The organism is Helicobacter vulpis, from assembly GCF_003660395.1.
In the GTDB taxonomy this organism is placed as follows: Bacteria; Campylobacterota; Campylobacteria; order Campylobacterales; family Helicobacteraceae; genus Helicobacter; species Helicobacter vulpis.
This window is the reverse complement of sequence record NZ_QXQT01000010.1, coordinates 1-55,363: the sequence shown is the minus strand read 5'-3', so window position 1 is coordinate 55,363 and position 55,363 is coordinate 1. Positions and strand designations below refer to the sequence as shown.

General features: G+C 47.8%; 58 protein-coding genes, 1 tRNA gene and 6 pseudogenes (1 of these 65 cut by a window edge). 40 read left to right on the top strand and 25 right to left on the bottom strand.

Annotated elements, in window-relative coordinates:
- Positions 1–12: transfer RNA gene (locus EAO38_RS04800), tRNA-Arg, on the bottom strand (it extends 65 nt beyond the left edge of the window).
- A 97-nt stretch (positions 13–109) separates the two neighbouring features.
- On the opposite strand from EAO38_RS04800, the gene rpsU reads away from it, so the two are divergent.
- The 6 genes from rpsU to EAO38_RS04770 all read left to right on the top strand — a co-directional run bounded on the left by rpsU (position 110) and on the right by EAO38_RS04770 (position 5,353).
- On the top strand, positions 110–322 hold the full coding sequence (rpsU, locus tag EAO38_RS04795; protein ID WP_121021630.1) for a 30S ribosomal protein S21: 213 nt from the start codon (positions 110–112) through the stop codon (positions 320–322).
- A gap of 8 nt (positions 323–330) precedes the next feature.
- Complete coding sequence (gene fabG / locus EAO38_RS04790; RefSeq protein WP_121021628.1) at positions 331–1,092, top strand: 3-oxoacyl-ACP reductase FabG; 762 nt, start codon at positions 331–333, stop codon at positions 1,090–1,092.
- A 180-nt stretch (positions 1,093–1,272) separates the two neighbouring features.
- Positions 1,273–1,509: an acyl carrier protein gene (gene acpP / locus EAO38_RS04785; RefSeq protein ID WP_121021627.1), complete on the top strand. Its 237-nt coding sequence runs from the start codon at positions 1,273–1,275 to the stop codon at positions 1,507–1,509.
- A 41-nt stretch (positions 1,510–1,550) separates the two neighbouring features.
- Positions 1,551–2,795, top strand: coding sequence for a beta-ketoacyl-ACP synthase II (locus EAO38_RS04780; RefSeq protein ID WP_121021625.1), 1,245 nt, complete (start codon positions 1,551–1,553; stop codon positions 2,793–2,795).
- A gap of 8 nt (positions 2,796–2,803) precedes the next feature.
- Positions 2,804–3,727: an acetyl-CoA carboxylase carboxyl transferase subunit alpha gene (gene accA, locus EAO38_RS04775; RefSeq protein WP_121021623.1), complete on the top strand. Its 924-nt coding sequence runs from the start codon at positions 2,804–2,806 to the stop codon at positions 3,725–3,727.
- 84 nt (positions 3,728–3,811) lie between these two features.
- Entirely contained in the window at positions 3,812–5,353 is a 1,542-nt protein-coding gene (locus tag EAO38_RS04770) for a flagellin A (protein ID WP_121021621.1), read from the top strand.
- 11 nt (positions 5,354–5,364) lie between these two features.
- On the opposite strand, the gene hemW is transcribed toward EAO38_RS04770, so the two are convergent.
- Positions 5,365–6,426, bottom strand: coding sequence for a radical SAM family heme chaperone HemW (hemW, locus tag EAO38_RS04765; RefSeq protein WP_121021619.1), 1,062 nt, complete (start codon positions 6,424–6,426; stop codon positions 5,365–5,367).
- A 53-nt stretch (positions 6,427–6,479) separates the two neighbouring features.
- Here hemW and EAO38_RS04760 point away from each other — a divergent pair, with 53 nt between their 5' ends.
- From EAO38_RS04760 to EAO38_RS09465, 7 genes and pseudogenes are all read left to right on the top strand, one after another.
- Positions 6,480–6,782, top strand: a complete 303-nt coding sequence (locus EAO38_RS04760) for a c-type cytochrome (protein WP_121021617.1) — start codon at positions 6,480–6,482, stop codon at positions 6,780–6,782.
- A 90-nt stretch (positions 6,783–6,872) separates the two neighbouring features.
- Positions 6,873–7,343, top strand: coding sequence for an RNA pyrophosphohydrolase (locus tag EAO38_RS04755; RefSeq protein ID WP_121021615.1), 471 nt, complete (start codon positions 6,873–6,875; stop codon positions 7,341–7,343).
- Positions 7,344–8,546 carry an aspartate kinase gene (locus EAO38_RS04750; protein WP_121021613.1) on the top strand — a complete coding sequence of 401 codons (1,203 nt, stop codon included), beginning with the start codon at positions 7,344–7,346 and terminating at the stop codon, positions 8,544–8,546. It begins immediately after the preceding gene.
- Positions 8,546–9,058, top strand: a complete 513-nt coding sequence (locus EAO38_RS04745) for a HobA family DNA replication regulator (protein WP_121021611.1) — start codon at positions 8,546–8,548, stop codon at positions 9,056–9,058. Before EAO38_RS04750 ends, EAO38_RS04745 begins: the two co-directional genes overlap by 1 nt.
- Complete coding sequence (locus tag EAO38_RS04740; RefSeq protein WP_121021609.1) at positions 9,055–9,684, top strand: DNA polymerase III subunit delta'; 630 nt, start codon at positions 9,055–9,057, stop codon at positions 9,682–9,684. The genes EAO38_RS04745 and EAO38_RS04740 overlap by 4 nt, the downstream gene beginning before the upstream one ends.
- A 38-nt stretch (positions 9,685–9,722) precedes the next feature.
- Positions 9,723–10,310, top strand: a pseudogene (locus tag EAO38_RS09410) (PAS domain-containing protein); the annotation flags it as partial.
- 189 nt (positions 10,311–10,499) lie between these two features.
- Positions 10,500–11,024, top strand: a pseudogene (locus EAO38_RS09465) (methyl-accepting chemotaxis protein); the annotation flags it as partial.
- On the opposite strand, the gene EAO38_RS04730 reads toward EAO38_RS09465, so the two are convergent.
- From EAO38_RS04730 to EAO38_RS04710, 5 genes are all read right to left on the bottom strand, one after another.
- Positions 11,020–12,225 (bottom strand): DNA methyltransferase, encoded by a 1,206-nt coding sequence (locus tag EAO38_RS04730; protein ID WP_121021604.1) that lies wholly within the window; start codon positions 12,223–12,225, stop codon positions 11,020–11,022. The pseudogene EAO38_RS09465 and the gene EAO38_RS04730 overlap by 5 nt on opposite strands.
- The gene (locus EAO38_RS04725) at positions 12,225–12,830 is read right to left on the bottom strand and encodes a hypothetical protein (RefSeq protein WP_121021602.1); all 606 of its coding nucleotides are present in this window, start codon (positions 12,828–12,830) and stop codon (positions 12,225–12,227) included. Before EAO38_RS04725 ends, EAO38_RS04730 begins: the two co-directional genes overlap by 1 nt.
- A gap of 79 nt (positions 12,831–12,909) precedes the next feature.
- The gene (locus EAO38_RS04720) at positions 12,910–13,923 is read right to left on the bottom strand and encodes an oxidoreductase (RefSeq protein WP_121021600.1); all 1,014 of its coding nucleotides are present in this window, start codon (positions 13,921–13,923) and stop codon (positions 12,910–12,912) included.
- Between the two features lie 74 nt (positions 13,924–13,997).
- On the bottom strand, positions 13,998–15,485 hold the full coding sequence (gene gpmI, locus EAO38_RS04715) for a 2,3-bisphosphoglycerate-independent phosphoglycerate mutase (protein ID WP_121021598.1): 1,488 nt from the start codon (positions 15,483–15,485) through the stop codon (positions 13,998–14,000).
- A complete protein-coding gene (locus EAO38_RS04710; RefSeq protein ID WP_121021595.1) occupies positions 15,486–16,307 on the bottom strand; it encodes a hypothetical protein in 822 nt (273 codons plus the stop codon).
- A gap of 132 nt (positions 16,308–16,439) precedes the next feature.
- Here EAO38_RS04710 and glyS point away from each other — a divergent pair.
- From glyS to EAO38_RS04670, 8 genes and pseudogenes are all read left to right on the top strand, one after another.
- Positions 16,440–18,460, top strand: a pseudogene (gene glyS, locus EAO38_RS04705) (glycine--tRNA ligase subunit beta).
- A complete protein-coding gene (locus EAO38_RS04700; RefSeq protein WP_121021593.1) occupies positions 18,423–19,718 on the top strand; it encodes a TolC family protein in 1,296 nt (431 codons plus the stop codon). The pseudogene glyS and the gene EAO38_RS04700 overlap by 38 nt, the downstream one beginning before the upstream one ends.
- Before the next feature lie 11 nt (positions 19,719–19,729).
- Complete coding sequence (locus EAO38_RS04695; protein ID WP_121021642.1) at positions 19,730–20,782, top strand: efflux RND transporter periplasmic adaptor subunit; 1,053 nt, start codon at positions 19,730–19,732, stop codon at positions 20,780–20,782.
- Positions 20,782–23,844, top strand: coding sequence for an efflux RND transporter permease subunit (locus tag EAO38_RS04690; RefSeq protein ID WP_121021591.1), 3,063 nt, complete (start codon positions 20,782–20,784; stop codon positions 23,842–23,844). Before EAO38_RS04695 ends, EAO38_RS04690 begins: the two co-directional genes overlap by 1 nt.
- Positions 23,844–24,119, top strand: a complete 276-nt coding sequence (locus tag EAO38_RS04685; RefSeq protein ID WP_121021589.1) for a DUF3240 family protein — start codon at positions 23,844–23,846, stop codon at positions 24,117–24,119. Before EAO38_RS04690 ends, EAO38_RS04685 begins: the two co-directional genes overlap by 1 nt.
- A gap of 36 nt (positions 24,120–24,155) precedes the next feature.
- Positions 24,156–25,088, top strand: a complete 933-nt coding sequence (locus tag EAO38_RS04680) for an NAD(P)H-dependent glycerol-3-phosphate dehydrogenase (protein WP_121021587.1) — start codon at positions 24,156–24,158, stop codon at positions 25,086–25,088.
- A 9-nt stretch (positions 25,089–25,097) separates the two neighbouring features.
- Positions 25,098–26,009 carry a glycine--tRNA ligase subunit alpha gene (gene glyQ, locus EAO38_RS04675; RefSeq protein WP_162982685.1) on the top strand — a complete coding sequence of 304 codons (912 nt, stop codon included), beginning with the start codon at positions 25,098–25,100 and terminating at the stop codon, positions 26,007–26,009.
- Complete coding sequence (locus EAO38_RS04670; RefSeq protein ID WP_121021583.1) at positions 25,997–26,740, top strand: Nif3-like dinuclear metal center hexameric protein; 744 nt, start codon at positions 25,997–25,999, stop codon at positions 26,738–26,740. The genes glyQ and EAO38_RS04670 overlap by 13 nt, the downstream gene beginning before the upstream one ends.
- Positions 26,741–26,786: 46 nt before the next feature.
- Here EAO38_RS04670 and EAO38_RS04665 read toward each other — a convergent pair whose 3' ends face one another.
- The gene (locus tag EAO38_RS04665) at positions 26,787–27,425 is read right to left on the bottom strand and encodes a hypothetical protein (RefSeq protein WP_121021581.1); all 639 of its coding nucleotides are present in this window, start codon (positions 27,423–27,425) and stop codon (positions 26,787–26,789) included.
- A 456-nt stretch (positions 27,426–27,881) separates the two neighbouring features.
- Here EAO38_RS04665 and EAO38_RS04660 point away from each other — a divergent pair, with 456 nt between their 5' ends.
- Complete coding sequence (locus EAO38_RS04660) at positions 27,882–29,321, top strand: amino acid permease (protein WP_121021579.1); 1,440 nt, start codon at positions 27,882–27,884, stop codon at positions 29,319–29,321.
- A 47-nt stretch (positions 29,322–29,368) separates the two neighbouring features.
- Here EAO38_RS04660 and dcuC read toward each other — a convergent pair whose 3' ends face one another.
- The 9 genes and pseudogenes from dcuC to EAO38_RS04620 form a co-directional block, all read right to left on the bottom strand.
- Positions 29,369–30,739 carry a C4-dicarboxylate transporter DcuC gene (gene dcuC, locus EAO38_RS04655; RefSeq protein WP_121021577.1) on the bottom strand — a complete coding sequence of 457 codons (1,371 nt, stop codon included), beginning with the start codon at positions 30,737–30,739 and terminating at the stop codon, positions 29,369–29,371.
- Between the two features lie 10 nt (positions 30,740–30,749).
- Positions 30,750–31,505, bottom strand: a complete 756-nt coding sequence (locus EAO38_RS04650) for an ABC transporter permease (RefSeq protein ID WP_121021575.1) — start codon at positions 31,503–31,505, stop codon at positions 30,750–30,752.
- Between the two features lies 1 nt (position 31,506).
- Positions 31,507–32,403, bottom strand: a complete 897-nt coding sequence (locus EAO38_RS04645; protein ID WP_162982684.1) for an ATP-binding cassette domain-containing protein — start codon at positions 32,401–32,403, stop codon at positions 31,507–31,509.
- A 30-nt stretch (positions 32,404–32,433) separates the two neighbouring features.
- On the bottom strand, positions 32,434–33,033 hold the full coding sequence (locus EAO38_RS09350; protein ID WP_268877819.1) for a restriction endonuclease subunit S: 600 nt from the start codon (positions 33,031–33,033) through the stop codon (positions 32,434–32,436).
- Positions 33,034–33,114: 81 nt separating this feature from the next.
- Positions 33,115–33,573 (bottom strand): annotated as a pseudogene (locus EAO38_RS09345) (restriction endonuclease subunit S); the annotation flags it as partial.
- Between the two features lie 135 nt (positions 33,574–33,708).
- Positions 33,709–34,278, bottom strand: a pseudogene (locus EAO38_RS04635) (restriction endonuclease subunit S); the annotation flags it as partial.
- Between the two features lie 76 nt (positions 34,279–34,354).
- Positions 34,355–34,864, bottom strand: coding sequence for a restriction endonuclease subunit S (locus EAO38_RS04630; protein WP_407927419.1), 510 nt, complete (start codon positions 34,862–34,864; stop codon positions 34,355–34,357).
- Positions 34,865–34,874: 10 nt separating this feature from the next.
- Positions 34,875–35,510: a restriction endonuclease subunit S gene (locus tag EAO38_RS04625; RefSeq protein ID WP_121021565.1), complete on the bottom strand. Its 636-nt coding sequence runs from the start codon at positions 35,508–35,510 to the stop codon at positions 34,875–34,877.
- Between the two features lie 14 nt (positions 35,511–35,524).
- Positions 35,525–37,561 (bottom strand): HsdM family class I SAM-dependent methyltransferase, encoded by a 2,037-nt coding sequence (locus EAO38_RS04620; RefSeq protein ID WP_121021563.1) that lies wholly within the window; start codon positions 37,559–37,561, stop codon positions 35,525–35,527.
- 334 nt (positions 37,562–37,895) lie between these two features.
- Between EAO38_RS04620 and EAO38_RS04615 the strand changes: the two genes are divergently transcribed.
- The 3 genes from EAO38_RS04615 (at position 37,896) to EAO38_RS08900 (ending at position 39,832) form a co-directional block, all read left to right on the top strand.
- Entirely contained in the window at positions 37,896–39,050 is a 1,155-nt protein-coding gene (locus tag EAO38_RS04615; protein ID WP_121021561.1) for a restriction endonuclease, read from the top strand.
- 136 nt (positions 39,051–39,186) lie between these two features.
- Positions 39,187–39,513, top strand: a complete 327-nt coding sequence (locus EAO38_RS04610; RefSeq protein WP_121021559.1) for a tetratricopeptide repeat protein — start codon at positions 39,187–39,189, stop codon at positions 39,511–39,513.
- Between the two features lie 73 nt (positions 39,514–39,586).
- Positions 39,587–39,832, top strand: coding sequence for a hypothetical protein (locus EAO38_RS08900; protein ID WP_162982682.1), 246 nt, complete (start codon positions 39,587–39,589; stop codon positions 39,830–39,832).
- Between the two features lie 203 nt (positions 39,833–40,035).
- Here the strand turns inward: EAO38_RS08900 and EAO38_RS04600 are convergent, their stop codons facing one another.
- Positions 40,036–41,154 (bottom strand): YbfB/YjiJ family MFS transporter, encoded by a 1,119-nt coding sequence (locus tag EAO38_RS04600; RefSeq protein WP_162982681.1) that lies wholly within the window; start codon positions 41,152–41,154, stop codon positions 40,036–40,038.
- A gap of 252 nt (positions 41,155–41,406) precedes the next feature.
- Here EAO38_RS04600 and mnmA point away from each other — a divergent pair, with 252 nt between their 5' ends.
- On the top strand, positions 41,407–42,447 hold the full coding sequence (gene mnmA, locus EAO38_RS04595) for a tRNA 2-thiouridine(34) synthase MnmA (RefSeq protein WP_121021555.1): 1,041 nt from the start codon (positions 41,407–41,409) through the stop codon (positions 42,445–42,447).
- Here mnmA and EAO38_RS04590 read toward each other — a convergent pair.
- Positions 42,444–42,815 carry a hypothetical protein gene (locus EAO38_RS04590; RefSeq protein ID WP_121021553.1) on the bottom strand — a complete coding sequence of 124 codons (372 nt, stop codon included), beginning with the start codon at positions 42,813–42,815 and terminating at the stop codon, positions 42,444–42,446. The genes mnmA and EAO38_RS04590 overlap by 4 nt on opposite strands.
- Positions 42,816–42,986: 171 nt before the next feature.
- Between EAO38_RS04590 and EAO38_RS04585 the strand changes: the two genes are divergently transcribed.
- Entirely contained in the window at positions 42,987–43,850 is an 864-nt protein-coding gene (locus tag EAO38_RS04585) for a DnaJ C-terminal domain-containing protein (RefSeq protein WP_121021551.1), read from the top strand.
- 10 nt (positions 43,851–43,860) lie between these two features.
- Positions 43,861–44,226: a heat shock protein transcriptional repressor HspR gene (locus EAO38_RS04580; protein WP_121021549.1), complete on the top strand. Its 366-nt coding sequence runs from the start codon at positions 43,861–43,863 to the stop codon at positions 44,224–44,226.
- A gap of 152 nt (positions 44,227–44,378) precedes the next feature.
- Here the strand turns inward: EAO38_RS04580 and EAO38_RS04575 are convergent, their stop codons facing one another.
- The 4 genes from EAO38_RS04575 to EAO38_RS04560 are packed head-to-tail and all read right to left on the bottom strand — an operon-like array spanning position 44,379 to position 47,964.
- Positions 44,379–45,320, bottom strand: coding sequence for a 5-oxoprolinase subunit C family protein (locus EAO38_RS04575; RefSeq protein ID WP_121021547.1), 942 nt, complete (start codon positions 45,318–45,320; stop codon positions 44,379–44,381).
- Positions 45,313–46,044 carry a 5-oxoprolinase subunit PxpB gene (pxpB, locus tag EAO38_RS04570; RefSeq protein WP_121021545.1) on the bottom strand — a complete coding sequence of 244 codons (732 nt, stop codon included), beginning with the start codon at positions 46,042–46,044 and terminating at the stop codon, positions 45,313–45,315. The genes EAO38_RS04575 and pxpB overlap by 8 nt, the downstream gene beginning before the upstream one ends.
- Positions 46,044–47,210, bottom strand: coding sequence for an NRAMP family divalent metal transporter (locus tag EAO38_RS04565; RefSeq protein ID WP_121021543.1), 1,167 nt, complete (start codon positions 47,208–47,210; stop codon positions 46,044–46,046). The genes pxpB and EAO38_RS04565 overlap by 1 nt, the downstream gene beginning before the upstream one ends.
- A complete protein-coding gene (locus EAO38_RS04560) occupies positions 47,200–47,964 on the bottom strand; it encodes a LamB/YcsF family protein (protein ID WP_121021541.1) in 765 nt (254 codons plus the stop codon). The genes EAO38_RS04565 and EAO38_RS04560 overlap by 11 nt, the downstream gene beginning before the upstream one ends.
- A 117-nt stretch (positions 47,965–48,081) precedes the next feature.
- On the opposite strand from EAO38_RS04560, the gene ndk reads away from it, so the two are divergent.
- The 10 genes and pseudogenes from ndk (at position 48,082) to rplS (ending at position 53,264) form a co-directional block, all read left to right on the top strand.
- Positions 48,082–48,480 (top strand): nucleoside-diphosphate kinase, encoded by a 399-nt coding sequence (ndk, locus tag EAO38_RS04555; protein ID WP_121021539.1) that lies wholly within the window; start codon positions 48,082–48,084, stop codon positions 48,478–48,480.
- A gap of 6 nt (positions 48,481–48,486) precedes the next feature.
- Positions 48,487–48,864 carry a hypothetical protein gene (locus tag EAO38_RS04550; protein ID WP_121021638.1) on the top strand — a complete coding sequence of 126 codons (378 nt, stop codon included), beginning with the start codon at positions 48,487–48,489 and terminating at the stop codon, positions 48,862–48,864.
- Between the two features lie 9 nt (positions 48,865–48,873).
- Positions 48,874–49,020 carry a 50S ribosomal protein L32 gene (rpmF, locus tag EAO38_RS04545; protein WP_121021537.1) on the top strand — a complete coding sequence of 49 codons (147 nt, stop codon included), beginning with the start codon at positions 48,874–48,876 and terminating at the stop codon, positions 49,018–49,020.
- Positions 49,021–49,039: 19 nt separating this feature from the next.
- Positions 49,040–50,067: pseudogene (gene plsX, locus EAO38_RS04540) on the top strand (phosphate acyltransferase PlsX).
- A gap of 16 nt (positions 50,068–50,083) precedes the next feature.
- Positions 50,084–51,082, top strand: coding sequence for a beta-ketoacyl-ACP synthase III (locus EAO38_RS04535; RefSeq protein ID WP_121021536.1), 999 nt, complete (start codon positions 50,084–50,086; stop codon positions 51,080–51,082).
- A 53-nt stretch (positions 51,083–51,135) separates the two neighbouring features.
- Complete coding sequence (gene rpsP / locus EAO38_RS04530; RefSeq protein WP_121021534.1) at positions 51,136–51,366, top strand: 30S ribosomal protein S16; 231 nt, start codon at positions 51,136–51,138, stop codon at positions 51,364–51,366.
- Between the two features lie 6 nt (positions 51,367–51,372).
- Entirely contained in the window at positions 51,373–51,645 is a 273-nt protein-coding gene (locus EAO38_RS04525; RefSeq protein WP_121021532.1) for a KH domain-containing protein, read from the top strand.
- Positions 51,635–52,168: a ribosome maturation factor RimM gene (gene rimM / locus EAO38_RS04520; protein ID WP_121021530.1), complete on the top strand. Its 534-nt coding sequence runs from the start codon at positions 51,635–51,637 to the stop codon at positions 52,166–52,168. Before EAO38_RS04525 ends, rimM begins: the two co-directional genes overlap by 11 nt.
- A complete protein-coding gene (trmD, locus tag EAO38_RS04515) occupies positions 52,168–52,902 on the top strand; it encodes a tRNA (guanosine(37)-N1)-methyltransferase TrmD (RefSeq protein WP_121021528.1) in 735 nt (244 codons plus the stop codon). Before rimM ends, trmD begins: the two co-directional genes overlap by 1 nt.
- Positions 52,899–53,264, top strand: coding sequence for a 50S ribosomal protein L19 (gene rplS / locus EAO38_RS04510; RefSeq protein WP_121021526.1), 366 nt, complete (start codon positions 52,899–52,901; stop codon positions 53,262–53,264). Before trmD ends, rplS begins: the two co-directional genes overlap by 4 nt.
- A 141-nt stretch (positions 53,265–53,405) precedes the next feature.
- Here the strand turns inward: rplS and EAO38_RS09340 are convergent, their stop codons facing one another.
- A complete protein-coding gene (locus tag EAO38_RS09340; protein WP_268877817.1) occupies positions 53,406–53,531 on the bottom strand; it encodes a hypothetical protein in 126 nt (41 codons plus the stop codon).
- Positions 53,532–53,721: 190 nt separating this feature from the next.
- Positions 53,722–53,880, bottom strand: coding sequence for a hypothetical protein (locus EAO38_RS08895; RefSeq protein WP_162982680.1), 159 nt, complete (start codon positions 53,878–53,880; stop codon positions 53,722–53,724).
- Between the two features lie 213 nt (positions 53,881–54,093).
- On the opposite strand from EAO38_RS08895, the gene EAO38_RS04500 reads away from it, so the two are divergent.
- Both EAO38_RS04500 and EAO38_RS08890 read left to right on the top strand, forming a co-directional pair.
- Entirely contained in the window at positions 54,094–54,363 is a 270-nt protein-coding gene (locus EAO38_RS04500; protein ID WP_205588349.1) for a hypothetical protein, read from the top strand.
- 10 nt (positions 54,364–54,373) lie between these two features.
- Positions 54,374–54,544 carry a hypothetical protein gene (locus tag EAO38_RS08890; RefSeq protein WP_162982679.1) on the top strand — a complete coding sequence of 57 codons (171 nt, stop codon included), beginning with the start codon at positions 54,374–54,376 and terminating at the stop codon, positions 54,542–54,544.
- Positions 54,545–55,363 lie beyond the last annotated feature (819 nt).

Below are 55,363 nucleotides of genomic sequence, written 5' to 3'. Positions count from 1 at the left end.
AGCTATGAGCACCCAAAACGCCCATTATAACAGAATTTGTGCAATTTTAGGTTAAATTTTACAAAAACTTGTTAAGATCGCGCAAATTAGCAAGAAAGTAGGTGATAGCATGCCCGGGATTAAGGTAAGAGAAAGCGATAGTTTTGATGAGGCTTATCGGCGTTTTAGAAAACAGACTGATCGTAATTTAGTCGTAACAGAGTGTCGCGCGCGGCGCTTTTTTGAATCTAAAACCGAAAAACGCAAAAAGCAAAAGATCAACGCCAAAAAGAAGATTTTGAAGCGTTTGTATATGCTTAGGCGTTATGAGTCTAAACTCTAGGGGGTGTCGTGGAATTCAGCGGGCATAATGTACTAGTAACCGGGGCTAACCGCGGGATTGGGCGGGCGATCGCGCTTTTGCTGGGGGGGTATCGCAATCGAGACAGTCAACCCCTGAAGGTGTGGATTAACTACCGCGCTGATCACAAGGGTGCAGACACTCTAAAGGGGGAGATCGAAAATTTGGGGGGTCGAGCGGCTTTAGTCAAGTTTGATGTAACTTGCGAGGAGGAATTTATAGAGGGGGTTAAGACCATTGTAGATAGCGATGGAGGCTTGAGTTACCTGGTCAACAATGCTGGGATCGTCTTGGATAAGCTAGCGGTGCGCATGAAAACGGAGGAGTTTGTACGCGTACTTGAAACAAACTTGAAATCGGTCTTTGTGGGTTGTCGCGAGGCCTTGAAAGTGATGAGCAAGCAAAGGTTTGGGAGCGTGGTGAATCTCTCTTCGGTGATCGCTGAAAAGGGAAATTTGGGGCAGACTAATTACGCAGCGAGCAAGGGTGGGGTGATTTCCATGACTAAGTCCTTTGCCTATGAAGGGGCTTTGCGCCATGTGCGCTTCAATTGCGTAACCCCGGGCTTCATTGCCACAGACATGAGTGCCGGGCTTGATGATGCGCTCAAAGCTGACTATCTGAAAAACATTCCTCTAGCGCGCTTAGGTGAAGCTAAAGAGGTGGCTGGGGCGGTGGCCTTTCTGTTGAGTGATTTGGCTAGCTATATCACAGGTGAAACGCTTAAGGTCAATGGCGGATTGTATATGTAGGCGGGGGAATCCATCTTAAAGGAGAAACAATGAAATGGGTGTTTTTAATCTTGTTGTTAGTGATCATTTACTTCCTATATCGGATTGTAGATGTGTTGGAGCACAAGTAACCATTTAAGGTTGCTGAAGCGATTTTAGGCTAGAATTCTGGCTTAATTGCAAATTTAAGTAGGAGATTTCATGGCGTTGTTCGAGGAAATTCAGGCGGTGATTGTGGAGCAATTGAATGTGAACGCTTCTCAAGTGACAGAAGAAGCGGACTTCATTAAGGATTTGAACGCAGACTCTCTAGATGTGGTGGAGCTAATCATGGCTTTGGAGGAAAAGTTTGGGATTGACATTCCTGACGATCAGGCAGAGAAGATCAAAACCGTTGGTGATGTGATTAAGTTTATTGAAGAGCATAAACTAGCGTAGTGGCGCGTTAGTCTCGGCGCGTTGGCTATAAAGGAGAGTTGTTGCGTAGGGTTGTAGTAACGGGCATGGGCATGGTGAACGCCCTTGGGCTGAATAAAGAAGTTGCTTTTGATGCCATTGTGCGCGGGAAATGTGGGGTTAAGAAGATTTCCTGTTTTGACACAACGGGCTTTCCTGTACAAATTGCTGCTGAAATCACGGATTTTGATCCCGCCTCTGTCATGAATCTCAAGGATGTTAAAAAAGCAGGCCGTTTTATCCAGCTGGCCTTGTTAGCCAGTCAAGAGGCAATGGCAGAGAGTCATATTCTAGTGGAGGGCAAGTGCCCAGAATCTTTTGCCACCAGGATGGGGGTGAGTTCGGGTTCTGGGATTGGGGGTTTGGGCAATATTGAGGCCAACTCAATTTACTGCTATGACAAGGGGCCTAGAAAAGTTAATCCTTTTTTTATTACTTCCGCATTAGTAAATATGATTGGAGGATTTGTCTCCATTGAATACGGCATTAAAGGGCCCAATGTCTCTAGCGTAACCGCCTGTGCGGCGGGCACGCATGCCATCATTGAGGCGTATAAAACCATACTCTTGGACGGGGCCGATCGCATGCTTGTGGTAGGCGCAGAATCCACGATTTGCCCTGTGGGGATTGGAGGCTTTGCCTCTATCCGCGCTTTGTCTAACCGCAATGAAGAGCCCTTAAAAGCGTCCAGACCCTTTGACAAGGGGCGCAATGGGTTTGTGATGGGCGAGGGGGCTGGGGCATTGATCTTGGAGGAATACGAAAGCGCGAAACAGCGCGGGGCGCAGATTGTCGCGGAGTTGGTGGGCTATGGAGAAAGCGGGGATGCTAGCCATATCACCGCGCCCGCCCCTAATGGTGAGGGGGCTTACCGCGCTATGAGGTGTGCCCTAGAGATGGCTAGTAAGCATGGCGCGAAAGTGGGCTATATCAACGCGCATGGCACCAGCACTAGCTACAACGATCTCTATGAGACGATTGCCTTGAAAAATGTCTTTGGGGGGAGGGAGAATGTCCCCCCCGTGAGCTCCACTAAGGGACAGATTGGGCATTGCTTAGGCGCGGCCGGTGCGCTTGAGGCAGTTATTTCTTTAATGGCACTCCAAAGAGGGGTGATGCCTCCTACCATCAACCAAGAGGTTCGGGACCCGGGTTGTGATTTGGACTATATCCCCAATGAGGCGCGCCCATCCAAACTACAGGCCGTCATGAGCAACTCTTTTGGCTTTGGAGGCACCAACGCGGTGGTGGTTTTTAAATCTCTTTAGGTTTAAGTGTGGCAGTTTATCTAGATTTTGAGAATCGCATTAAGGGGATTCAGGATGACATTGAGATGGCATCCATCAGGGGCGATACGGACGCGCAGGATATTTTAGAAAAGCGTTTGAGCAAAGAGATTAAGAGCGTGTACACTAGCCTGACGGACTACCAACGCTTGCAGCTTGCCCGCCACCCTGATCGCCCCTATGCGATGGATTATATAGAGTTGATTTTAGAAGATCGCTATGAGATGTTTGGAGATCGCCACTTTAGCGATGACAAGGCCATCGTGAGTTTCATTGGTAAGATTGACGGAGTAGCAGTAGTGGTGATCGCCGAAGAAAAGGGACGGGGTACTAAGAACAAACTCAGGCGTAATTTTGGCATGCCTAATCCAGAGGGCTATCGAAAGGCCCTCAAGAGCGCGAAATTCGCCGAGAAATTCAATTTACCCATTCTGATGTTAGTAGACACTGCTGGGGCTTATCCGGGAATTGGGGCTGAGGAGAGGGGGCAGAGCGAGGCGATTGCAAAAAATTTACAAGAATTTGCCGCGCTCAAAGTGCCCACGATTTCTATCATCATTGGTGAGGGCGGCAGTGGGGGCGCGTTGGCGATCGCCGTGGCAGATCGCTTGGCCATGATGGAGTATTCTGTCTTTAGCGTGATTTCCCCAGAAGGGTGCGCGGCGATTTTGTGGAATGACCCCAGCAAGGCAGAGGTGGCAATCAAAGCCATGAAAATCACCCCCAACGATCTCAAACAAGCCCAGCTCATTGATGATATTATTCTAGAGCCCCAAAGAGGGGCGCATCGTGACAAGCTTGAAGCCAGTCGCGCCATTAAAAACTACTTTCTTACCCAACTTCCCTTGATCCAAGAGCAAGATTTTTTAGCCTTGCGCTATGAAAAATTGATGCGTTGTGGGGCTTTTGCTTAGTACGGGGGTTTATAATTTTCAATTATAACCGATATAAGAACACCAAAGCAGGGACGCTTTAGGTTAGACTAACAAGGAGTTATTATGGCATTTCAGGTCAATACGAACATCAATGCGTTAAACGCCCATGCCGTTGGGTTGGTTACACAGCGCGATTTGAGAGAATCGCTTGAACGCTTGAGTTCGGGTTTGCGGATCAACAAGGCTGCTGATGACGCGTCAGGGATGACTATCGCGGATTCTTTGCGTTCGCAAGCTAAGAGTTTGGGGCAGGCGATCTCTAACACCAATGATGGTATGGGGATCATACAGATCGCAGATAAGGCGATGGACGAGCAGATCAAGATTTTAGACAATATCAAAGTAAAGGCCACACAGGCCGCTCAGGATGGGCAGAACGCCCAGTCTAGGAAGGCGTTGCAAGCAGACATTATCCGCCTGATCCAGAGTTTGGATAATATTGGTACCACGACCTCCTATAATGGGCAAACGTTGTTGTCTGGAATGTTTTCCAATAAGGAATTCCAAGTAGGGGCATATTCCAACGAGACCATCAAGGCGAGCATTGGTGCGGCCACTTCTGATAAGATTGGTCAAGTCAAGATCGTTACCGGGCAAAATATCACCGCAGCCGGTGAGGTGGCTCTAACCTTTAAACAGGTAGATGGTGTACACGATGTGTCTTTGGAGAGTGTGAAAATCTCTACAAGCGCGGGTACAGGGCTTGGCGTGTTAGCAGAGGTGATTAATAAAAACTCTAATGCGACTGGGGTGCGCGCTAACGCCAATGTCATCACCACTTCTGATAGCGCAATCAAGTCTGGAAGCTTGAGTAGTTTGGTGGTCAATGGCGTGGAGATCGGCAATATCCTTGGCATTAAAAAGAATGATAGCGATGGGCGTTTGGTGGCCGCTTTGAACGCGGTAACCGCTCAAACTGGTGTGGAGGCCTATACCGACTCTGTGGGGCGTTTAAACCTCCGTAGCATCGATGGGCGTGGCATCAATATCAAGGCAAAATCCAGCAATGTAGACGCGCAAGGCTTGGCTTTGGACACTTTGAACGGAGGGCAGAACATCACCCAGGGGTCTTTAAACTTCGGACGGCTTTCTTTAGTCAGACAGGACGCTAGGGATATTTTGGTCGTCTCTGGGGCCAATGTGAGCGCGTCTGCAGGTTATGCGGCGATCGGGTTTGCTAGAGGCGCACCTGCTAGCACCACAGTCAACCTTAGGGATGTGCTTGGGGAATTTAACCAAGCGGTGCGTTCGGCCTCTGGGGCTAACTACAATAAGACTCTTGCAGCTGAAAACCTCACTCTAGGTTCTGGGGTAACCACCTTGCGCGGGGCGATGGTGGTGATGGATATTGCAGAGTCGGCGCAAAAGATGCTTGACAAAGTGCGCTCTGATTTGGGTTCTGTGCAAAACCAAATGGTGAGCACGGTGAACAATATCACCATCACCCAAGTCAATGTAAAAGCCGCTGAGTCTCAAATCAGGGATGTGGATTTCGCCCAAGAAAGTGCCAATTTCAGCAAGAACAACATCTTGGCACAATCTGGTAGCTATGCGATGAGTCAGGCTAACACTGTGCAACAAAATATCTTGCGCCTTTTGACTTAGCTTTTTAAGCTCTAGTGGCTCAGCCACAGAGCGATCTCGTCTGCTAGAAAAAAGTCTCGCGCGACGAGGCGATCTCTTTGCAGATAACAAACCTTCTCTTCTAGTAAAGTCTTAACTTTCTCTGGTGCAAGTAGGGCAGTGTTGACCCCCAAAGTACAGCGCAAGCCTAAAAAAACTGCTTCAAAGTTCATATCCTCTATGCGCAATTGCTCCAGCCGTGCGTGTATGGGGTTGGCAATATAGCTCCTGACATCTTTAAGCTTGTAGAGACGTGTTTGCCCCACGCGCCCCACCGCCCCCGCCCCACAACCCATATACTCTAAACCCTGCCAATAGCCCAAATTGTGTAAACATTGATAATCTCTAGCGTAATTAGACACTTCGTATTGTATAAACCCCTTCATGCCTAAACACGCTTTCATGTGCGCATCTAGACGGGGCAAGATTTCTAAAGAAGTGTCAGCAAGTCTTGTATTGTCTTCTAATGTGAGACTATAGGCAGAAAGATGATCAATGGGTAGGGCACTGGCCTGAGCGACTTCTTGTTCTAGACTTTGGGGGGTGTCTAAAGGAGTGTTATAGATGAGATCAATGCTCAAGTGCGCGATGCCGCTTTGTCTAGCAAAGTCTAGGGCTCTATAGACATTTGCACAGCTGTGATCGCGTTGCAAAAAGCGCAACTTGGACTCTAAAAAACTTTGTACCCCTATGGACAAACGCGTCATCCCAAAACTCTTAAGCGCGTTGCACCACTCTAAAGACACCAAATCCGGATTAGCTTCTAGGGTGATTTCGATATGAGGGCTTAGATAGGCGTGCTTGGCGATGGTGTCAAATATCTCTGCGTAGTGTCGGATTGTGAGGGTGTTGGGCGTGCCTCCTCCAACGAAAATAGATTCCAGACATCCCCCCTTTAACGATGCGCTGATATCCTGACAAAGTGCCTTGACATAGCTGTCTTGGAGCACGTCTAATCCGCTAAAGGAGTTAAAGGCGCAATACCCGCATTTGCTTTGACAAAAAGGGACATGGATATAAAGACTTTTAGGGGGAGTGTGGCTAGTTTTAAGCATGGCTTAATCCTTGAAATAATACCATTATGGCATATCTTGGTAAGGAGTTGGCTATGAAAAAAGTGGTTTTTTTGGGCGCGCTCGCAGGGTTGAGTTTGCTTTGGGGGGCGGATCCAGCGGTGTTGATCAAGAAATGCGCGGGCTGCCACGGGGCTTCTATGGAAAAAAAGGCCTTTGGAAAGGGGCATGTGGTGAACACTTTGGACAGTGCTACCATCAAAGAGGATTTGATGGGCTATAAGGCGGGTTCACTCAATCGCTATGGCTCCGGGGCGATCATGCATAGCCAAGCTAAAAATCTCAGCGATGCAGATATTGAAGTGCTAGCAAAGTATATTCCTACCCTTAAAAAGTAGATGGACTTGAGGGGGGTTTATCTGCACTTTAGGCCTGTGTGTTATAATCTCTTAGCTTGGTGCTTTTGTAGCACTGATAAAGGATCACACATGGACACGCAAAAGAGTTATCGTCCCAATGTAGCTGCTGTGGTGCTCTCTTCTTGTTATCCTAGGGATTGCGAGTTTTTTGTCGCCCAGCGCATTGATATTCAGGGGGCGTGGCAATTCCCTCAAGGGGGGATCGATCAGGGCGAGACCCCCCTCAAAGCTCTGTATCGCGAATTGCTAGAGGAGATTGGCACTAACGCAGTAGAGGTGATTGCCGAGTATCCCAAGTGGATCACCTACGACTTCCCTCCCACGATGACCAAAAAGCTTTACCCCTTTGATGGACAAAAGCAACGCTATTTTTTGGTGCGCCTCAAGAGCAACACTTCTATCAATATCCAAACCTCCTCCCCAGAATTTGATCGCTACGAATTTGTCAAGCCTAGAGAGCTCTTTTCTAGGGTTGTGCACTTCAAACGCCAAGTTTACCGCCAAGTCATTGGCTATTTCAGACAACAAGGGTATTTGTAAGTGTTGGTGGTGCAAAAATTTGGGGGTAGCAGTGTAGGGAGCTGTGCGCGTATCCAAGCTGTAGCCCAAAGGGTGGCGCAAAGCAAGATGCGTTTTGAAGACGTGGTGGTGGTGGTTTCAGCCATGGGGGACACTACAGACGACCTATTGGAGCTCGCGCATGCTTTTGGCAATAAACTCAATCGCAGAGAGTTAGATCGCTTATTGAGCAGCGGTGAGCAGATCTCTAGCGCGCTTTTGGCAATCGCTTTGGAGTCATTGGGGCAAAAGGCATATTCCTTAAGCGGCAGGGACGCAGGGATTCTTACCGATGTACACTTCACGCGCGCGCAAATTTTAGAAATAGATGCCACGCGCATTCGAGATTTGCTGGCACAGAATTTTATCGTGGTGGTGGCAGGTTTTCAGGGAGTGAGCAAGAGCGGGGAGATCACCACATTAGGGCGGGGGGGGAGCGATCTGAGCGCGGTGGCACTGGCGGGGGCTTTACGCGCCCAACTTTGTGAAATTTATACTGATGTAGATGGCATTTACACCACCGACCCGCGCATTGTACCCAAAGCGAGTAAGATCGCCCAAATTAGTTACGATGAGATGTTAGAGTTGGCTTCTATGGGGGCTAAGGTGTTGTTTAATCGATCCGTAGAATTGGCTAAGAAATACAATATCCCTCTCATCACGCGCAATTCTTTTAACGACAATCCGGGTACTCTCATCACTTCAGAGGAGCAAATTGTGGAAAAACCCATTGTAAGTGGCATCGCCCTAGACAAGGATCAGGCGCGGGTGAATATCATTGATGCGTGCGATTACCCCGGAATCGCTGGGGAAATCTTTGGATTATTGGCTGAAGCTAATCTCAATATTGATATGATCGTGCAAACTATTGGAAAAAATGGCAAGACCAATATCAATTTCACTTTACCTGAAGAGGATGTGGAGATTTGTCAACAAGTGCTAAAGAATGTGCGCGACATCGGTTCTGTAGAGTGCGATCGCCAGGTAGCCAAGGTGTCCGTGGTGGGCGTGGGCATGCGTTCACACTCTGGAATTGCCAGCGCGGCTTTTAAAGCATTGGCCAAGGAGAATATTAACATTTTAATGATCAGCACCAGCGAGATCAAGATTTCAGTAGTGGTGGACGTTTCTCTAGCCGAACTTGCCTTAAAAACTTTACACAAAGCCTTTAAGTTAGAATTATAATGGAGTTAGCCTGTCGTGCCCGCCAAATTTTACAAGAGCAACACGCGAAATTAGGACGCGCATGGTTTCAGTCCTATGACTGGGGAGAGTTTTCTAAGAGTGTGCGCCATATTTTGGAGGGTGGGAGTGTGTTGTTATGTGTAGACAAAGAACGCACTTGGTTTAAACACTACGTGTTGGCGCACTTGAACGCTAAGAAATTGCGCCCCCTTGTGCCCATTGTCGATGGCTTCTTTGGGTATCCTTCTTTGTTACAAGACACGCAGGAGTGGCCTTTAGTGAGCGATCTCTTGGATTTGACATACCGCAATTACATGTTTTGGTACGTGGGCAAGGGAGGAGATTTAAGCAAATGGGTGTCTAGCAAGGCACATTTTTTATGGTTGTTAGATACTGAAGATGGCTTGTTGCGCGCACAAGATCCTTTATTGGATCTCAAATTGCTCCAGCTTTACCGGGTGTTTGAAAGTGTGCTATTTGAAAGCATGTTGGGGCAATTGGGTTTAGAATGAGCAGTGTCCTAATTCTTGCTAACGCGCCTAAACAAGAGGCCCTAGAATATAGAGCGGCTTTAGAAGCGCACGCACAAAGCCCCTTATGGATACAATCCTGCATAGAGGAAGAACTCAAAATAGAACATGCCCAAGAGATCAAACGTGCTTGTGTGTTGGGTTACCCCGGGCAGAAGATCTACATCATTGCTGCACACCATTTTAATGTCTTTGCCCAAAACGCCCTGCTCAAGATTTTAGAAGAACCCCCTTTAAATACGCGTTTTGTGCTCATCGCTAAACACAGGCACGCGCTTTTACCCACAATTCTCTCGCGCCTGAGTTGCCAAGATCGGCGCACTAGGGCCTGTCATGAACGCTTTTGTTTAGACCTAAACACTTGTGATTTAACTGCTGTCTACGCCTACTTGCAAGATTTAGACAAAAAGGCTCTAAACCCTGAAGATGCCAAACTCCAAATTCAGGCTTTCTTATTTGCCCTGCAAGAAAGCGCGATCCCCCTAGATTTAGATCTGTTGCAGAGTGTGGATCAGGCCATGCACGCCAATCACCTGTATTACCGCCCTAGCTATAATCTCTTACCGCTACTCTTAAGAGTGTTAGAGTTAAGAGATGGGAGACGCTAAGAAGCGATTTTAGGATTAACCCTAGTAAAGGAGATGAAATGTTTACAAAGCCCTATGTGTTATTTTTGCAAAATTTGGCCACTACTTTGCGCCAAAACCCCCTAGATCTCCGCGCACTTTTGGCTCTCCCCACCCCCTGCCCTGAAGCCAAGCAGGTATTAGAGGCTCTAACCCAAATTTTTGACAAGCAAAACGCGCAACTAGAACGCCAGCAAGAGAACGAAAGACGTATACAAGAACAAGCTAAAGACTTGGAGACACTTGACAAACGCCTTTACATCGCTGAGAACATGTGTGAAGCCAGCGGGGATGGATTGTGGTACATGCACTACCCTAGCGATGGTGTCATAAAGCCAGATACCCCTTTTTATTGGTCTGATAAGCTTAGAAACCTCTTGGGTTTTTCCTCTGAAGCGGAGTTTCCCAATGTACTAAGCTCCTGGATGGCAAGGGTACATCCTGAAGACACGGCGCGTGTCTCGGCTCTCTTTGAGAGCGCGCTTAAAGATAGGAGCGGGAAGATTAACTACAATCTTGTCTATCGCATCAGGACCAAACAAGACATTTATAAACACTATCGAGCCACCGGGCTAGTCAAGCGCAACACACAGGGAGATCCCATCTTCATTGCCGGAGCCCTGCAAGACATTGAAGCCCAAATACATAGTCAAGAGGAATTAGACAATATCGTAGAACGCTTTACCCTGTCTCTCTCCCTTATCTCTGATCGTATCTTTGATCTGCGCTTGCAAGAAGATAACTTGCTCTCTGCTAATAACCCTTGTTGGTTTTCCCCGCGTTTGGGGACAAGAGTCGTGGGGAGTCAACATCCCCCTTCGTTGCAATCTCTCCTCTCTTGTTTGTCTAAAGAAAGCCAACCCTTATTCTTAAGCACCTTAGAAGAGATCGCCAAAAGCCTAGCCTTACATAAGACTCCCGATCCTGTGAAATTAGAACTCACGCTCAAGCATCACGACAACCAGCAATTTTATACGTATGAATTTCAGGCCACCGGGATCAGCAAGGAAGTGGAGGGCGTATACACGAGGCGTATCGTGGGCGTGTTGTCCAATATTGAAGCGCAGAAAAAGCAGGCGGAGTTTTATGCCAAGGAGGAGGAATTTAACCATAGAACTAAAGAGAGTTTGAACAACATTGCCCAAATCATCTCTAAGATCGACAGTATCGCCAAACAGACCAATTTGCTCGCACTCAATGCCGCCATTGAAGCCGCGCGCGCGGGCGAACACGGGCGGGGTTTTGCAGTGGTGGCCGATGAAGTGGGCAAATTGGCTAATAAGACTAGCGAAGCCACTAACGAGATTGGTGCTTTACTCAAACCCGCACATCTGTAAGCGACTCCATGGCATCGCAGGGGGTCTTGGGTGAAGTGTTTTCAAACAGGCTATAAGAAGTTTTTAATTGTTGCAAGCGCAAGCGCATGATATTGGCAATGTGGGGTTCTAGGCCTTCAGCCCTTAGGCGCGCACAGGCATGCGGGTTATTTCTAATGGGTTCTTTGTTTTGGCAAAGGCAGAAGCAAAGCTGGGCATCTGTTTGTGCATTGAGTTCTAGAACGGCCTGCGCGCTGGTGCCAGAACCCGCAAAGAAATCTAGTACAATCGAATTTTTAGGCGTACAACAAGAGATTAGATATTTGATGAGCGCAACGGGCTTGGGGGCTTTGAACACATTGCCTAAACCTAGCCTTTCTAAGTCTTTTGTGCCCTGTCGGCTATAAAAATCCAGCACACTTAACACCTTGTCTTTAGATTCTCTAAGGTAGTGTTTTTCATAGGGGCGTTTATTTCTAAACACAAGCTTGCCGGCATGGTACAACGCTTTAAACTTCGCATCGCTACACCATCCTCTGCTCTTTAAAGGGGCTAGGAAAAGCCCGATCTCTGCTAAGTGAACCTCTCTGGGCGCGCTGGGCGTGGACAAATCTTTAGCAAAATAGATTTCACCCACACAATCCACCAGATTATAATTCTTTAAAAAGCGAAACCCGCTTTGCTGGCTTAAGGTGGCAATATTCTGTTTTAAAATCTCTTGGGCTCTCTGCTGCCCATGCTTTTTAAAGGCATCTTTCACACAGCGCATGAGGGCGTTCAAAGGAGCTTGATACATGGGCATCTGCACTCTTAAACTCTCAAAAGGGGGGGCCTTACTTTTATCTTTCGCATAACTCAAGACATACTCGTGAATCGTGTTAATGTGTTTAGCGTTGCTCCTAGTGGCCTGTTTGGTGATGAAAACCCCTAAGAAATTTTGCGCGCCATAAATGCTATCTAATATGAGCTTGAGTGCTGCCATCTTGTGATCATCAATGGAAACAAACAAACAGCCCTGACTTTTTAATACTCTCCTAGCTGCTTGCAAGTGCTCCTTGATCCAAGCCTCATAATTTCCACGACAATCATGATATTCAAATGCGCCCCTGGTGTTGTAAGGCGGGTCGATGTAAATAGTCTGCACGCTTTGGCTTTCTAGGCGCGCCAAGCAATCTAGCGCATCCATCATGAAGACCTTATGTTGCATTAGTCGTCTCTAAAACGATCTCTAAAACAACTGCCATATTTGTTTGCCAGCAAATCTTGGCATTTCTGCGCGCTGATAATGGGTTTAATGTAAAATCCATACTCCTTAAGCAGTTTGGAGAGACTAAGGGTTTGCGTGGATCGTCTCTGCGCTTGTTTACACTCTATGAATTTGCGCTCTAGATAGTCTCCTATATTTCTATGTTGTCCATAGACAATGAACAAAAGGTCGGCAATCGATTCCCACACCCCTACGGCTAAAGTCGTTCTAGGGTCTTTAAATACCTGTGCTTTTTCTAAAGTCGTGTCGTTGAAGGTGGCACTCCAACTTTGGCTAGAAAAAGAAACCTGCTTGATCTCTAAAAACTCTACACTTTGGCTTTTTCGCGCGTCCAATCCATGTTTGTCTGTATTGATACAATCATAGCCCAAATGCAACGCCACCATGCTGTCTCTGAGCTCGTTTAAGAGGGAATCGCTATCCAGCTTATGATATCGGCGTTGCACTTGGGCGATCCTACACAGGGCTTCTATACCCTGACTGACAAAATTTAGATCTATGCGACCAAAGCAACCTTTATCATATAGAGAAAGACCACCGCTCACTACATTAACCTCCGCATCGTTCTTTTAAAGACAGCTGAAACTTTAAACTATTAATTCTGCGTACAAAGGTTTCCAGTGCTTACAAGTGCACCATTCTAGCGTAGGGCTTAGGAATCTCGATCTCTTGCCCTAAGCTTAAGGCGGCATTAAAGCACCAAAAAGGGTTTTTTAAGAGCGCGCGGGCTAGATAGATCGCATCCACAACTTGGCTCGCGATGATTTTCTGGACCATTTTGGGTTCTTCTAACGCCCCACCCCCGATAGTGGGTTTACCTAAAGTCTCTTTCAAATATTGCGCGCTGGAGAGCTGGTAGCCTGGATACACCTTGATGGGTGCTTCCACCACGCCACCAGAACTCACATCTAAAGCGTCATAAAGAGCATCTAGGGGTTCTAAAAGTTGTGCCATTTTTTCAGGAGTGTTGCCCTCTGGGTGATAATCATGAGCAGAGATTCGCAATAAGAGAGGCAGATCAACCGCCTCTTTAATGGCCTCTAGTACTTCTTGCAAGAATAGGGCGCGATCTTTGCCATAGGCATCGCTTCTTTGATTGGTTAAAGGAGAGAGAAAGCTGCTGATCAAATACCCATGGGCGGCGTGGATTTCTAGGGCATCAAAGCCGGCGTGTTTGGCACGTACGGCGGCTAATTTAAAAGCAGAAATCACCTGTTTAATGTCTTCTTGATCCATTTCTTTAGGCAGAGCGTACTGGGCATTGAAGCGTAGGGCTGAGGGGGCTAACAGCTGTGTGTCTTTTAATATCCCCTTTCTGCCCGCATGCCCGATTTGCAAGGCTATCTTAGAGCCGTGGCTATGGCATTGTTCTACGATTCCTGCTAAACCCGCTACATGCCCCTCCTCATAAAGACCCAAATCGCCCGGATCGATCCGTCCATTTGCGCACACCGCCGCCACTTCTACAATGATCAAACCCACCTGTCCGATGGCACGGCTAATATAGTGGTGTGTGTGCCACTGGTTAATATACCCATCCTGCGCGCTGTATTGATCCATCGGAGCCATCACCACGCGGTTTTTAAGACTCAAATCGTTGATCTGCCATGGACTAAATAAAAGAGCCTTGCCCGACATCTGCACTCCTTAATACTAATGCGCGTTCTTATCAAAATCTACCCAACGGGGTTTTAATGGCACTACGCAAAACCCTAAAACAACGGCGCGTCCATGCTTTCTGGAATCTGTAAGCCTAGCAATTTGAGCACGCTAGCAGCGACATTATTCAGCCCGCCGCCCTTAAGGTGGGTAACCCCCTGCCCTAGCACAAAGCAATAGACTTCATAGGTGGTGTGGTTAGTGAGCATCGCCTCATTCTCATCGCGCATTTGTTCGCAATTGCCATGATCGCTGGTCAAAAGCATGGCGTAATGGAGTTCTTGGGCGAGTTGCAAGATCGCGCCCAATTGCGCATCGATCGTTTCTACCGCGCGCACCGCCGCCTCAAAATTACCCGTATGCCCCACCATGTCCCCATTGGCAAAGTTGACGATGATGAGATCCGTGCCCTTGCGCATGCATGCGCGCACCGCCTCCCCCACTTCTAACGCGCTCATTTCAGGGCGCAGATCATAGGTGGTTACTTTGGGGCTGGGGACTAAAATGCGCTCCTCGCCCACAAAGGGGGCTTCTAACCCCCCATTGATAAAGAAACTCACATGGGCGTATTTCTCCGTTTCGGCGATGTGGGCTTGGCTCAACCCAGCCTCTGAAACCACCTTGGCTAAGGTGGTTTTAACCTCTTCTTTGGGGAAGAGCACCGGGTAATTAAAAGCCGCGCTATAAGCGGTCATGGTGGCAATTAACAATTCTGGCGCGCCCGCACCGCACTCTGAGAGCCCCTCAAAGGGGTCTAAGTCCCCGCCTAAAACTTGCACAATTTGGCGCACCCGATCGCTGCGAAAATTGATCACAATCAAGCCCTCGCCATCAAACATGCCCGCATACGCCCCAAAACTGGCCGGCTCAATAAATTCATCCATAACGCCCCGGGCATGCATGTGCGCGACATAGGCTTCAGGGCTTAGATCGCTCTTGTTCTTGGCATGCGCGATGCTCTCATAGGCTTTTAGAGTGCGCTCAAAGCGCTTGTCGCGATCCATCGCATAGAAACGCCCTGAGAGTGTGGCGATGTGGATGCGCTCATTGCAAATACCCCCTACTAAGGCCAAATACTCTAGCGCGCTGGTGGGCAGGACATCGCGCCCATCGCTCACCAAGTGCAACCACACTTGTTTGCCCATGCGCTCTAAGAGCAATGCCATGCCCATTAAGTGGTTGATGTGAGAGTGCACCCCCCCATCGCTCATCAAACCTAGTACATGCACTACGCTCGCATGTTCTGCCACACTTTGAAACGCGGGATTGTCCTCAATGAGTTCTTGTTCAAACGCTTTAGAAATCCGGACCAAATCCTGATCGAGCACGCGCCCCGCTCCAATGCACATATGCCCCACTTCAGAATTGCCCATCTGCCCCTCTGGCAAGCCCACACTCAGGCCATGTGTCTTTAATAAGCTATGGGGCAAATTGGCAAACATCCAATCGTAAGCGGGTTTTTTAGCATGGTAAAAGGCATTGGCATGAGAAGAAGGATTATGCCCAATGCCATCGGTGATAATGAGTAAAGTCTTTTGCATTTAGAACACCGGGGCTTCTTGCATCAAGAAGATAGAGTCGTCCTCTTTGCGCTTCTTGTGCGGGGTTTGAGAGTTTGATTTGTAGACATGTTCTTTAGGTTTTTGGGTGTGGGTAGGGGTTTTCTTGTGGTGGGTCTTAGGGGGGGTATAGTGCTTCTTAGGGGTGCTCTTGGGCTTGGGTTTGGGGTGGATTTCTAGGGGGCGGACCTCGCTTTGGGCATAGGTCGTGCGCTTTTCAAATTTCTTATCAGCGTCCACGCTTTGCTGGAGAGTGGGCATCACGCTTTGAAGGACCTTGATTTTAGCTAAAATGTCTTGATAGTATTCATTAGCACTTTGGTTGAGGTAGTCATTTTTCTGCCAGCGCAAGCCCTTGTGGTAAGACTTGATCATATTCTTCAAATCCCCCTTGTGGGTGCGCCGCCAACTCACTAGCATATCCAACGCCACTTTAGAGGCGAAAGCCTTGTCGCGGATGAGCAAATCCCCATAGACATTCTGCATAAAACGCGTGTCGCGCTCATTGTAGAGTTTGAGTACGCTAGGGATGTAGGCATGGTAAATGCCCGCGCTTGGATCGCCAAAATTCACCCGATACATCCCCGCACAAGATTCTTTCCACGCGATGGCGGCCAACTCATAACCCAAATCCTGCTTAAAGCCATAGCGATAGGCGTAGACGATGATCCGCTTTTGTTGATCGTTGAATTTGAGCGGATCGTTGCACTCAGCCAGATCAACTTTTTCTGCACGGAGCAACCCCACAGTGCTTAGTACGCCCACCACTACAGCCCACCACAACCCCCCACGCGCTCTTTCCATACCCAAACCTCATCAAATATTTTTTACCTAAGGCTTATTATGATACTATAGCTCGTCTTAAGAATTCTATTAAGCCCACCCCTAGGAGCGTGTTTGAGCCAAGCGGTACTCGTTGAGATTTTAACCGAAGAAATGCCCGCTGGTGCGCTGTTGCAAGAATTGCCCCGTATGTTGGATAAATGGGATCATCTTGTCGCCCAGCACGATTTAAAAGCGGTGTTTGAACTTTTCTACACCCCTACGCGTCTTGTACTCTACACGCCCCATTTTCCCACCCACACGCCTGCTAAAACATGCGCCCATTTTGGACCCCCCCTAGAGATTGGCACAAAAGAGGGGGTACTCAATGCGATTGGGGAGAAATTCTATACCAAATTAGGGCTTCCCCCCCTACTAGCCACCACCACCAAGAATCACAAGCAAGTACTCTACGCCACCACCACCACCCCCCCCATTCCCACCCCCGCCCTTTTAGACCAAATGGTATTAGATTTCTTGCACGCCCTAGATTTTGGCAAAAGCATGGCATGGGGTTCTATTCAGGATCGTTTTATCCGCCCCATTCACAATATTTGCGCCATTATGGGCACAACTCCCTTAGAAATGCCTCTTTGCGCGCGCGCTTATGGCTGTGGGACACAGGCATGTACAAAATTGCATTTTGCGCGCAGCTTTGCATGGATCCCTACGCCCAATATCGCGCGTTATTTTGAAGTCTTACAAGAGGGCGGGGTGATCTTAGAGCCTGCCAAACGCGCGCCAAAATCTTAGAAGAAATCCACGCCCTAGAGCAAGAACATGGGGTACGCGTGCAGATCAATGCAAATCTACTAGAAGAAATTATTGCCATCACTTCTTACCCGACCGCCCTTTATGGGCGCTTTGACTCCACATTCTTAAGCTTGCCCCCTGAGATCATCAGCACCTCTATGCAGGAGCACCAACGCTATTTTTCTGTCTTTAAGGGCGAATCCTTGCATAACGCCTTTGTGGTGGTGAGCAACACCCCTTTAGAACATGGGGATTTTAGCCAGATTATCGCGGGCAATGAAAAGGTGCTCAAAGCGCGTTTGAGCGATGCGGTGTTCTTTTATCAAAACGATCTCAAACAATCCCTAGAATGGAGTGTGATCGCGCAAAATTTAGAAAAGATCGCCTTTGTGCAAGGCTTAGGGAGCTTGAAAGATAAGGTGCAACGCGAGCAACACATCGCGACATGGTTAGCCCATCAATACCAGCCAAGCGCGCAGCCCACACTTCAAGAGATTCTAGCCCTAGCCAAAGCGGACTTATGTAGCGAAGTGGTTTATGAATTCCCTGAATTGCAGGGGGTGATGGGCTCTTACTACGCACGCCACCACTTGAAGGACCAGGCCGTGTGCACGGCCATTCAAGAACAATACCTGCCCGTAGGTGAAAACACCCCCCTACCTTCTACCTTACTGAGCGCGTTGGGCGCGTTGGCGATCAAATTAGACACCCTGCTCGCCCTTTTTAGCATAGGCAAGATCCCCACCGGATCCAAAGACCCCTTTGCCCTGCGGCGTGCGGCTAATGGAGTTTTGCGAATCTGTTTGCATTACAACTTGGATTTCAATCTGCGCACGCATGTGCAAGCTCTAGCAGGTGCTTATGCCCCCTTTGATCTAGAAACACTCAGAGATTTCATGCTAGAGCGCTTTATCCATGTGCTCGCCTCCCAAATTGCCCATTTTAACCCCACCTTCTATAAAGCCGTGCTCAAAGGGCTTAAGGCGTTGCACAGCGATGCCTATGGAGTATGCGAGATCGCCCGCAAGGTGCAGGCATTGCATGCCTTCTTCAATCAAGATCGCGCCCTAGAATTGGTGGCAATTTTTAAACGCGTGGCTAATATTACGCAGGGCAACACCCCCTCACAAGTGGATTTAACCCTGTTTAAAGACCCCAGTGAACACGCGCTCTATCATGCTTACGCGCATGTAGCGCGCATGGAGTTTGGTGATTTTTTAGACAAGCTCAACGCCCTATCTTTGCTCAAAGACCCCTTAGAGTGCTTTTTTGATCGGGTCCTGGTGAACGACCCCTGTTTACAAACCCAACACAACCGCCAAGGCTTGCTTCACTTGATTTACCATGAATTTTTGGGTGTGGCAGACATTAAAGAACTTTAGAGTGCGGGTTGCCTTTTTATGCGCCCTATTGCTCTGTTTTTTGGACGCGCGTACCTTTTCCCTAGAAGAATTTTTCAAGCGCGTGGAGCACAACTCTTTAGAGTTGATCGCCAAAAAAGCCGACTTCATCAGTCTTTTAGAGGAGCAAAAATCCACCAATGCGTGGGATTTTCCTTTCATTTCTAACGAAACCTCTGTGGTGCGCAACTATCAAGGCATTGCCGAAGCCCAGCCCCGTACGGTTTTGATGATCAAGCCCAAGCTCCCATGGGTTAGCCGCTTGTTGGCGCGCTCCCTCTCTATTAAAAATGTGCAGTACCGCAAGAGTTACGAATTGAGCCGTAATCTTGCCTTTATTGGGGCCAAACGACTCTATTTAAACTACATTCTCAACATTGAAAAGCACAAAATCTACGCCCAACGCGAGCATATCTTTTTTCAAGAACTCAGTGCGGCTAAAAGCAAGGTGAGCGCGGGGAGCATGTCTGAAAAAGACTATATCAACTTCAAGAATTCTTACTTAGAATCCAAGTTAGCTAAGATCAATATTGAAACCCTCATCATCAATCAAGAGAGAACCTTGCACACGCTATTGGCCATTGTAGATCCCATAGAGGGCGATGTACCCTTTAGCGCCTTTTTAGACCCCCTGCGCGCCATCAAGATCCCCGCGCTCAAATTTGATTATGTACACTTGGGCGCGCATGCGCTCGAGCGTATTTTAAATCGTTCGCTGTATGTGGAGGTGTTGGATTTGAGTGCTAAAGACTACCGCGTCAATGCCAAACTAGCCAACCGCGATGTGTTTCATAACTTTGAATTTGGATTTGGGGCTGAGAGCTATAACTCAGCGACCAATCTTTCTATGGAGTTTAGCATCCCCTTGCCCGTAACCCCTAAGAACATTCATCTCAAACGCAAGTTTCTTGCTCTAGAAAATGGGGCGCGCGCGCAAAATGAAGTGACCAAGCGCAATATCCGTATCAACGCCAACGCCTATCTCCAACAACTCAGAACCAAAGAACGCTATATGCGCATCCAAATTCAAGCCATTGACAATAAGAGAGACTTGATGGAAAAGGGGCGTATCGCCTATGAAGCCCAGAAAATCGGGCTATTTGAGTACTTGATCTATCAAAACTCCTACATGGACGCGCTCATCGCCCTTGCCCAAGCCAAGATGGAGTATGTAGACATCACCGCATTATTAGAAGAGAGTTTGGGGGAGACCTTGACACAAGTAGGAGATGTGCGTTGAGAAAATGGCTCATGGTGATCTTGGGGCTTGCGGTGGGCCTGCAGGCTTATGAAGAAATCGTTTTAACGCCCAAGCAAATCGCGGGCTTGGATTTGAAGGTGGTGGCTTTAGATCAACAGGTGATTTCTGAGGGCTTGCCTTTTAATGCGATCATTGATTTTAATAATTTCAATCTCAAGCACTCGGTGGTGCAGAGTTTGAGCTTTAATGCGAGTGTGGTCGCCATTTACAAAAGCGAGGGCGAACATGTCAAAAAGGGCGATCTCATCTGTGAAATCAGCTCGATTGATTTGAGCAATCTCTATTTTGAGTTGCAAAACGATCAAAATAAACTCAATGTCGCCTTAGAGGTGAGTCGCAAGGATAAAATGCTCTACCAACAGGGGGTGATCGCCAAGCGCGAGTACCAAACTAGCTATCTTGCCAGTCAAGAAGTAAGCCTTAAAGTCCAAGAATTAGAAAACACTTTTAGAAGTTTTGGCATCGATCCTAATCATCCTAGGGGGGAGTATGGCTTTAGAATCATCGCCAGGCACGGGGGGGTTCTCTCCATTGCGCCCAAAGTGCTAGGCGAGCGCATCCCCGCCTTCACCACCTATATTCGCATTTCAGAAAATAGCGATCTCATCGCGCGTATCAGAGTGCCGGTGAGTCTCTCTAAATACATCCAAACAGGTTCTGTTGTTTTAGACGCGCTGGGCAATCCCATCGGGCGCATCCAAAGCGTGTCCGTGGTGTTAGACAAAAATTCTAACACCATTTTAGCCACCGCGCGCATTGAGCAGGGCAATTACCATGTGGGCGAGATGGTCAATCTCTTCATTCAGGGCTCTAGACCCAAAAACACTTTATTAGTGCCCTCTGATGCCGTGATCAAAAACGATCAAGACTACCTCATTTTCGTGCGCACCAAGAAGGGGTTCTTGCCTGTGGCAGTACAGGTTTTAGAGGAGCGCAACCACGCCTTTGTGATCAAGAGCGCCCATCTCAACCCCCATACCAAAGTGGCCACGGGCGCGCTGGTGAGTTTAAAGGGCATTTTAAACCACTTTGGGGATGATTGATGTTGGATCGCATCCTAGAGTTTTCGCTAAGACAACGCTTGGTGGTGCTCATCTTTGCGGGGTTGCTCTTGGGGTTTGGCTTTTATAGCTTTTTGAACACCCCCCTAGATGCCTTCCCAGACATGGCACCCACACAGGTCAAGATCGTCTTAAAATTGCCCGGCTCTTCGCCCGAAGAGATGGAGAACAATGTCGTGCGCCCCTTAGAGCTAGAACTGCTAGGGCTTAAGGGGGAAAAATCCCTGCGCAGCACTTCTAAATACTCGGTGTGCGACATCACCATTGATTTTGAAGATGGCATGGATATTTACCTAGCCCGCAACATGGTCAATGAAAAATTAGCCCTAGTCTTGCCCGATCTGCCCCAAGGGGTGGATGGGGGGATTGCGCCCATTGTAACCCCACTCTCAGACATCTTTATGTTCACCATTGATGGGAATTTGCCCGATGTGGGCAAACGCCAACTTTTAGATTTTACGATCCGCCCGATGTTGCGCACCATCCCGGGCGTGGCAGATGTGAACGCCATTGGGGGCTTTGCGCGCGCCTTTGTGGTGATCCCGGATTTTAATGACATGGCGCGCTTAGGGATTTCTATTAGCGATTTGGAGCACGCCCTCAAAGCCAATTTGAGCAATAGCGGAGCAGGGCGCATCGATCGCGATGGAGAAACCTTTTTGGTGAAGATTCAAACCATCGCGCTCACCCCCGAACAAATTGCCAATATCACCATCCCCACCAATCAAGGGCATTTGCACATTAAAGACTTTGCCAAGGTGATCACGCATTATCGCACCCGTTTGGGGTTTGTAACCAAGAATGGGGTAGATGAAACCACAGAGGGGCTTGTACTCGCCCTAAGAGGGGCAAATTCTAAAGAGATCATCACCCGGGTGCGTGCCAAATTAGAACAGGACATCAAGCCTCTACTGCCTGCAGGGGTGCATATCCACATCTTTTACGATCGCTCAGAATTCACCCATAAAGCCATCTCTGCGGTCAATAAGACCCTGCTAGAAGCGATTACCCTCATCATCTTGACCTTGTTTTTATTCTTGGGGAATTTTAGAGCAAGTGTGGCGGTGAGTGTGATTTTACCCTTGAGCTTATCTGTGGCGTTCATGGGGATCAAGCTCAGTGGGATCACCTTGAATTTGATGAGTTTGGGCGGGCTCATCATCGCCATAGGCATGTTGATCGACTCGGCAGTCGTGGTGGTAGAAAATGCCTTTGAAAAACTAGGGCATAACAAGACAACCACCCCCCTACACACCATTTATCGCGCCTGCAAAGAGATCGCCCTCTCTGTGGTGAGCGGGATTGTTATCATTATCGTCTTTTTTGTGCCCATTTTGTCCCTGCAGGGCATAGAGGGCAAGATGTTTAGACCCCTAGCCTCCAGTATTGTCTTTGCCCTCTTGGGCACTTTAGTGCTCTCTATCACACTGATCCCAGTGGTCGCTTCTTTGGTGCTCAAAGCCCAAACCCATAAAGAGACCTTGATCACGCGCTTTTTTTATCGCATTTATACTCCTCTGCTGCATTTTTCACTCAGCCGCCCTAAACTAATGATCCTTGGGGCGTTGGTGTTTTTAAGCGCAAGCCTTTCGCTCTTCCCCTTTGTGGGCAAGGCGTTCATGCCTAATTTAGATGAGGGGGATAGTGTGCTGAGTATTGAGAGCGTGCCCTCCATTTCTTTGAGCCAATCTAGGGATTTGATCTTGCACATTGAAAAAACCCTAAAAGAACGCGTTAAAGAAATTAAATCCATCGTGGCGCGCACGGGCTCAGACGAATTAGGGCTAGACTTGGGCGGACTCAACCAAACCGATATGTTCATCTCCTATATCCCTAAGTCGGAGTGGAGCGTGCCCACTAAAAAAGCCCTCCTAGATAAGATCGCCCAAGCCCTAGAGGATTTCAAGGGGGTTAATTTCGCCTTCACCCAGCCCATTGAAATGCGCATTTCTGAAATGCTCACGGGGGTGCGCGGGGATTTGGCGGTTAAGATTTTTGGCGATGACATCGCCAAACTCAACGCCCTCAGCGCGCAGATTGTAGAGATCATCAAGGGAGTCAAAGGCTCTGATGAGGTCTTGACCGAACTCAACAAGGGGATTAACTACCTCTATGTAACCCCCAATCGCGATGCGATGGCGAATGTGGGGATCACCAGCGATGAATTTGCCAAATTCTTAAAATCCGCCCTAGAGGGCTTGGTGGTAGAATTTATCCCCACAGGGATCTCTAGAACCCCGGTCATCATCCGCCAATCCCAAGACATCGCCACCAATATCACCCTAATCAAAAGCCTAGAGATGACTTCTAGTCGCGATGTGGCGGTGCCCATCACCTCTATTGCGACCTTGAAAGAAGTAGATGGACCAGTTTCTATTGTGCGTGAAAACTCCAAGCGCATGAGCGTGGTGCGCTCAAATGTGGTGGGTAGGGATTTGGGGGGCTTTGTGGCTGAGATCAAGGCAAAAGTCAACGCGCAGGTACACCTACCCCCCAATTATTACATCACCTACGGGGGGCAGTTTGAAAACCAAGAGAGAGCCAATAAAAGACTAGCGACCATCATCCCCTTGAGTATTTTGGTGATCTTTTTCATTCTCTTTTTCACCTTTAACAATGTGGCGTTAGCGTTGCTCATTTTGTGTAATATCCCCTTTGCGATCACAGGCGGGCTCATCGCGCTCTTTGTCAGCCATGAATATATCTCTGTGCCCGCAAGTGTGGGTTTTATCGCGCTCTTTGGCATTGCCGTGCTCAATGGGGTGGTGATGGTGGGCTATTTTAGAGAACTTCTAGCCCAGGGCAAAAAAATAGAAGAAGTGGTGCTAGAGGGCGCGCTCAGACGGCTTAGACCGGTGTTGATGACCGCCTGCATTGCCGGCTTAGGGCTTATCCCGCTCTTGCTCTCCAATGGAGTGGGTTCTGAAGTGCAAAAACCCTTGGCGATCGTGGTGCTAGGCGGGCTAGTCACCTCTAGTATTTTGACCTTGTTGCTATTGCCCCCCATGTTCATGTTGCTAGCCAAAAAAATCAAGGTGATCTAATGGTGTTTTTGGATATTTACGCCCCCGCGCGCTTAGTGGATAGACTGACAGATTATCTTTTAGAACAGGGCTATAGCGATTTCTATTTGAGTCCATGCTTTCAATACAGCGCAGCGAGTCTGCTCAAAAGCCCCAAAGAACAGGTGAGCGGGCGCAAAGATTACGCCCACTTGCGCCTATGCCTGCTAGAGGACAACGCGCGCGCGCTCGCTCAAGAGATCAAGGCGCGTTGTGCCCCAAGCGCGCTGTATTTGATCCCGGTTACAGCGCTTTAAAGCGCGTTGTGTTACAATGCTTGAAAAAGGACATGCATGGGTATTGTGGTTTTTGGAGGGGGGGCATGGGGGCGCGCGCTCGCCTTTGCCTTTGGGCATCGCACCCCAACTAAAATCGTCTCACGCCAGGATCTGAGTGCCGCGCTTTTGCCCCTCAATAAGAGTTTAGTACTCAAAGGGCATGGTCTCATCACCCAATGCAGTTTAAAAGAGGGGTTAGAGGCTTCTTTAGGCGTGGTGGCAATCAGTGTGCAACACTTGCGCGCATGGTTTGAACAAGCCCATTTGCCCCCTAAGATGCCCGTCTTGATGGCTTGTAAGGGGATTGAGATAGGGGGTAAATTTGTCAGCCAAATCGCCCAAGAATTCATCGCTCCAGAAAATTTATGCTATCTAGCAGGACCTAGTTTTGCCCACGATGTGAGCGCGAGCTTGCCCTGTGCATTGGCTTTGCATGCCAGCAACCCTAACTTGGCACAAACCTATGCAAAGGCTTTCCCTAGTTTTATGCGCGCCTATGTGCAAGAGGACATCATCGGGGGGGAGATTGCCGGGGCGTATAAAAATGTGATCGCCATTGCCGCTGGGGTGTGCGATGGGCTGGAGTTGGGGCAGAGCGCTAAGGCTTCTTTACTCTCGCGCGGCTTGGTGGAGATGTGTCGCTTTGGGACGCATTTTGGGGGCAAGGCACAGACTTTCTTAGGGCTCTCCGGAGCGGGGGATCTCTTTTTGAGCGCGAACTCCACTCTCTCGCGCAATTATCGCGTAGGGCTGGGGCTAGCCAAACACCAATCCCTAGAAGAGATTTTAAACGCACTAGGGGAGGTCGCTGAAGGGGTGAAAACCACGCAAGCCATTATCCAAATCGCCCAAAGGGAGCAGATTTACACCCCCATCGCCACAGAATTACAAGCCCTCTTAGAGGGCAAGAACCCCCTAGCGAGTATGGACGCGCTGTTAAAACGCTAAAGGTTGGACATGACTTTTTCACAAATTCTCTTGGCTTTACAAAATTTTTGGCAAGAACAGGGCGCGCTTTTGTTACAGCCCTATGATCTCCCCGCTGGGGCGGGTACTTTTCACCCCGCCACCTTGCTAAGGAGCTTGGATAGCAAACCTTGGAATGTCGCCTATGTCGCCCCCTCTAGGCGACCCACCGATGGGCGTTATGGGCAGAACCCTAACCGCTTGGGCAGTTATTACCAATTTCAGGTGATCTTAAAGCCTAGCCCCTTGAATATCCAAGAACTCTATTTGCGCAGTTTGCAAGCGTTGGGCATTGATTTTAGCCAGCATGATGTGCGCTTTGTGGAGGATAATTGGGAGTCGCCCACTTTAGGCGCGTGGGGCTTGGGCTGGGAGGTGTGGCTAGATGGCATGGAGATCACCCAATTTACCTACTTTCAACAAGTGGGGGGTTTGCCCTGCCACCCCGTGCCCATTGAGATCACCTATGGGGTGGAACGCTTGGCAACCTATATCCAAAAGGTGGACAATATCCTAGACATTGTGTGGAGCCACAAAGAGGGCAAACCCATTTACTATAAAGAAGTGCATTTGGAGAGCGAATACCAGTTTAGCCATTACCATTTTGAGCACGCCAATTTGGATTTTTTGCTCGAAGCTTTTTTGCAAAACCAAGCGGAGGCGCAACGCTGTTTGGATCAGGGTTTGAGTTTGGTCGCCTATGATTTTGTGGTGCTCAGTAGCCATTTTTTCAATGTCCTAGACGCGCGCAAAGCTTTAAGTGTGGCTAAACGCCAAGAATTTATCTTAAAAATCCGCGCCCTAGCTAAGGCGTGCGCCCTGCTTTACAAAGCCCAAGAAACCCAGCGCGATGCGCGCTTGAGCGGGGATTTTAGCGCCCCCCTATTGCCATGCCAAGCCTAAAAGACCTACACGCCTTTTTAGAGGCGCTCTCCCCCTTAAGTTTGCAAGAGTCTTGGGATCATTGTGGCTTGAATTTGGGCAGTTTGGATAGGGAGTACCAACACCTCATCATCAGTCTAGAAGCCACTATGCAACTTGCCAAGCAAGCCCCAAATCACAGCGTGATTCTCACCCACCACCCCCTCTTTTTCAAACCTTTCAAGACCTTTAACCCCGATTTCTACCCCTATAACATCGCCCAAATCTTGATTGAGAAATCCTGTAGCTTGTTGGCATGGCATACCAATTTTGATAAAACCCACCTCAACGCCCATTTTGCCAAGTTATTGGGCTTTGAGCATTTGCATGCCGATGGCATGGCCTTAGTGGGCGCGATCCCCCCCACGCCCCTAGCCAAACTCGCTAAGGGCGTGCAAGACAAGCTCAACCTACCCTATGTGCGCTATGTGTGCGCTAGCCCTAGCATTAGCGCGCTTGCGATCGTGTGTGGGGCGGGGTGTGGGTATTTACAAGAGCTTAAAAGCGTGCCTAAAAACCTGTGTTTGATCACTGGAGACATCAAACATCATGATGGCATGGCAGCCAAGAGCATGGGCATTAGCCTCATAGAAGTACCCCACTATGAGAGTGAAAAACACTTTGTGCCCCTCATGGCAGACTTGCTAGCTCCCATTGTGCCCAGCGCGCAGTTATTTGATTGTCAAGGGGTGTTTGGGATGCTTACGCAGTGAGCGGACGCTTTTGATAGCACGGCGGCTACGCACCGCCACAAAAAACCTAAAGATGGCTAACGCCAAAAATCTGTTTGGATGAAAAATCCCCTTTCACCTCTGTTTTTGCCACCACGATAGGACGCATGCTAAAAACTTTGAACGCGCTAGCTTGGGGGATTTGATGGGATCCATGAGAGCCCTGAAGACCAGCTACAGCGCTGATAATTTGGCTGAGAATCTTGTCATCAAAAAGCATTTTGCCATGATCTCCACTTTTGAGAGCCTGCATTGTTGGCGCGTTCACCAAAACATTGTCAATGACAGACACAAAATTGGGCATTTGGTTGATGAAGTGGGGGTTGTTTGCGGGGTCTTTAGCGCGCGCGTCATCGTGTTTATGTACAGGTTTTTTGCCCGCTTCCTGCCAAGCCACCACCATTTTTGACATGTTTGGGGTCATGTCAGGGACAATTTGGTACACGCCATGCAAAGCTGTGCCCTTTTTAATGACAACCGCTCCATGCGTGTCTTTGACATCTTGCATCACCACACAAGAGATTTGCCCATTCAACTCTGGAATGGTCTTATTATCCGGATGGCAAGTAAAGCTCGCCCCTTGCGCGATCACAAAGTCTTGAGAGTGGCTAGGCGCTGCCATACAAAGAGAGCCAAGTAAAGAGAGAGCTAAAATCGTTTTTTTCATTGAATTTCCTTTTCATCGTCATAAGGATGGGAAATTTCCCATCTCGTTTTTACGTGCTAACGCACAGAGCATCGACCCTAGGGGGCGTTTGAAAAACACCCCCATCCATTTAAAGCACAAAGGCCACAGGCAACTAATCCAAGAGGAAAAGTACCACGCCTAAAAAAACATGGGCGGATCGTAGCGCATAAAGGTTAACAAAAAGAATATTTAACATTTATTTTTAGACTATAAAACGTTATTTATGTAATTTATATCCATTTTATTCTAAAAAATGTCTAAATTATGTTTTAGCTAATCTCAGCGCGCGTGTTTACTCTAAAATGGCTTTGACTTTTAGAGAAATGAGGGGGAAATTTTTACCCCCCACTCTTTAAAACGCATCATTTGGCGTGCTTGCTTAAGAGTTGTTTAAAACGGCTTGGTATTCTCTAGTGATGCTTTTAAGAAAGGTACATGATGCAACAAGAACATTTAAAGCGCGACATCAAATTACGCCAGGTGTTGATGATCGCTTTGGGCGGGACCATTGGGACGGGGCTGTTTGTGGGCACGGGGGGCAATATCGCCAATGCCGGCCCCCTAGGCACTCTGTTAGCCTACATTGTGGGCGGATTGATTGTCTATTCCATCATTCTCTCTTTGGGGGAATTGGCTAGCGTCTACCCTAGCACGGGGAGTTTTGGGGATTACGCCACGCGCTTCATTGGCCCAGCCACAGGCTACATGGTCTTTTGGATGTATTGGGTGGGCTGGATTGTTACTGTGGCGGTAGAATACTTCGCGGTGGGCGCGCTGATGCAACGCTGGTTTCCGGAAGTGCCAATTTCTTACTGGGTCATCGCTTGTATCGTGCTCATCTTTTTGCTCAACGCCTTTTCGGTGAAAATCTTTGCAGAGGGAGAGTTTTTCCTAGCTTCTGTCAAAGTGTTTACGGTGTTTATTTTTATCGTGCTGGGCGTAATTGGGATACTCTATCAAATTTATTTGCATGGCATAGGGGGTGTTTTTGCTAATTTCTACATAGATCACCCCACTCAAGAGCTCAAAGAGGGGTTATTTCCCAAGGGGGTTAGTGCGGTCTTTGGGGCGATCTTAGCGGTGATCTTTGCCTACACGGGCACAGAGATCGTGGGCGTGGCCGCAGGGGAGGCCAAAGACCCTAGCACAGCGATGCCCAAGGCCATTAAAGCCACTTTATGGCGCATTGTGTTTTTCTTTTTGTGCTCGGTGATCATCATTTCAGTATTCTTGCCCATGACAGATTCTAGCATCACCAAAAGCCCCTTTGTGAGCACCCTAGAGCGCATCCCCCTGCCCTTTGTGGGTACAGGGATTCCCTATGCGGCTGATATTATGAATTTTGTCATCATCACCGCCATTCTCTCCACGGCCAACTCGGGGATTTACGCCTCTAGCCGTATGGTTTATGGTTTAGCCCAAAAAAAGATGTTCCCCCCCATCTTTGCCAAACTCAACAAGCAGGGCACGCCCATTTATGCGATGTATTTGTCCATGGCTTGCACCCTGATCATCATGTTTGGCAATGATTATGTCAAAAATGGCCAAATCAAAGAAATGATGGAGGCCCTCATCAATATCATTAGCTTTAGCGTGATCATCGTGTGGATTAGCGTGAGTGTTGCCCAATACAATTTTAGAAAGCAATTTATCGCTTCGGGCAAGTCTTTAGACGACCTGCCCTACCGCGCGCCCTTCTTGCCTTTAATCCAATGCGTTGGCATCACCGGATCGATCATCGGGGTGATTGGAGCGTATATGGACCATGAACAGCGCGTTGGGGCGTATTTGACAATCGGGTATGCGTTTCTTTGCTATGTGGGTTATTATCTCACCAAAGATAAATGGGGTTACCAGCACGAGCAAGGGCTTTAAGGCTTTGGGTGTAGAACACGGGAAGCCAAACACCGCATAGCTTTACTTTAGTGGTTGGCCAACCACACTCCCACCCCAATATTGACCCCCATGCCCACGAGCAACAAGGGCCAAGTGCGCTGGATAATCTCTAGAGGGGCGACTTTGGCAAAGCCAGCTAGAGCCAAAACCCCCCCAGAGATGGGCGAGCTCGCCCGCCCCAAGCAAGAGGCAATCTCTAGGGGAAGCACGAGGGCAATGGGCTCAACGCCTAGCTTATGCGCAATATCGGGAGCTAGCCGTCCAAAGGCATTAAAGGCAGCGATCCCACTGCCCATGATCAGTGCAAAGCCATAGACCATAAAGCTCAAGAGGGTGCTAATGAGGGCCAACCCTCCAAGCCCTTGCAGTGCCCCCAAATGTTGGGCTAACACCCCAATCCCCCCTAAAGATTTGAGCCCCGCCGCAAAGACGCTCGCAGCGATGATGATACTCACCACGCTCACAAAAATTTCCCCCATTGCACTCAAGATCACCCCCATCCCCTGCCCTAATGCTTTGGCATCGCGATGGCGGATAAATTCTATGAGAAAAATCACCGCAATACTGATAAAATTCGCGCTCACCACATCTAACTTAACCCCCAAAAAATACGCCCCAAAGAGCAAGAACACGGGCAACCAAGGAAATAGAATATAAAAATTAGGGCAGGGTGGGTTTTGTATCTCTGGGATCTGGGTTTGTTCACACAATTGGTTACGCGCGCGATCGCGCTTGTCTATCCATGCAAAGTAAAAGGGGATCAACGCCGCGATCACAAGCGTATAAGCGAGCACGATGTAAATTTGGTAATGTAAAAATAGCCCGACAATATTGTCTTTTTGCCCCACCATGTCGGCCATGTTAATGGTGTTGCCATCCTTGGGGCCATAGTCTAGGGCGATCAAGGAGAGCACACACGCGGCACTAATGGGACGGATTTTCAAAGCGAGTAAGACGGGATAAATGCACGCCAACAAGAGGAGCAAAAGCCCCGTATAACTAGAGATGACAATCTTTAAGCCCATGCCCACCACAAAAGTCCCACTCAAAACCACATATGGGTTACGCACTCTGCCAAGGGGTTTATGACTCAAGTAGGCTAATTTAGCCGAAGCATGGATATGTTTCATGTAGGCAGCAAAACCAGCCACGCTCATGATAATCAACCCCACCCCGCTCAGTTGAGCTTTAAAGGTGGCGGCGATAAAACCAAAAGCGTTTAAGAACACTTGGGCGGTGTTATGCGCCGGGGGAGTTTTAGGGATGGGAGTACCTGTAAGATAAAAACCCATAATCACCAAGAGCAACCCTGCGCACAGAAAGACAAAGATCGGATGATAGCCCTTGAGAATGTAATAAAAGGTAACCCCCACGGCCAACACACTTAAAGCCACCATCAAATCCCCTTCAACGCGATTTAGGCGTGCTAACCAACAGTGCGCGCCCAGCACCTAGATAAGTTAAGAGCGCGCCTAATCCAAAGAGTACGCCAGAAATCCCCAACACATAGCCCAAATTCTGCCCAGAGAATGCCCCAATGAGCATATTATTAAGATGATAAAAGGGCGAAGAAGTGATAAAGATTTGCCCCCAACTAGGCAAAGCCTGCAAGGGGATGAAGACATTAGAGGACATGATCGCATAGAGATTGATCACATTGGCAATGGCGAGCATGTTTTGATTATTATTCAGGTATTTGACCACCCCTAATGCCACACCAGAGCAAAACACCCCCGCCAAGCCCAATGTGAGCAAGCCTAAGAGAAAGTTCCCCACGCTTAAAGATGGCAAAATCCCTAGCACGCTAAAACTCCCTAAAATAAAAAGCGCGCTAAAGCCCAATACGATCGCCAAGCGCGATAAAACTATCGCTAAGGTGATTTCTAAATAGCTAGCCGGTGTTGCCATGTAAAATAGAAGGGCTTTAGAAGCCCTAGCGCTGCCCAAAGCTTGGGCTAGCCCAAAAATGGCTGTGGAGATGAGGGTGAGCATCACTAGACCCACTACGCTAGCAAAGCGAAAATGGGGCGCATGGGTGTGTTCAAACACCCCAATGAGAAAAGCCAACATCAAAATAGGGTAGGCTAGAGTCCAAAAGATAGCGACCCGATAAGTGATATAGGACTTAAACTCCAAGATAAAGATCGCATAAATACGGCGCATATCACTCCTTCTCCCAATGGTTTAAAGCCAAAAGCAAGTCCTGCGCCTTTGTGGGGCGCAAGTCGAGCCCCATGCGCTTGGTAGATAGGGGCGGTTCTCTTAAGCAGTCTTTTAAAGCTGTTGTGCCAAAGAATATAGCATGCTGGCTGTCTAGGCGCATTGTTAGTTGGTATTTATCCTTGAGGGTTTGGGTAATATCCTGACACTCGGCTTCATTTTCATAAGAAACTTCTAAGGCTAGATCGCCCAAGAGGGTTAAAATCCCCTCTGTCAAAGTGCCATGTTGGAGGATCCGCCCCCGATGCAAGCACAAAACCCGCGTGCAACTCTGTAAAATTGCGGCGTTATGCGTGGCGATCAAAGAGGTTTTTTTGTCCTTGTTGCGCGCGCTAATGGCTTCTGCCACGCGCATAATGGTGGGCTCATCTAAACTCGATTCGGGCTCGTCTAAAATCAAGAGATCGGGGTTATGCCCCAAACTCAAATCCAATTTCAAGCGTTGTTTCTGCCCATCTGAAAAGCTGTCATAAAGCTTAGAGAGCAAATCTTGCGCAAAAAAGTCAAGTTGGCAGGAGCCATATATATGCTCATAAAACTTGACAAGGTCTTTAGCTTTGAGTCCAGCCGGGAAGTTAATAGAGGGCGCACTATAGCCAACTTTAGCGCGCAAGGGCGGGGTGGTGTTGGCATAGGCGATCCCATTTAAGCTAGCTTGCAGCGCAAAATCTGGGCGAAAGCCCAACAACGCGCCTAGCAGAGTGGATTTACCCGCCCCATTGCTCCCAATAAGGGCTGTGCTGGTGTGCTCTGCAAAACTTAAATTTTCTACACTCAAGGGGTGCAGAGGCTTTAGGTTTTCAGAACCGCAGTAATGCAAGGTGTGGATATTAAGGGGCATGTCAGATCCTTTAAGTGAGTTTAACATGTTTTACCTCTCTGGCTGGCGCACCACCCCCTCATACGCCCCCAACTTGCGATCCCACAACGCCATGACTCTCTCGATCTGTTGCTTTTCCAAAGCCCGTATCAAGCTCTCCATAAGATCATAGGCGATTGTGCCATCTTTATGGACGGGGAGTTTAAAACTTTCCTCTAACAATCTTTCTTTATTGATCTCGCGATTAAAGCCATATTTGTGTTGCACGCTATGGCGTAAAATCGTGGTGCAAAATAGGGCTAAATGGCGGTTTAATTCTCTCTCTTTGAGCCACACCACCATGCAATGATCCGAAGCCACAAAAGGGTAGGGGTGGTAAAAGCAACTGCCCACACTCCCGCTATTGGCTAAAGTGATTTTGTTTTGGTGGATTTTCATGTAGCTTGGCGGGCTGACAAACCCATCCACGCCATTATTCAAGGCACTTGAGGAGATATAGGCGATCTCTCCGCTGGTGTGATCCCCTCTTTTATAACGCCTCCCCCTCTCATAAATAAAGACTTCACTAAAGCTAAATTCTTGCCACTGAAGGCTCTCAAGGCTCACCCCCCCCCCCCCCCCAGTGGCAGGGCTGTTATCTTTAAATTTCATTGATGAATCCTTTAGGTTTTGAACGCGTATTGTATCCTCATACGCCTTTAATTTTTGATCCCATAACGCCTTTACCCTCTCAATGTGTTGTTTTTCTAGGGTTTTGATGAAGTGCTCCATGTATTCATAGGTAATTTGGTCTTGGATCACGGGCAAGGGGATTTTAAAGTTCTCTACATCTTGGTGGGTGGCGTTCATGCCCCATGTGAAAGTTTTAAACGCCTTTTGGCAACACACCGCGATAAAAAGCGCGCTCCACCTTGTCATGCCAAATTTGGGGATTAAAACTTTAATCTTATTGCCTGTAAAGTAGGGGGTTTCTTGGTAAAACACGCTGAAGGTGTCCATCGCAAAACTTAAAGTATTGCCCGGGTTTAGAAAGACTTCATCTTGTTTGATAAAGCCCCGAATGCCATTATTACGCGCGCTGCGCACCACATAAGGGTAAAAGCCCTCTTTAGGCAACTCCTCAATGTTTAAGGTATTGGCATGGAAAATCTTTTTAGACATAGCCACTTCAAAAATGTCTTTGATTTTAAACTCCCGCCATTTAAAACTATCTAGACTTACCCCCCCCCCCCCCCATAGTCGTGGGGGCGTTGTTCTCTTGTAGGGTCATTGGCAATCCTTTAAAATTTTTGCTCCCATTGTAACCACCTCTCATTTTAACCCCATTTAAACGGGCTTTAACGGCGTGCTTAAGACTTTGTCATAAGCGTTTAACTTTTGATCCCACAAGGCTTTTACCCTCTCAATCTGTTGTTTCTCTAGGACTTTGATAAAGTTTTCCATAGGGTCGTAGGCGATGGTGCCATCTTTGTGGGTGGGCAACATGATTTTAAGGTTATTTAGGGTTTTGGCAAAATCACGCACTAAAACGCCTTGTAAAATCCTTTGAAACTTGTTAAGGCAAGTGAGCATGAAAAGGGCAATATAACGATTAAAGCCCTCAAATTTGGGGTGTAGGCTCTTGGTGAATTGCCCGGCGTAAAAATCTTGCTCCATGTAGAAAAATTGCATGCCTATCATCCCCACTGCTAGGCAATTGCCCTTAATTTTGTGTTCCTCGTCTAAATATTCCACCCACCCGGCAATGCCATTATTCATGCAAGTGCGGGTGAAATAGGGGTAAGCCATAGGTCTATCCTCGCTTGGCGTAAAAGTAGGCGGTTCTACAAAGTTAAAGCTATCTTTATTGAGCTGGGGGTTAGCTTGGATTTTAAACAAATCCCCCACCCTAAACTCTTGCCATGTTACCCCCCCCCCCCCCCCCCAATCATAACGGGGGCGCTATCGTCTTTAAATGTCATGGGCAAATCCTCTAAATTTTTGCTTGAATTATATCCTTACACGCCTTTAATCTTTGATCCCACAATGCCTTAACTCTCTCAATGTGTTGTTTCTCTAAGGCTTTGATGAAGTGCTCCATGAGATCATAGGCGATGGTGCCATCTTTGTGGGTGGGTAATTTAAAGGGTATGTTCTCTAAAAGGGATTGTTTAAAAGAAGTGCTGCCCCAGCTAAAAGAGCTAAAGGCTGGACGCATGCTCGCAATGAAAAATAACGCCCTATGGCGTTCTAGCCTACCCTCTTTTAGCGTGAAAATCTTGATTTTATCGCCTGTGAAGTAGGGTTTGTCTTGGTAAAAAATGGTCGCTGTGTCTTGCCCGAAACTGATACTTGGGGCATCGTTTAAAAAAATGGGGTCTGCTTCAATATTGCCCCTAATGCCGTTGTTGCTCGCTCCCCTTGCGACATACGGGTATCCACCCACACAGAAGCGCACTTTATTAGCGTCAAATTTTCTTTTAGGGGTCTTTATGTCAAACAACGCCCCGATTTTAAACTCTTGCCAAGTTAAGAGTTCTCCCCCCCCCCCCCCCCGATTTCCAAACAAAATAGTTTGTGAAAATATTTAAGGCGTGTGCTTCCTCTGGGGTTAGCATAGTGTCCTCCAATCCTGTTACTTTTAGATACGCTTGAAGTTCCCTCAAGCGCTCCGCTTGAAGTTCCCTTATAAATACCTCTATCACCTCAAAAGCAATTTCCCCATTCTTGGCAAAGGGCAAAAGGATTTTCTCTTGGCTGACCTTAGCCCAACCGGATTTGTTGTTCCAGTTAAACTTAGCCAAGACCTTATTTAGGCACACGACCAAAAACAAATATTGCAAGCGGTTTAGCTCTTTGCCCTTAAATTTTAGGGCGTAACAATCTTGCAAAAGTGTAAATTCTCTAGGTTGGTAAAAGGCGGGCGCATCGCCATTAGCCCCCACAGAAATCATATTTTCCAGCACCAAAGCCCCCTCTTTTGGCATATAACAGGCGATGCCGTTGTTTTGCGTGGTGCAAGTGATGGCCGGGATATAGCCCTCTTTGGGTTCTGTGGGTAAAAGCCGTTTTTGGTGGCTGTGTTTGGCAGGCTTAAACACCTCAAAAATCCCCCCTAATTGCACCCCACGCCACTCTAGGGCACACAAAGCTTGCCAGCTTTTTAGGCGTGGGGGTGGGGCTTTCCCTCTGTGCCTTTGAGCACTAAGGACACTTCATAGGCTAAAAACTCCGCCACACTCCCGCTAAAATCGCCCAGCTTAGGCGTGGTGTCTATCTTTTGGTGTTGGGCGTAGGTCCAGTCCTTGCCCTCAGTATTGATTTTATCCTTAATAAAATGGTCTTTATAAAACTTTGGATCTTCATCATGCACCACGATATTTATTAATTCTCGGTAGCGTTCTTTGGCGTTGTCGGTGTCGCGTAAATTCGTGCTCGCCCGCGCCTTTTTGCGCGCCGCGCGGGTGTAGCCATCATTGCTAAAATCTATGAAAAGCACATTGTCATTAGGGTTGTGGGCTTTCCCCACCTCAAAAACATAGATCGCCGTTTGCACGCTAGATTTACCCACGAACAAATCTAGGGGCATCTTAATGCTTGCCACTAGGCTGCTGTGCTCTAAAATCTTTTTGGTGTAAATGTCGCCATTGCCACTTCCGGCATTTTCTTGGATAATCACCACCGCGCGCCCCTTCTCCATCCTCTCTAATGCCCGCTCTACAAAAATAAAGCCCTTGCCCTCAACACTATAAGGGGGGTTGAGTAAAAACACATTGGCGGGGAAGCGTTCGTTCTCTTTGCCCTCTCCTTGTTCGTAAAACCCTTCAAATTCCTTAAGGCTGTCTTTGTGTAAAAAATTCGCGCTCCCATCGCCAAATAAAAGCATATTCAGCACGCCCAGCAAGTAAATATCCGCCCTCTTTTCAATGCCTAAAAGTTGGTAGGCTTTAATGTGGGCGATCTTTTCCTCTCTCTCTTTGGGGTTGGTGATTTTTTCCTTGCAATCATTAATCATTTTATTCATGCTAGAGATCAAGAACGCCCCCGAGCCCGTGGCATAATCCCAAACATAAGAATCTTTATTGACTTGGGCGAGTTCCACCATCAAATCCACCACCTCACGGGGGGTTAAAACGACATCGTTATAATCATCATTTTGCACTTTTAACCACCGAGTCAGACAATTAAAAAGTCTGCCCGCAATGTCTGCGCTGCCGAGCTTTTTCACTAAGGGGAAAATGTGTTCTAAAAGCCACCCATAGGTTTTTTTAAGTGGGCTTTCTACACTGCTATAACCCCCCCTGTATTTTTTGCACGACCACAGACCAGAGTGGATAAAAGCGCGTTCTAAGTCATTCATCACTAAGTCTATCTTGGCTTTAGGTAGTTTCTTGCTCTTTAAGAAGACTTTGATTTTGTCTAAAAAAATTGCCCCGTCATTGACCTCATCGTCTTGTGCGCCCTTTAAATCCTCTACCCTTAGGGGTTCTATCATCATGTCAGCAACTCCTGTTGCCGCCATAATCATCCCCACAAACAAACCCACACGATTATTAGGGTTAAGCCCCTCGACTCTTTCAAATAAGAATTGATCAAGGTCTTTTAGTTGCTTTTCTGTTTCGCTCTCTAAATCCTCAATGGCTTTGTTGCGTTCTTCCTCGCTTAAGGTGAGGTTGTCTAGGGCTTGTTCTAACCTCCCTAAATCCGCCAAAATCCCTAAATCACTAAATTCCCCGATCCTTTGAGGCACGGCTAGGTGCTTGGTGTTGAGATAGTAAAGGGCGTATTCTTTGTAAAGCTTGCCTTCATTCTCATAGCCATTGATCCCTATGGCGATCGCCTCGTTGTAGCTATAGCTATAATCTAAAATCGCATTGGCGTAGTGCAGCGCGCCATTGAGGGCGTAATTTTTAATGGCGTTGGTGCTTAAATCTGGGCTATGATCCTTGCCAAACTTGGCTAAACGCCCCTTAAGCCCCTTGACCTCGATCATCACGGGCAATTTGCGCGCGCTGGGCGTGCTTAAAAGCAATTTGAGATCGGGATAGTTCTTGCCACTCCCCCCGCTCTTTGAAGGGGCTTGTTCTAACGCCCTTTGGGTTTCCCCATCGATGGGGGCTGTTTTGGCGTAGTAGGCAATGTTAAGGGCTTCTAGCTCTTTTTTGATTCCGTATTCTATGGTTTCTTCTTGGCTGGGCATGGGTTTCCTTTTGATAAAGGGGGAATTATAAAGGATTTAGGTAAAAAGGGGGTTAAGCCCACAAAATGGCTTAAATGGGGCGCATATCGTCATGCTAAAACGCCAATCTTAAGGGCTAAACCTTCACACAATTTAAAAACCATGCTATAATGCACCTTTATTCTTTAGCATCATGACTTTTAAAATTGATTCTAGAACTTTGTGTGCTTTTTAACGCCTTTGCCTTTTTCACCCCCCCCCCCCCCCCGCAGCAGCCATACAATAGACTAGACCCTTGCACTAAAACTTTTCGCCAATACCCCCCTATTTATTTTCCAGCCCTTAGGGTGTGTCTATGATTTGGCTTATCCTTGCAGGAGGCGTTTTAGGCGTTTTTCTCATCTTTTTAAACAAACGATCATCCAAAGACACAGCCCCCAGACTTAGCCCTAAAAACCCCCAAGAAGCATACACAAACCATACCTCAAGCGATAGAGTTGAGCGTAACAAGAGCGCCTTTATAGAAACGACAAAGGAGGACAAACCCCCATGCACTGAAAACAACCCTCAAAACGCCCGCACAGCGCATGCGTTCGGTGATTTAGCAAAGTTTAGTTGTGAAAAACCCCATGGGCATTTTGATGAAAGAGACAATCAAGGGACTAAAAACATGCAAAAAGGCAGCACATACGAAGAGTTTATCGCTAAAAAATATGCCAAAAATGGCTATGACCCCATTTTTCACCGCGATTTGGGCAAGAACGACCAAAAAATCGATCTCATTTTGAGCAAGGGCGATGAGGTGCTTTTGATCCAGTGCAAAAACTGGAATCTCGAAACGGGTTATCGTGTTGGTTTGGACTATGTCAAGTCATTTTTAAAAAATTGCGATGCCCTAGAGAAAACCCAGTATCTAGGCAAAAATTGCCAAAGACTTTTGGTGCTCTCTAGCCCTGTGCTAGAAAAAGAGGCGTGGCAATTTATCAAGGATCACGCCCAAGATCTGCGGGTGGGTTTTGAAATCATAGAATACAAGGGAGGCATTGAAATGGACACAGATTATGCCAAAAAATACAGAAATGCCGTCAAGGCACACTATGCGGGCGAGGGGTTTAGCGTCAAAGACTATAGCGCAAGCAAGGCGCGCGAAGGCAATATTTTAGCCTTCACGAGGATTCATTTGGTTTTGAGAAAAGACAAACAAATTGTCTTTGTGCAGTGTATCAACTGGAATCCGGAGGGCGCACACAAAGTCGATCGCAAGCATTTAGAAAAGTTTTTAGAGGATTGCTGTGGCTATAAAAGCCATTTGTTGAGAGATGACTATGAGCAATACAAGCAATGTTTCTTTAAAAACATTGTCGTGCTCAATAGCTCTAAATTGCTCACCCAAGATGCCATTGATTTTATCAGGAGTCAAAAGGATCAAGCAGAACATGAGCGGGTGTTTTATGAGGTGCTAGAACCCTCAGCTGACTTAGACAAAGTGCACAAACACGAGGGCAAATAGGGTTGGGTTGAGGGGGATACATGGAGTCAAATTCTTGGATGTATGGAATTGCTGGTTATCTTTCACTACATAGGGAAGTAGTGTGGCACAGACAACCCCAGCAAAGAAAGTTAAAAATACTTGACAAGGAGCAAAAATGTCAGTTGTGTTGAAAAAGCGTGTGTGGCAAGTGATCTTGTTGTTGGCAGTGGCTTTAGGGGTTTGTTATGCGGGGAGTCAGGCAGATGAGTACTTTAAACTAGCAGAGTCTTACTATAAGAATAAAGACTACTCCAAAGCCCTGCAATACTTGCAAAAAGCCGCGGATATGGGGGATGCTTTGGCTTATACCAATTTGGGGGTGATGTATGCAAAGGGCAAGGGCGTGGGGCAAGATAAAGAAATGGCACGGCGGTATTTTGAAAAAGCTTGTGATTTAGGAGTACAAGTAGGTTGCAAGAATCTTAAAGCCCTAGCCCCTTAAACATGTCGCCTACAAACTCAATTTTGATATTCAAAAAAAAGAGTTTGATCTCTTTGGGGAGGGGCTGGGGACTTTGATTGAAATCACCTCTAAAAACAGAGACCCCGTGCGTTTAGAGGGGATTGTGATCAATGAGGGCAATTCTTGCAATGACTGGAGTCAAATTATGGCAGATGGCCGTCCGGCTCGGGGGAATAAGAGAGGGTATATTTTGAAATACTCCCAAGGCTATATGATCGGCGTGGCGTGTCTGCCCTATAAAATCCTCTCTGTGGAAATTAAAACCCATTTGGGCAATATCACCTACACCTATGAGTGAGGTTGTGTAATTCTTGCCATTCCCCCCGCTCTTTGAGGGGGCTTGTTCTAACGCCCTTTGGGTTTCCTCATTGATGGGGGCGGTTTTGGCGTAGTAGGCGATCTTGAGATTTTCTAGTTCTCTTTTAGTTTGGTCTTCTATAGTTTCTTCTTGGCTGGACATGGATTCCTCTTGATAAAAAGGGGTATTATAAGAGATTTTGATTAAACCGGCAACAACACCACAAAGCTCAAGATCAAGGCGATTCCACAAAAGACAAATAGGATAAAAAAACCCACATGGTGCAGACCCGCGCTAAAGACAAAAGAAAAGAGGGCTTGGAAGATGGCGAAATTAAAGGTGAGCCAACTTGAAGCGCGCGCAAAGGCATCCTTGCCCACTAAGCGCAACGCCATAGCATTTGTGAGCGCGACATTCCCCGTTGTGGTGCAACCCATTAAAAAGATAGAGAGATTGAGCCAAGCCAAATGAGAAGAAAAAGCAGGAATCAAGCAGGCGAAAGCTTTGATCGCAAGCACCACAATAGAAGCCCATTTCAAGCCAATCCCCCTAGCTAAAAACCCGCTTAAAATCGCCCCACATGCCGATCCCAAACCAAAGAACGCCCAAGACGCGCCCGCAACAGCGTTACTAAAATGCAGGGCACGCACGAGATAATCCACCCAAAAGAGGGTGTGGGGGAGATAGCCAATGGCATTGAGCACATAGGAGATCACGAGTAAGAGGAAAAAGAACGAAGGCTTGAAGTTAGAGGTTTGGGAGGGGGATTTGGGAGGATGGAGGGGCTTTAAAGAAAAAAGCGCACAGAAAAAGGCAAATAGGCTTAAGCCTCCTAATAAAATCCATGCCCAATGGATAAAGGGCGCAAACAAGGGCAACACAAAGCCACTAAAGATCGCCCCTATCCCAATCCCGCTAAAAATAAAGCCACTCACGCTAGATCGGTGTTTTTCTTTCACAAGACTTAGAGACAGGGGGGCAGCCAACACCATCAACGCCGCAGAGGCTAACCCGGCTAAAAAGCGCCATGCCCACGCCCACACAAAGGGCAGAGAATCAAAAAAACAGGCAAAGAAACTTAAAGCGATGCACAAAAAGCTTAACTTCGCGATCGCTTCTAAACTCCAATATTTTTGCAAAACCCCGATGCTAAAGCTTCCAAAAATATAGCCCACTAAAATCGCAATGCCTAGCTGGATGCTCTGATCGGGCTGGAGCTTGCCTGAAACAATGAGCATAGGGATGAGCACCACATATCCAAAACGCGCCAAGCCATTAGCCACAAAGGTGGCTAGAAAGCAGGCAAAAATGCGCCTCCGCATGGAGAGTAACTCCTAATAATCTAGTAGTTGGAACAAGACCATAAAGACCATAACATGGGAGTACTAATAGATGACTAAGTGCCCGACCCTTTTTTAAGCGTCAAGAGAGAGTTTTTTATTTGGTCAAATGCCTTAATGAGGTTTTAGAAAAGCATTTTTGAGATAAGGAGATATTTGTTCTGCGGTGGTAGTTTAAGCAATATCTCAGGTAAAACACATTAGGTTTTTGTATCTAACTTAAAAGAACCTAAAATGAAAGTCGCGGTTTTGATGAGCGGGGGGGTGGATAGCTCTTATAGCGCGTATTTATTGCAACAAGCTGGGCATGAATTGCTAGGACTCTACCTCAAATTGCACGCCAAAGAAGAAAAGCATGCGGTGTATATCCGCAACTGCCAAGAGGTGGCAAAGTTTTTAAATATCCCCTTTGAAGTGGTGGATTTGCAAGCGGAGTTCAAGCAGGGCGTTTATGACGCGTTTGTACACGCTTACGCGCAAGGGCAAACCCCCAACCCCTGCGCGCTATGCAACCCCTTAATGAAATTTGGGCTAGGCTTGGAATTTGCCCTAGATCAAGGCTGTGAAAAGATCGCCACCGGGCATTATGCGCGCTTAGAAGAAGTCAATGGGGTGTTGCGCATTAAAGAGGCAAGGGATAGCAGTAAGGATCAAAGCTATTTTCTCTACGCCCTGCCCCAAAAAGCCATTGACCGCCTGCTCTTCCCCTTAGGGGATTTGCTCAAAAGCCAGATCAAACCCCTAGCCTTAGAAAAAATGCCCTTTTTGGGGAGCTTGCAAACCTATAAAGAATCCCAAGAAATTTGTTTTGTAGACACCAATTACATGGACACACTCAAAAAGCATGTACAAGTGGATCAAGAGGGCTTGGTGCGCAATCTCAAGGGGGAGGTGGTGGGCACACACAAGGGCTATATGCACTACACCATTGGCAAACGCAAGGGCTTTTCTATCAAGGGCGCGCATGAGCCCCATTTTGTGGTGGGTATTGACGCGTCTAAGAATGAGATCATTGTGGGGCAAAAGGAAGCGCTTGCGATCTCCACCCTAGAGGCGCAAAATAAATCCCTGCCTGCCAATTTCAAAGAGGGCGCGTACTTGGTCAAGGTGCGCTATAGGAGCACCCCCACCAGCGCGCACATCAGTTTAGAAAAAGACACCATCCGCGCGCGCTTTGAAACCCCTATTTATGGCGTGGCACCAGGGCAGGCGTTGGTGGTCTACGATCAAGACCGCGTGCTAGGCGGGGGCGTGATCACCAAGAGCACTTCTTAAAACTTCCAGTGAAAGTTAACATGATAGGGCCCTGTGCTAGAGGCGCTCACATGGCTGCCCATTTGGGGCAACTCAATTTTGACATGCTTTTGGCACTTGCTTACAAAGTCTTCATACTGCCCTAGGCGCATGGAATGAGCGTCATAGATAGCGATGTTCTCTAAAGTGGGGGATGCCTTTCCTGAAACCAGCACGCCCAAGATAGCCTCTATTAAGCGCATCTTCTTGGGACGTACACTTTTAGGAATACTAGAGGGCAAACGGTAAAAACCGATAGCTACAAAAGAACCCGAGCTCTCCAAGACATAAGCGTTCGCATACCCAAAGAGAGCTAAGAAAAATGTCAGTGCTTTAACGATCCCATGCAAAACTCTTAGTGGTAATTTCAGACCCTCATTCTAGCGCAATAACCTTAATCCTGCGTTAGTTGATTGCTCTTATTATGCACATCTTAATTAACGCGCCCAGTTTAAATAAAATTGATACTATAAGACTAAAGTTTTATGCTATAATAAATTAACTTTATGCAAAGGACATACATGGGAAAAAGTTTATATGAGACCTTAGAAGTGAGTGAGGGGGCCAGTACGGAGGAGATCAAAAAATCCTATCGCCGTTTGGCGCGCAAATACCATCCCGATCTCAACAAGAGCAAGGAAGCCGAAGAGAAATTCAAAGAGATCAACGCGGCCTATGAAATCTTGAGCGATAGCCAAAAACGCGCCCAGTACGACCGCTTAGGCGATAGCATGTTTGGGGGGCAGAATTTTAGCGACTTTGCACGCGCCAGAGGGGGAAATTTTGATGATATTCTCTCCCAAATTTTTGGGAGCGGGGGATATGGCTTTGGGGGGGGGTTTGGGAATGCCTTTAGCGCAAATTTTGGGGGGGGCTTTAGCCCTAAAGTGGATTTGGACATTCAAGCAGATATTCAAATTGGCTTTAAAGAAGCCGTGTTGGGCGCAAAACGCAAGGTACAATTAAATCATGACAGCTTTGAAATCAAAATCCCCGCGGGGGTCAAAGAGGGTGAGGTGCTGCGCGCGCGCGGGCGCGGACACCAACAAGGGGGCATGCGTGGTGATGTGCTTTTAAGAGTACATGTGTTAGAGGACAATGAGTACACTAGAGAGGGCGATGACCTCATCAAATCCTTTGATCTGCCCTTAAAAATCGCACTCTTTGGGGGTAAAATGGAAGTGCAAACGCTTTATAAAGAGGTGAGTCTTAAGATCCCCCCCAATACCAAGAACGCGCAAAAATTCCGCCTAAAGGAGCTTGGAGTGAAGAACCGCAAGAACAATGGCATGGGGGATTTGTATTTAAAAGCCAATGTAGTTTTACCCCACACCGATAGCATGAGCGCGCAATGCAAACAGGTGTTGCAAGAACAATTACCCTAAAGGATTTGAAATGCTAGATTATGACGCGCCCCTTTATCTGATCAGCGTGGTGGCTAAGATTTTAGGGGTACACCCCCAAACTCTACGCCAATACGAAAAAGAGGGCTTGCTAGAGCCCAAGCGTACCGATGGAAAAATGCGTCTGTATTCTCAAAGAGATGTAGACAAGATCAAGACAATCTTACGGCTCACTAGAGACATGGGGGTGAATTTGGCCGGAGTGGATATTATCTTGCGTCTTAAGGATCGCCTTGATGAGCTCGATCGCCTGAATGAAGAGTTGCAAACCCATCTACAAAAGAACGCTCCTACAAAATCCGAAGTCAAGAGACTTGAAAAGACTTCTTATGAGTTGATCTTGTTTAAGAAGTCCTAGTTAGCTACGCAGCTTTTTTAGCGCGCTGTCACAGTTCCATAGAATGTCTTTTTTAAGAAACTCTTGACAAGGTCGCAACACGCACCGGTACCTGCCTCCAAATGCTACATGGCAATCTCATAAGCATCGCTGATATACTGGTGGATCTGTCTTTAAACTTGTATTTGTGCCTTGAGGGCGCATAGGCGCGCGTAAAACTCTTGGTATTGCTTTTGTGCGTCTTGCACACTGGTAGCCATGAAGCGCACTCTGTCTTTAGGGCGCATTTGGGCAAGGGTAATCAGAGCGGCTTTTAGCAGTGTGGCGATTTTGGGGTAGCCCCCCGTTGTCTGGCAATCAGCCATCAGCACAATGGGTTGTCCATCTGGGGGGACTTGAACACTCCCCATCACTAAGGGTTCAGAGATCATCTCTGTAGAATCTCTATAAGCTAACTGTGAGCCCTCTAAACAAATACCCATCCGATCGGATCGCACTTTGATTGTGTATTCTGTTTGTAAAAAATCATGAAGGCTACTTGGGGTAAAACGCTCTTCTTGAGGGCCAAGACACACCCTCAAATCAGCACTGGAAAGATAACAGGGCCGTGAATCCTCAGGCACTCTTCTAAGCCGATACTCAGGGCGCACGACAATGTGTAAGCCATCGCCATTTTGCAAGGCCCGCCCCCTTAGACCCCCCATGCGTGCACGCACATCCGTAGCCTTGCTCCCACACATTGCGGGTACATCAATGCTGCCAGAAAACGCCACATAGGCGCGTACACCTGCAACTAAACCCCCAAAACTCAAAACATCTCCCTTTTTGACACGGTGTGATTCCCAATTAGCGATGTCTTGATCATTAAGCTTTGGTGTGAGATTAGCCCCAGTGATAGCGATGTGCATTTCCTCTAAAAATTCTAGGCGCGCGCCCACATAGGTCATCTCTAACAAAGCTTGGCTAGCAGCATTGCCCACTAAGAAATTTGCCACAGAAGCGCTAAATTCATCCATAACACCGCCTACCGGGATACCAAAGCGCATATAACCCTTGCGCCCCAAATCTTGAATACTGGTGAATAAACCCGCCTCTAACACTTTGACATTAACCATGTTTTAACCCCTGTGTGCATTTGGGAGTGTATATGCCCTCTTGAACTTGTCGGGCGATTTCGTGGTAATCTTCTATGCCAATGGGTACAAAGCGCACGCGATCACCAGGTTGCAGAAAAACGGGAGGGTCTTTGGCGGGGTTGTATAGCTCAAGAGGCGTTCTAGCAATAATTTGCCAACCTCCAGGGGATGTAAGCGGGTAAATTCCTGTTTGCATGCCCGCAATGCCAATAGACCCAGGAACAACTCGCATTCTAGGTGTGGCTAATCTAGGTGTAGCTAAAGAAACATCTAGCCCGCCTAAATAGGCAAAGCCGGGTAAAAAGCCCAACATATAAACCAAGTAGGTAGGCGCGCTGTGTCGGCGGATCACTTCTTCAATCGAAAGTTTGGTATGGGCACACACGAAGGCTAAATCCTCCCCCAATTCTGGGGTATAGCAAGCCGGGATTTCTACTAGATGACAAGGCATTTCTAGGTTTTCTGCGTCTAAATCCAAATGATCTAAAATATCGATCAAGTGCTCATACGAACACGCTAAGGGGTCGTAGTGGATCAGCAAAGTACAATAAGCACTCACGAGCTCTACGATGCCGTCTATCTTTTGTCGTTCTAGGGCAAGGCGCGCTTTTTGGATTTGTGCGTGGATTTCAGGGCTAATCTGTTTTCCAAATTCTAAAAGTAACGCACTCTGCCCGCACACAAAATACCGGACCCCCTTCATTAAAATACACTCCCCAAATGCTTCAAAGAAAGCCCTCCCAAATAGGCACTAAAAAGCACCACCACTACACCCAAGCACGCTAAAATTTTAGAATGCTGGTAAGAACCCACCAAATCTTTTTTATACCCTGCGATGAGCACGACCCCCAAGCTTAAGGGTAAAATTAACCCATTGAGCGCGCCGGCTATAATGAGCAGAGCTATAGGTCTTTGAATTAGCATGAACAATAGAGTTGAAACCACAATGAAACCAATGATACAACCATTTTCATGCGCTCTGACAAGGGCAAACCCCTTTAAAAAAGACACGCTGGTGTAAGCCGCCCCTACAATAGAAGTCAGACTCGCAGCCATAAACACCATCCCAAAGATTTTATACCCCCAATCCCCCGCTGCAATTTTAAAGGCACTTCCAGCCGGGTTAGCTTTATCTAAAACATGCCCAGCGTCCAACACACCCAACACGGCTAAAAAAAGTAAGAGGCGCACCAAAGTGGCGATCCCAATGCCTAAATAGGCAGAAAAATCCACTTGTTTGAGATCATGTTTGACCCCAGAATCCAAAAGGCGATGCCCCCCTGCAAAGATGATATAGCCCCCTATTGTACCCCCACTGAGAGTCAAAACCGCCAAGATAGAAAACTCACTGGGCATGATCGCTGCTTTGACCACCTGCGTTAGGGGGGGCGTGGTGGAAAGGGCGATGTAACCCACCAAGAGGATCATCAAAGCACCTAGAATTTGGGTGAGTTTATCCATAAGTGCCCCCGCCCTTTTAGAAACAAAGATCAGCATTCCTAAAGAGGCCCCCAAAAGCGCGCCGCTTTTGAGATCTAGACCTGTGAGTATCTGCATGCCCAATGCTACCCCCCCAACATTACCCACATTGAACACCAACCCCCCAAAACAAATAAAAACGATGAGCAACCCGCCTAACCCGGGCAACACTGCGCTAGCAATCTCATGCCCTCTTTTTTGGGAGACAATCAAAATACGCCATACATTCAACTGTGCGATTAAAGACATCCCCACGGAAAGCAGGAGCACGCAGGCAAAAGAACTGCCTAAACTTTGAGTGAATTGGGCGGTTTGGGTGAGAAAACCCGGTCCGATGGCAGAAGTGGCCATGAGAAATGCCGCGCCTACGAAAGCAGATTTAGAGTTCATTGAAAGACTTGATAGAAATGTGTTGGCTCTCTAAGGCTTGGCGGATTTGCCGCGCAAGCTCTAAGGCTTCTTTGTGATCGCCATGGATGCAGATTGAATCGGCCTGAATCTCTATATTTGTGCCATCAATGGTTTTAACTCTACGATCAACTACCATGCCAAGCACCTGCTCAACGGCTTCTTTAGGATCGCTCACTAGGGCTTTTGGATGGGCGCGTTCCACTAGGCGCGCATTTGGATAATAGCGTCTGTCTGCAAAGACCTCTTGGGCGACTCTTAGGCCTCTTTTTTGGGCTTGATTGGCCATGACACTCCCGCTCAAGCACAAAATAACCAAGTTGGGGTCATAATCCTCTATGGCCTCTAGGATCGCTGTGGCTAGAGATATGTCATGGGCAGCTTGGTTGTAAAGGCTCCCATGCAGTTTGACATGCTGCAAGGAGTATCCACAGGCCTTAGCAAAGGCACCCAGCGCACCCACTTGGTAGAGCACATAAGCCCTAGCTTCCTTAGGGCTAATTTCCATTTTGCGTCTCCCAAAGCCCAATAAATCGGGGAAACTCGGGTGCGCACCCAGACCCACACCTAAAACCTTTGCTTGTTTAGCAATCTTTTGCATGATCAAAGGATCGCCAGCATGCCAGCCACAAGCACAATTCACACTGCTCACCTGCGCCATAATGGCCTCATCATCCCCCATGCGATAACAGCCAAACCCCTCTCCGATGTCGCTGTTTAAATCTACTCTCTTCATGTTAGAATTATACTACAAGTATGGAAGGTGTGTTTCAACCCATGGGGAGTTTAAGCTAAAAATTTTGCAGTTGTTGTTATAATGGGCACTTTTAAGATTTGAGTTTTAAGGATAGCAATGGCGCAGACCCTCTCCATCATCAAGCCAGACGGCGTGAAGAAGCGCATCATCGGCAAGATTATCACCCGGTTTGAAGATGCCGGCCTAGAGGTAGTCCAAATCAAGCGATTACGCTTGGATGTTGCTCAGGCGCAGGATTTTTATGCCGTGCACAAGGAACGCCCTTTCTTCAAAGATTTAGTGGCTTTCATGACAAGTGGAGAGGTTGTGGTGATGGTGCTTGAAGGGGAGGATGCCGTGGAAAAGAATCGCGAGCTAATGGGCGCGACTGATCCAAAGGTTGCTAAACCGGGCACGATTAGGGCGGATTTCGCACAGAATATTGACGCTAATGTGGTGCATGGGAGTGATAGCGCGCAAAACGCCCAGAGAGAGATTGCATTTTTCTTTGCTTGATTGGCTGTGAAATTAGAAATGCGTAAAATCGGGGCGGTTGCCAAGCCTTTCTGTCTCAAAGAAGAGGGGTTGTGTTGGGAGGGGGGAGTCTCCCGGGTGGGGAGCAAGCTTTACTTAATAGAGGGGGTTTTGCACGGGCATTTGCAGGTGCAATGCGCCTTAAGTGGGGTGTTTTTTGACAAGTCCATTTCTCAAGAAATGCTCTTGTGTGTGAGCGATGGCCTGTACACCAGCGCGGGGCGGGAATGTTATGTAGGGGGTAGGGTGATAGATAGCATGGACGTAGTAGAGAGCTTTGATGGGCGCATCGATTTGAGCGCGTTGTTGCGTGCAGAGATTCAGTCCATCCAACAAGACTACCACTACGCTAACCAAATTCAATAAGGGAGAATTATGGCAGTTCCTGATAGACGTGTGAGTAAAACGAGGGGTAGAAAGAGGCGCACACATTATAGTGTGAAGCTGGCGACACCTGTAAAGAACAAAGATGGGAGTTGGAAGTTGCCCCATTTTACCAATAAATTTACAGGGGCTTACTAAGTGATCCCGGGTTAAGACAATGAAGATTGTCATTGACATGATGGGGGCGGACCTGGGAGTCCTGCCCATCATTGAGGGCGTGTCTAAAGCCTTGGGATCTGTCGCTTTCAAACCCGTTTTAGTGGGTGATGAGAGCAAGGCTAAGGCGTTCATTTCTAAGGACCTAGCCTCTAAAGTGGAAATTATCCATTGTCCAGATTATATCCGCATGGAGGAGCATGCCACGGATGCCCTCAAGCGCAAGGAGTCTTCCATCTTTGTGGCGATGAATATTTTAAAAAATGGTGCGGACGCTTTGGTCTCAGCCGGGCATAGCGGGGCCACGATGGGCTTGGCAACCTTAAGGATCGGGCGCATTGAGGGCGTGAATCGCCCCGCACTTTGCACCCTCATGCCCTCTGTCAAAGAGCGCGCCAGTCTGTGCCTAGATGTGGGGGCTAATACAGATTGTAAGGCAGAGTACCTCTTAGACTTTGCCATCATGGGCTACCAATATGCTAAAGACGTATTGGGCTATGAAAACCCCACCGTGGGACTTCTTGCTAATGGAGAAGAAGATAGCAAGGGAAATTTGATCACTAAAGAAGCCTTCAAACTCATCAGTGAATACCCCCTCTTTAGCCAACACAAGGCAGAAACCCCTATTTTTAAGGGTAATGTTGAAGGTAACGACATCTTTGAAAATGTAGTAGATGTGGTGGTGTGCGATGGATTTGTGGGGAATGTGGTCTTGAAAACTACCGAAGGCACGGCCAGCGCGATTGGATCGGTCTTTAAAAATGAGATCAAACGCAGTTTGGGAGCCAAGCTGGGCGCGTTTTTACTCAAGGAGGCTTTTTACACCCTCAGGCAAAAGACAGATTATGCCGAATACGGGGGCGCACCCTCTTGGGGGTGAGTAAAGTGGTTATTATCAGCCATGGCAAAAGTAACGCGAGGGCGATGGAGTGTGCCATTTATCAAGCGATCAAAGCGAAAGAAAGCGGGGTGTGCGAGAAAATGGCCTTGGCCTTTGAACACAAGCAACCCCCTCAAGAAGTGCCCTAGGTTAAAAGGAAGAGACATGCCCTATGCAGCCCTGAAATCTGTAGCCTCCTATGTTCCCCAAGTTTGCGTGAGGAATGACGCTTTTGAATCCCTCTTGGACACCAGTGATGAGTGGATTCAAAAGCGCACGGGTATCCAGACTCGCTATTTTGCCACCAGTCAGGAACAAAGCAGCGATTTAGGAGTTCGGGCAGCTGAAACTGCCATTGAGCGCGCTAAGATTACCAAAGAAGACATTGACTTGGTCTTGGTGGGCACGCTCAGCCCTGATTACATGTGCATGCCTTCTACAGCCTGCGTTTTAAGTGCTAAGCTGGGTCTGCAAAACACCCCTAGCATGGACATCATTGCCGCATGTAGTGGGTTTATCTATCTTCTGGCCTGCGCTAAAGCCTTTGTGGAGAGTGGCATGTATGCGCATGTCTTGATTGTGGGGGCGGAGCGTTGTTCTAGTGTGCTGGACTTTGAAGATCGCAGTACCTGCGTACTGTTTGGAGATGGGGCAGGAGCATGTGTGATCGGACGTACAGACAACCCTAAAGAAAGTATTTTAGATGTGAAGATCGCCTCCAATGGCCAGCATGCCAATTATCTTTACACGCCAAGAACCCTTAAAAACAGCCCCTTTATCCAGCAGGAAGCCCCCCAAGCCCAAGCCCTTCAAATGAAGGGTAATGAGGTCTTCAAGCTCGCCATCAAAACTCTGCTCAAAGATGTCGAAGAGATTTTACAAAGCAACGCGATCACTCCCGAGGAGATCACCTATTTCATTCCCCATCAGGCTAATTTGCGTATCATCCAAGCCGTTCAAAACCAATTGTCCTTCAGCGCACAACAAGTGGTTTTGACCGTGCAGAAGTATGGCAATACCTCTGCGGCCAGCATTCCAATGGCCATGAGCGATATTTACGAACAAGGCAAACTCAAAAGAGGGGACTTGATGCTCCTAGATGCCTTTGGAGGGGGGCTGACGTGGGGTTCGGCCCTGGTGTACTACGGGGGCGATCAAGCTTAATTTTAGGCATGAGGCGTTAGAATGAGCACTTTTGAAAAAAGAAAGGATTAGCCATGACAGTTGTCAGACTCACACGCGTGGGGCGCAAAAAAAAGCCTTTTTATAGGGTGGTGGTTACAGATTCGCGTAAAAAACGCGATGGAGGTTGGATCGAATCGATTGGGTATTATAACCCTTTGAGTAATCCTAAGGTGGTACAGATCGATCACGCCCGCTTGGACTACTGGAAGGGTGTGGGGGCTAAAATGAGCCAGAGGGTAGCTAAACTAGCCAAAGGATCATAGACTCTAATGCAAGAGGGCGCATGTGTAGAGGCGTTCGTCTTGGAATATTGCAAGAAAATCGTAACCTACCCGCAAGTCGTAGAAGTACGCTCGCAACTTGTAGAAGAGCATTTGAAAGAAATTGCCATTTACACCAATCCGGTGGACATGGGGCGCGTGATCGGCAAAGAAGGCAGGATCATTAGTGCGCTTAAGGCGTTTATTTCGGGCATGAAGGCCAAGGATGGCCTGAGCTATAAGATCGTGGTGTTGGCTTCTGAGAACCCCTATGTACTCTAAAGAAAACTTGGTAGTAGTGGGGCGCTTGGGCAGGGCGGTGGGTCTGAAAGGGGGGCTAAAGCTGACCCTAGAGGGGGATTTCACCCAATGCCTGCAGACGGGGGTGTGCGTGTATGTCTATAGCCCTATTCTCCATGCACCTCCCCCCATCCCCCTAACGATTGCGTGTTACCAGCCCCAAAGGGGCTTGATCTTCTTTAAAGAAGTCCAAAGTTTGGAACAAGCTAGGGGTTTTGTGTGCTGGGTGATGGCGATGAGTCAAGAGGACAGCCTTCGACTTTGCCCTTTGCAGGAGGGGGAGTTTTTATACTTTCAGCTTGTGGGCTTGCAAATTGTGGAGGCTCAAGAGGTGTTGGGCGTGGTGGCGCGTATTGAGAGGCTGGCTAACACGGACTACCTCTTTGTGCAAGGCCCACATAAACTTTTTCTTATTCCCTATATTGACACTTATGTTAAGGGAGTGGATTTGAACGCGCGTTGTATTTACACTACCCACGCCAAGGGGCTTTTAGAAGAGAGTTGATGCGCTTTAGTTTTCTCACCCTTTTCCCCAAACTCATCACCTTTTATTTTGAAGACTCTATTTTAAGGCGTGCCCTAGATAAACAGATTTTTAGCCTAGAAATTTTTAACATGCGCGACTTTTCTCCCCATAGGTTCCAGCGCGCGGATTTTGCCCTTGTGGGTGGGGGAGCCGGGCAGATTTTAGACCCCTACATGGTAGAAAATGCACTACAGCATGCCCAAAGCCCTAGCGCACATGTAATCTTCTTAACCCCTAGTGGGAAACGCTTTTGCCAACAAGATGCCAAACGTCTAGCGACATACCAACATCTAGTGCTGGTATGTGGGCGTTACGATGGGTTTGATGAACGTGTGATAGAAACCTACGCCAATGAGGTCTTGAGCGTGGGAGACTTCGTGCTCACAGGGGGTGAATTGGCAGGTTTATGTCTTTGTGATAGTGTTGTGCGCTTGTTAGAGGGCACTTTGGGCAACGCACGCTCTTTGGAACAAGAAAGCTTTGAGGACAACGCTTTAGAAGCCCCTAATTTTGCCCGTACTCCCCTTTTAAACACACCAAGTTGCGTGCATTCCGGGACAATTTCAGAGTATTCAAAGGGAAATCATGGCAGAATAAAGAACCTTATGCGCGATTTATCCATGGATAGGACGCGGTTTCACGCCCCTAGTCTCTATGCCTTGAATCGCTCGCTACACACTTTTCAACACATGGACCAGAAAGGGCATCGATGAAGAACCGCTATATCCAATACTTTGAAGACACTCAGATCAAGAGCCAGCCCCCTACTTTCAAAGCCGGCGATACGCTTAAGCTAGGAATCCGTATCCAAGAGGGCGACAAGGTGCGTACACAATATTTTGAGGGCGTGTGTATCAGCTTGCGTGGGGCGGGTGTGGATCGCACCTTTTGCGTGCGCAAGATCGGCGCAAATGGTATCGGAGTGGAGAGGATTTTCCCCCTTTATGCAGAAAGCCTAGTGAGTATTGAAGTCTTGCGCGTGGGGCGTGTACGCCGCGCTAAACTCTATTATTTGCGCACGCGTAGGGGCAAGGCCGCTAGAATTAAAGAAGTGCGCAAGAAGGAACTCGTTTAGGCTTTAGCCCTCAAGACTCTCTTCTCAAGAGAGCGCTCTTTTTTGGGCGTGAGGATACGCGTTGAAATTGCTCCCCTTTTTCTCGGCCCTGAAGAGACAAGCAGAAACTAGAGAATAGGTCGACTTTGGGCATTTTATGCTCTAATCTAGTTTTTTCCACACCACATGCCCGTTAATCCCATGCTTTTCATAGACGCTTAAGACCTCTTCTAAAAAGGCGACTAATTCTACCTCCCCTGCTTCTTGGGCGCTCTCAAGCAGGCGCATAAACATTCTCTTGCCCGTCTGAAGTTTGGTTAAAATTCTTTTTTAAGAAATTATGCCTAGCGCATAGGGTTTGCCCATTTTCTAAGCTAGCTTGCCCCCCCTAAGTCTTTGGGTTTAATGTGATCTACATGCAGTTCTACCCCCTCTTTTTTCCCTGCTCCACAGATGACACAAGCATACCCGTCTCTCTCTAAAATTTGATGCGTTTGCCCTGTTGGTGCAAGGATCCAATCCCCCGATCCGGATCTCTCCAGCTCACCCCCCGATGCCCCAACAACGCCCCAATATTGCCCGGCACGCTATAACGCAACAAAGTCCACGCGCGCAAAAGCGGGGTAAAGACCACCATCGCCAAAGGCCTTAAAAGGGTCAAACTCAAAAGTGCTTGGTAATGCCAATGTGCTTGTGGCTTTAGGAGATGTGTACCTCAATGGCTAGGGTGTGGCGCAAGATTACCAAGAACGATCAAGGGGCATGCAAACGGGCAACTAAGACGAGTATTATTTAAGTATTATTTAAGTATTATTTATATGCCTTTAAAAAAAAATAAACGGAGGTTTATATGGCTGAAGATAAAAGCGATAATAGCGTATTAGCGGCTGGGACGGGCGCAACTGCTGGGGCGGTTGGGGCTGTAGGCGCGGTAGCGGCTAGTGGTGTTGCTGGGCTAGGGGCAACGGGAATTACAAGCGGTCTAGCGGCTGTGGGCTCAGTTGTAGGCGGAGGTATGGCCGCTGGTTTGGGCGTGGTGGCTGCCGCGCCTGTGCTTGGTGCTGCTGCTGCTTATGGAATCTATAAAGCTTGTAGCAGCGATGATGAAGACGAGGAATAAGGAGGTTTCCATGCCCATTATGCACAATGGAAAATCAGATTGTTTAACGCCTAAGGATTTGCCAATTGGCACGCCAAGTACGGGCAGTATTATAGGAACCGCTCTTCTTGGTGCTGCTGCTGCTGCTTATGGAATCTATAAAGCTTGTAGCAATGATGACAAGAAAGAGGAGAGCAAATAAACAGAGCCTTGTGGCTTTGGGAACGCGCGCTTGGCTTTTGCGCGCTCTTAAGCTCTAAGAGTGTTCTAACCCCCCCCTCTTGGGTTTTGGTGTAGAGTTCTTTAGTTTGCCTTTTAAGTTTTCTTTGGGCAAGATAGGAGCGATTAAAGGGCTCATCTGTAGAAGTCAGTACGGGATTAAACTTAGCACTATAAGCGGACAGGTTCGTGCTATCGCCCTTTAATCCCCTCGGGGGTATTCCCCTTTATCCTTTTGCAACTTGTGATGATCCATGTGTTACCCCCTGTCCTACCCCTTAGACAACCCTGCTAGTGGTGTTCATCACCCCTTTTAAGCCATATGGTGTCAATGCCATCCGCATAAATAGATTTACCATTGTTCACAATCTCTTCTAACCCCTAGCCAACTTCTCCAAAGGGTTACTGCCTATACAACACTAGCCGGCTTAAACGAGACGCTTAGATCGTTGCGCCGGGCAAGCGCCACGCTTGCCTCTGTTGTTATAAAACCATCGCTGCGCAACGGGAAGAGTATTCTACTCCCCTCGGCTAGCTTTGTGCTCCCTTATGACGGGTTAGCGCGCGGGTTTAAGGGGCATCAATCTTGCTTGGCTAACTTGCGCACTCGCACTCGCAAACGGGGTAAATCTTGCTTGCTAACGGGGTTAAGCAGAATGCTTAACCCCGGCTCGTCTGTTTCTTGCTAGCTCGCGTACAAAACTCTAAATCCTTTTCTAGCCCCTCGGTGTAGATCAACAACGCCTTCACATACTCCAATAACCCTAAATCCTTTGCCGGTCTAACCGGCTTGACAATGTTA

What these genes read in the sequence shown, in the direction of transcription:
- EAO38_RS04560 (WP_121021541.1), bottom strand. Translation starts at nt 47,964, where the DNA reads ATGAAGAGAGTAGATTTAAACAGCGACATCGGAGAGGGGTTTGGCTGT.
- rplS (WP_121021526.1), top strand. Translation starts at nt 52,899, where the DNA reads ATGAAGAACCGCTATATCCAATACTTTGAAGACACTCAGATCAAGAGC.
- EAO38_RS04535 (WP_121021536.1), top strand. Translation starts at nt 50,084, where the DNA reads ATGCCCTATGCAGCCCTGAAATCTGTAGCCTCCTATGTTCCCCAAGTT.
- EAO38_RS04760 (WP_121021617.1), top strand. Translation starts at nt 6,480, where the DNA reads ATGAAAAAAGTGGTTTTTTTGGGCGCGCTCGCAGGGTTGAGTTTGCTT.
- EAO38_RS04620 (WP_121021563.1), bottom strand. Translation starts at nt 37,561, where the DNA reads ATGCCCAGCCAAGAAGAAACCATAGAATACGGAATCAAAAAAGAGCTA.
- rpmF (WP_121021537.1), top strand. Translation starts at nt 48,874, where the DNA reads ATGGCAGTTCCTGATAGACGTGTGAGTAAAACGAGGGGTAGAAAGAGG.
- EAO38_RS04690 (WP_121021591.1), top strand. Translation starts at nt 20,782, where the DNA reads ATGTTGGATCGCATCCTAGAGTTTTCGCTAAGACAACGCTTGGTGGTG.
- acpP (WP_121021627.1), top strand. Translation starts at nt 1,273, where the DNA reads ATGGCGTTGTTCGAGGAAATTCAGGCGGTGATTGTGGAGCAATTGAAT.
- EAO38_RS08895 (WP_162982680.1), bottom strand. Translation starts at nt 53,880, where the DNA reads ATGGTGGTCTTTACCCCGCTTTTGCGCGCGTGGACTTTGTTGCGTTAT.
- EAO38_RS09340 (WP_268877817.1), bottom strand. Translation starts at nt 53,531, where the DNA reads ATGCGCCTGCTTGAGAGCGCCCAAGAAGCAGGGGAGGTAGAATTAGTC.
- EAO38_RS04575 (WP_121021547.1), bottom strand. Translation starts at nt 45,320, where the DNA reads ATGGTTAATGTCAAAGTGTTAGAGGCGGGTTTATTCACCAGTATTCAA.
- EAO38_RS04700 (WP_121021593.1), top strand. Translation starts at nt 18,423, where the DNA reads ATGAATTTTTGGGTGTGGCAGACATTAAAGAACTTTAGAGTGCGGGTT.
- ndk (WP_121021539.1), top strand. Translation starts at nt 48,082, where the DNA reads ATGGCGCAGACCCTCTCCATCATCAAGCCAGACGGCGTGAAGAAGCGC.
- EAO38_RS04645 (WP_162982684.1), bottom strand. Translation starts at nt 32,403, where the DNA reads ATGCCCCTTAATATCCACACCTTGCATTACTGCGGTTCTGAAAACCTA.
- gpmI (WP_121021598.1), bottom strand. Translation starts at nt 15,485, where the DNA reads ATGCAAAAGACTTTACTCATTATCACCGATGGCATTGGGCATAATCCT.
- mnmA (WP_121021555.1), top strand. Translation starts at nt 41,407, where the DNA reads ATGAAAGTCGCGGTTTTGATGAGCGGGGGGGTGGATAGCTCTTATAGC.
- EAO38_RS04615 (WP_121021561.1), top strand. Translation starts at nt 37,896, where the DNA reads ATGATTTGGCTTATCCTTGCAGGAGGCGTTTTAGGCGTTTTTCTCATC.
- EAO38_RS04710 (WP_121021595.1), bottom strand. Translation starts at nt 16,307, where the DNA reads ATGGAAAGAGCGCGTGGGGGGTTGTGGTGGGCTGTAGTGGTGGGCGTA.
- EAO38_RS04770 (WP_121021621.1), top strand. Translation starts at nt 3,812, where the DNA reads ATGGCATTTCAGGTCAATACGAACATCAATGCGTTAAACGCCCATGCC.
- EAO38_RS04680 (WP_121021587.1), top strand. Translation starts at nt 24,156, where the DNA reads ATGGGTATTGTGGTTTTTGGAGGGGGGGCATGGGGGCGCGCGCTCGCC.
- EAO38_RS08890 (WP_162982679.1), top strand. Translation starts at nt 54,374, where the DNA reads ATGCCCATTATGCACAATGGAAAATCAGATTGTTTAACGCCTAAGGAT.
- glyQ (WP_162982685.1), top strand. Translation starts at nt 25,098, where the DNA reads ATGACTTTTTCACAAATTCTCTTGGCTTTACAAAATTTTTGGCAAGAA.
- rpsP (WP_121021534.1), top strand. Translation starts at nt 51,136, where the DNA reads ATGACAGTTGTCAGACTCACACGCGTGGGGCGCAAAAAAAAGCCTTTT.
- EAO38_RS04500 (WP_205588349.1), top strand. Translation starts at nt 54,094, where the DNA reads ATGGCTGAAGATAAAAGCGATAATAGCGTATTAGCGGCTGGGACGGGC.
- EAO38_RS04580 (WP_121021549.1), top strand. Translation starts at nt 43,861, where the DNA reads ATGCTAGATTATGACGCGCCCCTTTATCTGATCAGCGTGGTGGCTAAG.
- dcuC (WP_121021577.1), bottom strand. Translation starts at nt 30,739, where the DNA reads ATGGTGGCTTTAAGTGTGTTGGCCGTGGGGGTTACCTTTTATTACATT.
- EAO38_RS04745 (WP_121021611.1), top strand. Translation starts at nt 8,546, where the DNA reads ATGGAGTTAGCCTGTCGTGCCCGCCAAATTTTACAAGAGCAACACGCG.
- rimM (WP_121021530.1), top strand. Translation starts at nt 51,635, where the DNA reads ATGTACTCTAAAGAAAACTTGGTAGTAGTGGGGCGCTTGGGCAGGGCG.
- EAO38_RS09350 (WP_268877819.1), bottom strand. Translation starts at nt 33,033, where the DNA reads ATGAAATTTAAAGATAACAGCCCTGCCACTGGGGGGGGGGGGGGGGTG.
- EAO38_RS04670 (WP_121021583.1), top strand. Translation starts at nt 25,997, where the DNA reads ATGCCAAGCCTAAAAGACCTACACGCCTTTTTAGAGGCGCTCTCCCCC.
- EAO38_RS04695 (WP_121021642.1), top strand. Translation starts at nt 19,730, where the DNA reads ATGGTGATCTTGGGGCTTGCGGTGGGCCTGCAGGCTTATGAAGAAATC.
- EAO38_RS04565 (WP_121021543.1), bottom strand. Translation starts at nt 47,210, where the DNA reads ATGAACTCTAAATCTGCTTTCGTAGGCGCGGCATTTCTCATGGCCACT.
- EAO38_RS04610 (WP_121021559.1), top strand. Translation starts at nt 39,187, where the DNA reads ATGTCAGTTGTGTTGAAAAAGCGTGTGTGGCAAGTGATCTTGTTGTTG.
- EAO38_RS04585 (WP_121021551.1), top strand. Translation starts at nt 42,987, where the DNA reads ATGGGAAAAAGTTTATATGAGACCTTAGAAGTGAGTGAGGGGGCCAGT.
- EAO38_RS04650 (WP_121021575.1), bottom strand. Translation starts at nt 31,505, where the DNA reads ATGCGCCGTATTTATGCGATCTTTATCTTGGAGTTTAAGTCCTATATC.
- EAO38_RS04720 (WP_121021600.1), bottom strand. Translation starts at nt 13,923, where the DNA reads ATGTCGGGCAAGGCTCTTTTATTTAGTCCATGGCAGATCAACGATTTG.
- hemW (WP_121021619.1), bottom strand. Translation starts at nt 6,426, where the DNA reads ATGCTTAAAACTAGCCACACTCCCCCTAAAAGTCTTTATATCCATGTC.
- pxpB (WP_121021545.1), bottom strand. Translation starts at nt 46,044, where the DNA reads ATGAAGGGGGTCCGGTATTTTGTGTGCGGGCAGAGTGCGTTACTTTTA.
- EAO38_RS04730 (WP_121021604.1), bottom strand. Translation starts at nt 12,225, where the DNA reads ATGCAACATAAGGTCTTCATGATGGATGCGCTAGATTGCTTGGCGCGC.
- EAO38_RS04665 (WP_121021581.1), bottom strand. Translation starts at nt 27,425, where the DNA reads ATGAAAAAAACGATTTTAGCTCTCTCTTTACTTGGCTCTCTTTGTATG.
- trmD (WP_121021528.1), top strand. Translation starts at nt 52,168, where the DNA reads ATGCGCTTTAGTTTTCTCACCCTTTTCCCCAAACTCATCACCTTTTAT.
- EAO38_RS04525 (WP_121021532.1), top strand. Translation starts at nt 51,373, where the DNA reads ATGCAAGAGGGCGCATGTGTAGAGGCGTTCGTCTTGGAATATTGCAAG.
- EAO38_RS04740 (WP_121021609.1), top strand. Translation starts at nt 9,055, where the DNA reads ATGAGCAGTGTCCTAATTCTTGCTAACGCGCCTAAACAAGAGGCCCTA.
- EAO38_RS04600 (WP_162982681.1), bottom strand. Translation starts at nt 41,154, where the DNA reads ATGCGGAGGCGCATTTTTGCCTGCTTTCTAGCCACCTTTGTGGCTAAT.
- EAO38_RS04685 (WP_121021589.1), top strand. Translation starts at nt 23,844, where the DNA reads ATGGTGTTTTTGGATATTTACGCCCCCGCGCGCTTAGTGGATAGACTG.
- EAO38_RS04660 (WP_121021579.1), top strand. Translation starts at nt 27,882, where the DNA reads ATGATGCAACAAGAACATTTAAAGCGCGACATCAAATTACGCCAGGTG.
- rpsU (WP_121021630.1), top strand. Translation starts at nt 110, where the DNA reads ATGCCCGGGATTAAGGTAAGAGAAAGCGATAGTTTTGATGAGGCTTAT.
- EAO38_RS04755 (WP_121021615.1), top strand. Translation starts at nt 6,873, where the DNA reads ATGGACACGCAAAAGAGTTATCGTCCCAATGTAGCTGCTGTGGTGCTC.